Origin of the sequence: Sphingopyxis sp., from assembly GCF_035998965.1 — a bacterium.
Lineage (GTDB): Bacteria > Pseudomonadota > Alphaproteobacteria > Sphingomonadales > Sphingomonadaceae > Sphingopyxis.
Genome location: NZ_DASYHE010000096.1, coordinates 1 through 56,136 on the forward strand (window position 1 = coordinate 1; position 56,136 = coordinate 56,136).

Consider the following 56,136-nt stretch of genomic DNA (forward strand, 5'->3'; position numbering starts at 1 on the left):
TCTGGACCGGGGTAGCTACGGATGACGGGCTCTATTGGGGACGGGACGATCAAAATCGTCCGATCGCCCTGATCGAGGCTTTGGCGGGAACGCTGAAGGTCGTGCGCGGCTTCAATCTTTAAGCCATGATGTTCGAGGAAAAAATCTATGTCGATTACCGCCGAGCGCAAAACCGAAGTCATCACCGAAAACGCCCGCAGCAAGGGCGACACCGGTTCGCCGGAAGTTCAGGTCGCAATCCTGACCGACCGCATCAACAACCTGACCGGTCATTTCAAGGCGAACCACAAGGACAATCACAGCCGCCGCGGCTTGCTGATGATGGTCAACAAGCGTCGCAGCCTCCTCGACTATCTGAAAAAGAAGGACGAGGCGCGCTATCAGGCACTGATCGCGAAGCTGGGTCTGCGTAAGTAAGAATTTCTGGCGGCCCCGGTTTTCCGGGGCCGCTGTCATATTGGCTCCGTGCAAATTTGCCGGACCACAGGGCCGCCCCGCATTCGGTGGGGCCGCTATTGGGGCCACAGACGCCCCGCACCGCCCCGGGTCGGATTACCCGGAATCAGAGGCCCCGCCCGGCATTGGGCCAGGCGGGCGAAGGAAACTCCATGTTTGACGTGAAAAAAGTATCGATCGAGTGGGGCGGTGAAACGCTGACCCTCGAAACGGGCAAGGTTGCCCGTCAGGCCGATGGCGCGGTTGTCGCGACGCTCGGCGAAACGATGGTCCTGGCCGCGGTCACCGCCGCCAAGACGGTGAAGGAAGGGCAGGATTTCTTCCCCCTGACTGTCCACTATCAGGAAAAATACTCGGGCGCAGGCCGCATCCCCGGCGGCTTCTTCAAGCGCGAACGCGGCGCGACCGAAAAGGAAACCCTGGTTTCGCGTCTGACCGATCGTCCGATCCGTCCGCTGTTCCCCGAGGGTTTCTACAACGAAATCAACGTCATTGCCCAGGTTCTGAGCTATGATGGCCACAACGAACCCGACATCCTCGCGATGGTTGCCGCCTCGGCTGCGCTCACCATTTCGGGCGTCCCCTTCATGGGCCCGATCGGCGCCGCGCGCGTCGGTTATGTCGACGGCGAATATATCCTGAACCCGACCGACGCGCAGGTTGCCGAAGGCGACCTCGACCTGGTCGTTGCCGCCACTTACGACGCGGTGATGATGGTCGAATCCGAAGCCAATGAGCTGTCGGAAGAGATCATGCTCGGCGCCGTCCTGTTCGCGCATGACGCGTGTAAGGATGTGGTCAAGGCGATCGTGAAGCTGGCCGAACAGGCTGCCAAGGATCCCTGGGACATGGCCGAACAGGCCGACCTGACCGCTGCCAAGGACAAGCTGAAAAAGCTGATCGGCAAGGACATCGCCGCCGCGTACAAGCTGACCGACAAATCGGCCCGTTCGAACGCGCTGAACGAAGCCCGCGCCAAGGCCAAGGAAGCTTTCGCCGACGCCGCGCCGCAGGACCAGATGGCCGCCGGCAAGCTGATGAAGAAGCTGGAAGCCGAAATCGTGCGCGGCGCCATCCTGAAGGACGGCAAGCGCATCGACGGCCGCACGACGACGCAGATTCGTCCGATCGTCGCCGAAACACACTTCTTGCCCCGCGCCCATGGCTCGGCGCTATTCACGCGCGGCGAGACGCAGACAATTGCAACCTGCACCTTGGGCACCAAGGACAGCGAGCAGATGATCGACGGCCTGAATGGCCTGTCGTATTCGAACTTCATGCTGCACTATAACTTCCCGCCCTATTCGGTTGGTGAAGTTGGCCGCTTCGGGGCGCCCAGCCGCCGCGACATCGGCCATGGCAAGCTGGCATGGCGTGCGCTGCACGCGGTGCTGCCGACGAAGGACGAGTTCCCCTACACGATCCGCATCACCAGTGACATCACCGAGTCGAACGGCTCGTCGTCGATGGCGTCGGTCTGCGGTGGTTCGCTCGCGATGATGGACGCCGGCGTGCCGATCAAGCGCCCGGTTTCGGGCATCGCGATGGGCCTGATCCTCGAAGGCAAGGATTTCGCGATCCTGTCGGACATCCTGGGCGATGAAGATCACCTTGGCGACATGGACTTCAAGGTGGCGGGGACGTCCGAAGGCATCACGACGATGCAGATGGACATCAAGATTGCGGGCATCACGCGCGAGATCTTCGAAGCCGCGCTGAACCAGGCCAAGGAAGGCCGCGCGCACATTCTGGGCGAAATGGCGAAGGCCCTGGGCGAAGCCCGCACCGAGCTGTCCGATTATGCCCCGCGCATCGAAACGATGCAGATCGACAAGGCGAAGATCCGCGACATCATCGGCACCGGCGGCAAGGTGATCCGCGAGATCGTCGCGACCACCGGCGCCAAGGTCGACATCGACGACGAAGGTCTGATCAAGATTTCGTCGAGCGACCCGGCGCAGATCGAAGCCGCGCGCAAGTGGATTTCGGGCATCGTCGAAGAAGCCGAAGTCGGCAAAATCTATGACGGCAAGGTCGTCAACCTGGTCGATTTCGGGGCGTTCGTGAATTTCATGGGCGGCAAGGACGGCCTGGTTCACGTCAGCGAAATCGCCAACGAGCGCGTGGAAAAGGTCGCCGACGTCCTGAGCGAAGGTCAGGAAGTCAAGGTCAAGGTGCTCGAGATCGACCAGCGCGGCAAGGTGCGCCTGTCGATGCGCGTCGTCGATCAGGAAACCGGCGCCGAGCTGGAAGACACCCGCCCGCCGCGCGAAGGCGGCGATCGCGGCGACCGTGGTCCGCGCGGCCCGCGCCGGGATGGCGGCGGCGGCGATCGTGGCCCGCGCGGCGACCGTGGTCCGCGCCGCGATGGCGGCGGTGATCGTGGCCCGCGCCGTGACGGCGGTGCCGGCGGCGATCGCGGCCCGCGCCGCGAACGCAACGAAGGTCCGGAAGATCAGGGTCATGTGCCCGATTTCCTGAAGGACTAAGCCGTCGGTTTATTGAACGAGGAAAGGGGCTGCCGAGAGGCGGCCCCTTTTTTATGGGTGTGTGGGTGGGTTCCAATTGCCGGTGACGCGTCGGCGGCGACGGGTTATGATCCTGTCGTGAGCTATGACCTGTCATCCGCGAAGCCGATCCGCATGATGTGGATCGGCGCCGCCGCGCTGGCGCTGGGCGCCTGCGGGACGGCGCCGCCGCTGCGCGTGATGGCGTGCGATGCGGCGCCGCCCGCCGCGGTCGTGCATTCGGCGGATGGCCGCGAGGCCAGCGCGCGCTTGTCGGTGCTAACCTATAATCTGGAGGGGCTGGGCTGGCCGGCGCGCAAGGGGCGGGCGCGCGAACTTCGCGAAATCGGCGAACGGTTGAACGCGGCCCGCATGGACCGCAGCGGCGCGGACATCATCCTGTTTCAGGAGATGTTCAGCGGCGCCGCCAAGCGCGCGGTTGCGGCATCGGGCTATCCAGCAATCGCGCCGGGACCGCGGCGCACGACACGGGCCTTTGTCAGGGGGACCGACCCGATGGCGGGCAGCGCCAAACCGTTGAAGGGCGAGCTAGGCATAAAGCTGCTTGGCGGCGGGCTCGCCATCGCGTCGCGCTTTCCGATCGTCGAGAGCGCCGCCGCCGCCTATGGTCGGCGCGCCTGCGCGGGCTTTGATTGCCTGTCGAATAAAGGGGTCATGCTGGCGCGGATTGCCGTACCGGGCGTGCCGACCCCGGTTGACGTCTATAACACCCATATGAACGCGCGCCGGGCATCGCGGGTTTCCGACCAGCGCAATGGCGAGGCCCATGCGCGGCAAGCCGAGATCGCATCGGCGTTCATCGCGGCGACCGAAAACGTCGCTGTGCCGCTGATTTTCGGCGGCGATTTCAACATGCGCCATGCAGAGGGACGATGGGCCGAATTTTCCGCGCATCATCCGTTGACGCTGGTGCACGAACACTGCGTCGATCCCGGTTCGGGATGCGATGTGCGGATGTCGTGGGATGGCGACGCGCCCTGGATGGACACGCAAGACCTCCAATTCTTTGCGAACGGCGAACAGCTTGCGGTGCGGCCGATCCGAGTCGAGGCGGTGTTCGACGGCGGCGCCAGCGGCCCGCGTTTGTCGGACCATGACGGGTTTATGGTGACGTACGAACTGCGCTGGCCGGCGGGGATGACCGCGGCGACGCCGGCCTGTTGACGCGGCGCACGGCATAATCGTGCCTGCCGGGTAGACATGATCGCTGCGGCGGTTAAGCCGGTGTTTCCCGATCACAGCAGCAAGGACAGCGGCGATGGATTTTTCCCGGCTTCAGATGAGCAGCAAGATCGGTGACGACTGGGTCTATCCCCAGTCGCCCTGCCTGAACTTCGGCTGGCTGGAGGTCGACCGCGACCCCGCGCACCGCATCTATTGGGAGGAATATGGCAATCCGGCGGGCGAACCGGTGGTGTTCCTGCACGGCGGCCCCGGCGGCGCCTGCGCCCCGGCGATGGCACGCTTTTTCGATCCTGGGCGCTATCGCGTCATCCTGTTCGACCAGCGCGGGTGCGGCAAGAGCGAACCCAATGTCGCGTCGGCGGGACCGGGAGCGGCGCTGGCCAAGAACACGACCGCCGACCTGATCGGCGATATCGGGAAATTGCGCGACCATTTGGCGATTGCAGGGCCAATGCACGTGTTTGGCGGCAGCTGGGGCAGCACGCTGGCGATGGCCTATGCGATTGCCCATCCCGCGCATTGCGCCAGCCTGATCCTGCGCGGCATCTTTTTGGGCGCGGCGGAGGATCTGGACTATCTGTATCAGGGCAATGCCGCGACCTGGGAAGCCGACCCCTATGGGCTGACCGCGCCGGGGGCGTATATCAAATATCCCGATGAATGGGCGGCGCTGCTGAACGTCCTGACCCCCGCCGAGCGCGGCGACGTCATGGCGTCGTACAAGGCGATTTTCGACATGGTGCCGGCCAGCGCGGCGGAAAAGGCGCGGCAGTTGGAAGCGGCGGTGACCTGGTCGCTATGGGAGGGGGTGATTTCGAACATGATCCCCGAAGCCGCCGACACCGGAAAGTTCGGCGAGGCGGACTTCGCGCTGTGTTTTGCGCAGATCGAGGCGCATTATTTCGCCAACGAACTATTCCTGCCAGCGGGGCATTTCTTCGACAATATCGCCACGTTGGCGGCGATCCCGATCCACATCGTCCATGGCCGCTTCGACGAGGTCTGCCCGCTGACCCAAGCATCGCGGCTGGTCGCGGCGCTGCGAGCGGCGGGCGCCGAACCGGTGTCCTATGTTGTGACCAACGCCGGACATAGCGCGATGGAGCGGGAAAATGCGCTGGCGCTGACCGCGGTGATGGACGGTTTGGCGCCGCTGGCGGGCGGTTAGCACGCTTGACCGGGTTCGCTCAGCGAGCGGTCCCCGTGTCTTGGAACCACGCCCCTCCGGACAAGTGAATAGCCGTTCCCCGGCGAAAGCCGGGGCCCAGAGCGTCCAAAAACAAGCGTCGCGTTATGACGCCCTGGACCCCGGCTTTCGCCGGGGAACAGATATTTGGACAAAAGGAATAAACGCGAAGGGGAGGGGCTTTTAAGCTGCCTTGCCGTGCGCGACGTCCATGCTCACCGAATTGCCCGCGTCGATTTCGGCAGCCTTGGCCTCGACCAGCTTGACGATATGGCCGATCATGTCGGCGTCGGCGACGTGATGGTCGGTAACCCCCGACAGATAGACCATATGCTTGCCATTGCCGCCGCCTGTGATGCCGATGTCGGTTTCGCGGGCTTCGCCGGGGCCGTTGACGACGCAGCCGAGGACCGAGAGCGACATCGGGGTCTTGATATGACCGAGCGCTTCTTCGAGCGCCTGCACGGTGCGTATGACGTCGAAGCCCTGGCGGGCGCAGCTGGGGCAGGACACGACGCGGACGCCGCGGGTGCGCAGGCCGAGCGATTTCAGAATCTCATAACCGACGCGCACTTCTTCTTCGGGTTCGGCTGAAAGCGACACGCGGATCGTGTCGCCGATCCCCGCCCACAGCAGATTGCCGATGCCGAGCGCCGATTTGACGGTGCCGCCGATCAACCCGCCTGCTTCGGTGATGCCGAGGTGGAGCGGACAATCGACCGCATCGGCGAGTTGCGCGTAAGCCGCGACCGCGAGGAAGACATCGCTTGCTTTTACCGCGACCTTATATTCGTGGAAGTCATGGTCTTGCAGCAGCTTGATATGGTCGAGCGCGCTTTCGACCAGCGCCTCGGGGCAGGGTTCGCCATATTTTTCGAGCAGGTCTTTTTCCAGGCTACCCGCGTTGACCCCAATGCGGATCGCACAGCCGTTCGCCTTGGCAGCGCGGACGACTTCGCCGACGCGCTCCGACGATCCGATATTGCCGGGGTTGATGCGCAGGCACGCGGCGCCCGCGTCGGCGGCTTCGAGCGCGCGCTTATAGTGGAAATGAATGTCGGCGATGATCGGGATGCGCGCCGCGCGGACCACCTTACCCAAGGCCGCGGTCGATTCGGTGTCAGGACACGACACGCGGATCAGGTCGGCGCCTGCTTCCTCGCAGCGGCGGATCTGGTCGATCGTCGCGACGGGATCGCTGGTCAGCGTGTTGGTCATCGTTTGAACGGTAATCGGGGCACCGCCGCCAACCGGGACGTTGCCGACCATGATCTGGCGGCTGGTGCGCCGCGCAATGTCGCGCCAGGGGCGCAGGCCGGGATTGTGATCGCTCATGGGTTCGGGCTCGATCGATAAGGGAGGATGCGCCGCTCTTTAGCCGTCCGGCGGGCGATTGGCAAAGCCAAGCGTGTGCCGCGCCGCTGTTGCGCGAAAGACACACTCTGACGTTGAATCGGCATCATGCGCAATTTTTGTTTGTGCATTGCAGCAAAATCGGCAATTTCAGAGCCGTTCGTCGTCACAGGCCCGCACGAAGAGGCGTGGACAGCGTACAGCAGGCCGGGACGATCCGTTGTTTTTATTAGGGGGATCACCCATGAAGTTTCTTACCAAAGCGTGTTTCGGCATGCTGCTCGCCGCGTCGGCCATGTCGACGCCTGCCTTCGCTCAGGAAGAAGAAGCCAGCGGCCCGGTCTCGCTTTCGGGCGGCGTTTCGGTCGTGTCGGACTATCGTTTCCGCGGCATTTCGCTGTCGAACGAAAAGGTCGCGCTTCAATCGACCGTGACCGTGAGCCACGAAAGCGGCTTTTATGCCGGTGCTTGGGGTTCGACCCTGCCCGACAGCCCGCTGTACGGCAAATATGAGCTCGACCTTTATGCCGGTTTCGCGACCGAGATTGCGCCGGGTACCACGGTCGATATCGGCGCCACCTATTATGTCTATCCGGGCAACCAGGATTTTGCCGGCCCCAGCGATTATGTCGAAATCATCGGCAAGCTGTCGCACGACATCGGCCCGGTTTCGGCGACCGGTATGGTCGCCTATGCCCCCGACCAGAATTCGCTGGGCAGCGATGACAATATCTATCTGAACCTTGGCCTGGGCTATGGTATCCCCGACACTCCGCTCACGCTGAATGCCGCGCTTGGCTACACCGATGGCTCGCTCGGCGCGCTGGCGCCCGGCGGCAATTATCTCGACTGGATGGTCGGCGCCTCGTTCGCCGCCGGTCCCGCGACCTTCACCGTGCAATATATCGATACCGACATCAAAAAGTCGGGCATCGGCGCGGTCGATACCCTGTTCGATCCAACCGTGGTCTTTACGCTGGGCTTTTCATTCTGATTGCCTAGCGGGTCAGCGACCACGCGTTAAGGGGGCGGCTTCGGGGGAGGCCGTCCCCTTTTTCGTGCGCAATTGGCGGCGAATGCGCTTCACCTCAACCCGCTTGACCGTATCGATGAACCGTGCAATTTCATCGACCAGTTGAAGCAGCAAGAGTATCCCCCATGACTCAGAGCGTTTCTGTTCCCCCCGTATCGTCGTCGAATCCGCCCGCGCGCAGCGAGCGCAGCCCCGGCGTCAAGCTGGTCATCGCGGTGCTGATCGCGGTGGCGCTGATGGTGCCCTTGTTGATGATCTATGGCCTGTTGTGGGATCGCCAGCAGCAGGCCGAAACCGCGCAGGCGTCGATCGGTCAGGGCTGGGGCGGGCAACAGACGATCGCCGGGCCGGTGATCGTCATCCCCTACCGCGCGACCGAAACGACGACGGTGACCGAAAATGGCAAGGATGTGACGCGGACGGTCAACACGATCCGCAACCTCTATCTTTCACCGCAGGCGAACACGGCCGATGTCGTCATCAAGCCTGAAAAGCGCAAAAAGGCGATTTACGAGACGGTTGTCTATGAAAGCCAGATTTCGGGCAGCGCCAATTTCGTGCTGCCCGCCGACATCGCGCGGTTCGGCGTGGCGCGCGAGGCGCTGATGCTCGACCGCGCCGAAGTGCGGCTAGGGGTCAGCGACGCGCGCGGGTTGGTCGATGGTAACAGCGTCGCGGTCAATGGTACGCCGCTGGCTTTGCAGCCGGGCAAGGGGCTGCTTTCGACTGGCAATTCGGGGACGTTCGCGTTCGTGGACTGGAGCGCTGCGGCGCCGCTCAAGGTCGATTACAAGATCGGGGTGCGCGGGCTGGGTGATTTCAAGCTGATCCCGCGCGGGGTCGATACGCGCTGGACGGTCAAGTCGAGCTGGCCGAACCCCAGCTTCGGCGGCGATTTCCTGCCCGCCAAGCGCAGCGTGACGGCCAGTGGCTTCACCGCCACCTATGCCGTGCCGAACCTGGCGCTCGGGCAGGCGCAGGTGCTGACCGGCGATTTGTCGCCGCCGGTGATGACCAACTATGGTCCGCGCGACACCTATGTCGAGCCGGTGGCCGTTTCGGGACCGAGTGACGGGAGCGCGGGCGAAGCATCGGGCGGTACGGCCAAAGCCGTGGCGATCAGCCTGATCGAACCCGTCGACCTGTACAGCCAGGTCGATCGCGCGATCAAATATGGCTTCCTGTTCATCGGCTTTACCTTCGTCGCGTTCCTGATGTTTGACATCATCGCGGGCGCGCGGGTCGCCCCGGCCGAATATCTGCTGACCGGCATCGCGCTGGTGCTGTTCTTTGTGCTGCTGCTGGCTTTCGCCGAGGTGATCGGGTTCACCTTCGCCTATATGCTGGCGTCAGCGGCGATCATTGGGTTGCTGGCCTTTTACAGCGCTGCGGTGCTGAAAAGTTGGAAGCGCGCGCGGTTCCTGGCCGCGATGCTGGTCGGACTGTATGCGCTGCTTTATGTGCTGCTGAACCTTGAGGCTTATTCGTTGCTCATCGGTTCGGTGCTGATGTTCTTTGCCCTTGCCGGGGTGATGTACATGACGCGGAGCATCGACTGGAGCGGGCTGGGCAAGAAGGATGAGGTGGCGGTGGGCTGATCTGCCGATCCTCCCTGTGCCAAAGGCATGGGGAGGTGGCAGCGCGAAGCGCTGACGGAGGGGCAATAGCGCGACTTTGCCGCCCCTCCACCACTCGCTTCGCGAGCGGTCCCCCTGCCCATCGCTGCGCGACAGGGAGGATCTTTTTACCGCCAGCGCAGATTGTCGCGTGAGAGGTCGGCGAGCGTCTTGGCCCCCATCAATTTCATGCCCCGCTCCATCTCGGCGTGCAGCAATGTGATCGCGCGCGCTACGCCATCCTCGCCCGCCGCAGCGAGCGCGTAGAGATAGAGGCGGCCGCCCGAACAAGCCTTGGCGCCGACCGACAGCGCTTTCAGCACATGCGTGCCGCGCGTGATGCCGCCGTCGCAGATCACCTCGATCTTGTCGCCGACCGCATCAACGATCTCGGCCAGCGCATCGAACGGCGCGCGGCTGCCATCGAGCTGGCGCCCGCCATGGTTCGACACCATGATCGCGGTGGCGCCGATCTCGACCGCGCGGCGGGCATCCTCGACCGCGACGATGCCTTTCAGGCAGAATGGCCCGTCCCATTGCTGGCGGATGGCCGCGGCGCGGTTCCAGTCGAGGCTCTGGTCGAGCATCGTCGTAAAATAGTCGGCAACCGATTTGGGGACGCTCGATCCCTCGGACACATGTGTCGCGAGATTGGGCAGGCTGAATTTTTCGCGCAGGACGTAATTGAGTCCCCAGCCGGGCTTGGCGGCGTAGCTCAGCATATTACCCGCCGTGAAGCGCGGCGGCGAGGTGAAGCCCGAGCGCAGGCAGCGCTCGCGGTTGCCGCCGACGATGGTATCGACGGTCAGCGCGACGGCGTCGAATTTAGCGTCGCGCGCGGCTTCCAGCATCGCGCGGTTCAGCCCTTCGTCCTTGTGGACATAGAGCTGGAACAGCTTGGGGCCATCGGTGAGCGCGCCCGCTTCGGCGAGGCTGATCGTGGCGAGGCTGGAAATGCCCGCCATCGTCCCGGCGTTGGCGGCGGCGCGGAGGACAGCGCGCTCGCCCTGCCAGTGGAACAGGCGTTGCAGCGCGGTGGGTGAGAGGAACAGGGGCATCGCCATTTCGCGGCCGAACAAGGTCGTGCGCATATCAACGGTTTCGACCCCGGCGAGGACGCGCGGGATGAGGTCGCAATCGTCGAACGCAGCGCGATTGCGGCGGCGGGTGACTTCGTCGTCGGCAGCACCGTCGATATAGTCGAACACCGGCCAGGGCAGGCGACGGCGGGCGAGCGCCCGGAAGTCGTCGATGTTGTGGCAGTCGGTCAGGCGCACGCTCGCTTACCCCTCAAATCGTCATCCCGGCGAAGGCCGGGATCTCACCCACTCGCTCGCCCGCACCGGCGAGATCCCGGCCTTCGCCGGGATGACGAGGCTGGGGTGTGTGATCGAACTTAGAACACCGTTCGCGCTGCCGCCGTCCCCTTGGTCGCAAAGCTGAACCGCGGTTCCACCGCCAGCTTGGGATCGAGGATATGCGCGGCCACCCGCTTGCCGACCGCAGGGCCGTTCTTGAAACCGTGCCCTGACCCGCCACCGACCAGCCAGACGCGCTCCTGCCCCGGAAACCGATCGATCAGATAATCGCCGTTCGAGCTATTCTCATATTGGCAGACGCGCCCGCCGATCAGCGGCGCCGATGCGAGGGCGGGGAAACGGCGCGCGATATAGGCGCGCGCTTCGGCGATTCCCGCCGGGGTCAGCTGGCGTTCCATCGTGTCGGGGTCGACCACCGGGCCGTGGCGGTCGATGGCGATCTTGAACCCGGCGCCCTCCAGGTCAGGGATGCCATAGAAGATGCCGTTGTTGCTGTTGTCGGCCCACACCGGCAACTCGGGCGGGGCAAAGCGCGTATCGCCCTGCGGCGCGCCGAAATGATAGACCTCCTGCCGCGTCGCGACGATCTTGTTCATCAGCTGCTGCGGGAAGAGTTCGGCGAGCCAGGGGCCGAGGGCATAGACGAGATGATCGGCGGTGCCGCCATCGGGCAGGCTGTGGCGCTTGATCCGTTTTGACAGCAGGGGTGCTGGCATGACGACGCGCTCGACCGCGATCTGCGCATCGGCGATCACTTCCTGCACCCCGCGTCCCGCGATCAGCGCGCCGCATTCGGTTTCGAGGATGCCCGTCTCGCCCTGAAAAAATTGGATCTGGCGATACTTGTTCTGCAACCAAGCAACGTCGCCAAGCTCGTGCCCGACGCGGTTCGCCTGCAACCACGCAAGCGATTGCGCGGTGTAGGGATCGCCCTGTGGACCGAACCACAGCACGCCAGTGTTGTGAAAGATCGGCGCGCTGGCGGTGTCCGAGAGCGCTTTCCAATAGGGCAAGGATTCGCGCGCCATCTCCGAGTAGATGGTGTCGCCGCCGTACCCCATACGGATAACGCGGCTCTCGCCGCCCGACGACGCGCGGGCATGTCCCGCACCATAGGCGTCGAACAGCCGCACGCTCTTGCCTGCGCGCAGCAGATGCCAGGCGGTCCAGGCGCCGAACACCCCGGCGCCGATGATCGCGACATCGACATGCGGTATTTTGGCTTTGGCGGGTTTGCGTTTCTTTGATTTGCGCTCGGCCGCCGCCGCGGTTGCGGCCACGGGCAGTGCGGCGAGGCCGGTCAACAGCGCGCGGCGGCTGGGGGCGTTACCGCCCGCCACCGGAGGCCTCTTTCTTGTAGTAGCGATAGCCGCCGATCCAGGTTTCGAGCGGGGTCATGCGGCGGATCTCGTCGGGGCTGGCGAGCATCGGGTCGGCGTCGATAATCAGGAAATCGGCGCGCATCCCCGGCATCAGCGTGCCGATGCGATCCTCGGCAAAACCGGCATAGGCTGCGGTGCGGGTGAAGCCGTCGAGCGCGGTCTCGCGGTTCACGGCTTCCTCAGGGCGCCAGCCGCCGAACGGCTGACCCGCGGCGTCGGTGCGCGACATTGCCGCGGCCAGCCCCACAAACGGGTTGGCGCTTTCAACCGGCACGTCTGAACCGAAAGCAAGGCGGGCACCCGCGGTTTGGAGGCTGCGCCACGCATAGGCGCCCTTCAGCCGGTCGGGGCCGAGCCGCGCTTCGGCCATCAACCGATCACTCGTCTGGTGGACGGGCTGCATCGAGGCGATGACTTTCAGGCTGGCGAAACGCGGGATGTCGGCGGGGTCGATGACTTGCGCATGTTCGATGCGCCAGCGGCGATCACCCGGCAGGTCGGCGTTGAGATCGGTAATCGCGTCCAAAGCCTCGGCATTGGCGGCGTCGCCAATCGCGTGGATCGCGACCTGAAACTTGTCCATCGAGGCGCGGACCATCTTGTTGCGCAGCTGCGCGGGCGTGAGCAGCGGCAGGCCGGTCTGCCCCGCAGCGTCGCTGTACGGCGCTTTCAGCCAGGCGCCGCGCGACCCGAGCGCGCCGTCGAGGTACAGCTTGACCCCGACCATGCGCAGCCGGTCCTCGTACAGCCACGGCGTCGGTTCGGATCCCGCGATGATCGCCATATTGTCGATGTCGCCGCCATAGCTGAGGATCCGCACCGCCAGTTGTTTCTTGTCCCCGGCGCGGCGGAACGCCTGCCAGTCGAGGATCGACGTCCCCATGTCGGCGATCGCGGTGACGCCCTGTTCAAGCAGCTTTTGCTGAGCGAGCAGCAGGGCGCGGTCCAGGTCGCGGGCGAGCGGTTTGGGCTTGGCGTTGTCGATCAAGCTCATCGCCGCGTCGATGAAAACGCCGCTCGGCTTGCCGCCCGCCATTTCGATGCGACCGCCCTCGGGCGATTTGCTCCCGGCGGTGACTTTCGCGGCGGTCATGGCGGCGGTATTCGCCCAGCCCGCATGGCCATCGACGCGTTCGAGCCAGACCGGACGGTTCGGGACCGCGGCGTCAAGATCGGCGGCGGTGGGGAAACGGCCGAGGCCCCATTTCTCCTGATTCCAGCCGCGTCCGATGATCCACGGCATTTCGGGATTGTCGGCGGCATATTTGCGGATCGCCGCCTGCGCTTCGGCGAGGCTGTTGGTGTCCGACAGGTCGAGCAGCATCAGCTGGAAGCCGAGGCCCATGACATGGCCGTGCGCGTCGATCAGCCCAGGGATCAGGGTGCGGCCCTTGCCGTCTTCCTTGAAATCCGGGCGTTCGGGGCGCTTGTCCTTGCGGTCGAGCAGTTGCTTGACCTTGCCATCCTTGTCGATGACCAGCCCGGTGAAGCGGACGAGCTTGCCGTCCTTGTCGAGGGTGATGCCGTTGACGTTATCGACGAGGGTGTCGGCGTGCGCGGGGGCGGCGAGGGTGAGGGCGAGGGCGGCAACGATAAAGTCCCTCCCCTTCAGGGGAGGGGTAGCGAGACTTGGCAGCTTGCTGCCTAGTCGCAGCGGGGTGGGGTCCATCGGCCTTGCGCTAGTCCGATGGACCCCACCCGCTGCGACTAGCGAACAAGTTCGCAAGTCTCGCTGCCCTCCCCTGAAGGGGAGGGATTTTAGAAAGTTGAAGCGGTTCATTTCGGCAACCTTGTGATAAGCGAGCTGGTGTCGCGGCGACCGTGTCCGGCCTTTTGCACATCGGCGTAAAATTGGTCGACGATGGCCGCGACGGGGATTGTCGCGCCGTTCGCGCGCGCTTCGTCGAGCGCGAGGCCCAGATCCTTGCGCATCCAATCGACCGCGAAGCCGAAATCGAACTCGTCCTTCGCCATCGTGTCCCAGCGGTTGAGCATCTGCCAGCTCGCCGCGGCGCCGCCCGACACGGCTTCGAACACCTTGTCGGTATCGAGCTTCGACGCCTGTGCGAAACGCAGCGCTTCGGACAGGCCTTGCAACACGCCCGCAATCGCGATCTGGTTGACCATCTTGGTCGTCTGCCCCGCGCCGGGGCCACCGATATGGACCATGCGCGCGGCATAGGCCTGCATCACGGGTTCAGCCGCGGCGAACGCGGCTTTGGTGCCGCCGCACATGATCGACAGCGTGCCGTTCTGCGCCCCCGCTTCGCCGCCCGAGACCGGCGCGTCGATGCACAGCAGGCCAAGCCCCTCGGCCTCGACCGACAGCTGGCGCGCGATGCGCGCGGAGACAGTGGTGTGATCGACGAACAAGGCGCCCTTGCGCATCGCCTTGAACGCGCCGTCGCGGCCGAGCGTGACCTGCGCCAAATCGTCGTCGTTGCCGACGCACGTCAACACAACATCGGCGTCGCGCGCAGCCTCCGCCGGCGTCGCCGCCGCCGCTCCGCCATGCTGCGCCACCCAGGCATCGGCCTTGGCCCGGGTGCGGTTATAGACGGTGAGGCGGTGGCCCGCTTTCGCGAGATGGCCCGCCATCGGCCCGCCCATGACGCCGGTGCCGATGAAGCTGATACGCAATTTTTCCTGGCTCATCCCATGGCTCATAACCATGGTTTGCGCGGTGCGCCAGATAGGCTAGGGCGAGCGGCATCATGAGCACGACCGCACCCACCTTGTCCGCTGCCGATCTGCCGGCGATCACCCTCGACGATGTGCGCGCGGCGGCGGCGCGAATTGACGGCGCGATCGTGCGCACCCCGACGCTGCATTCGCAGACGCTGTCCGAAATGGTCGGCGCCGACGTCTGGCTGAAGTTCGAGAACCTGCAATTTACCGCGGCGTATAAAGAACGCGGCGCGCTCAACGCGCTGTTGCTGATGGACCCGGCAGCCCGCGCGCGCGGCGTTATTGCAGCATCAGCGGGCAATCATGCGCAAGGGCTGGCCTATCACGGCAAGCGGCTCGGCGTGCCGGTCACCATCGTGATGCCGAAGACGACGCCGCAGGTGAAGGTGTACCAGACCGCCAGCCACGGCGCCGAAATCGTCCTGTTCGGCGAGAAATATGACGATGCCTATGCCCATGCGCGCGAGCTGGAAATCGAGCGCGGGCTGACCTTTGTCCACCCGTTCGATCATCCGCATATCGCCGCGGGACAGGGGACGGTGGCGCTCGAAATGCTCGAAGATGTGCCGGACATCGACACGCTGATCATCCCGATCGGCGGCGGCGGGCTGTTCACCGGGATGGGAACCGCGGCGCGCGGGATCAATCCCGACATCCGCCTGATCGGGGTGCAGGCCGAACTCTATCCGTCGATGTACGCCAAACTCAACGGCGTCGACATGGCGTGCGAGGGCGACACGCTGGCCGAGGGGATCGCGGTCAAGGAACCCGGCGAATATACCCGCAAGCGCGTTGCCGAATTGAACGACGACATCGTGCTGGTCGCCGAACGGCATCTGGAACGCGCGGTCAGCCTGCTGCTCCAGATCGAAAAGACCGTGGTCGAGGGCGCGGGCGCCGCAGGCCTCGCCGCACTGCTCGCGCATCCCGAGGAGTTTGCCGGGCGCAAGGTCGGGCTGGTGCTGTGCGGCGGCAATATCGACACGCGGCTGCTCGCCAATGTGCTGCTGCGCGATCTGGCGCGCTCGGGCCGCATTGCGCGGCTGCGCATCCGGTTGCAGGACCGTCCCGGCGCCTTGTTCAAGGTGATGAAGCTGTTCGACGAGAAACAGGTCAACATCATCGAAATCTATCACCAGCGCATCTTTACCACGCTGCCCGCCAAGGGGCTGATCACCGACATCGAATGCGAAGCACGCGACCGCGAGCATCTCGACAGCCTGGTCGCCTCGCTGCGTGATGCGGGGTATATGGTGACGACGGTGGAGTTGGCGTAACTCCCCTCCCGCTTGCGGGAGGGGCAGCGAAACTTGGCAGCTTGCTGCCTAGTTGCAGCGGGGTGGGCCGACCGGCCGTCCGATGCCCACCCCGCTGCGACTAGCGAACAAGTTCGCAAGTCTCACTACCCCTCCCGCAAACGGGAGGGGATTGCTATGATCGCGAAATGAAATCCTTCACCCTCTCGCTCACCGCCACCCCCGACAGCATCGACGAGCTCGGCCATGTCAACAATGCCGTCTGGGTCCAATGGATCCAGCAGGTCGCGACCGGCCATTGGGACGCCGCGGCGCCGCAGGCGCACAAGGACGCCTATATCTGGGTCGTGGTGCGCCACGAGATCGATTATCTCCGCGCGCTCGGCCCCGGCGAAACGGTGACCGCGCGAACTTGGGTCGCCGACAAGCCGCAAGGCGCCAAGTTCGATCGCTTCATGGAATTCACTGGCGCCGATGGCAAAGTCCATGTCCGGGCGCGGACGGTGTGGGCGCTGCTCGACAAGGCGAGCGGGCGCCCGCTGCGCGTGACGGCCGAGGTTGTGAAGCCATTTCTGACATGATGATCCGGCCAGCCACGACCGCCGACACCGCTGCGATCTGGGCCATAATCGAGCCGACGATTCGCGCTGGCGAAACCTATACGCTCGACCGCGCGATGAGCGAGGCGGAGGCGCTGGCCTATTGGTTCGGGCCAGACAAGGCGGTGTTTGTGGCGGAGGCCGACGGCGCGGTCTTGGGCACCTATTATCTGCGCGCCAATCAGGCGGGCGGCGGCGGCCATGTCGCAAATTGCGGCTATATGACCGCGGCATCGGCCACGGGTCGCGGCGTCGCGCGGGCGATGGCCGAGCACAGCCTTGTCTTGGCCAGGGAACGCGGATTTCGGGCGATGCAATTCAACTTTGTGGTGGCGACAAACGAACGTGCGGTGCGACTGTGGCAGTCGCTGGGTTTCGCGGTGGTCGGGCGGTTGCCCGAAGCATTCGCGCATCCGGCACATGGGCTGGTCGATGCGCTGGTGATGTACCGTTTGCTCGGTTCCTAGTTTTAATTCGGGGCGGTGCCGCCCAGGTTTATCGCATCACCGTCTGCTGAACGGGGGCAACGGCAACGGGATCGCACACTTCAGCCGGCAACTCGTCGGTCAAGGCTTTGACGATCGCCGCCACCGATGTCGGGGCATAGGCAAAGCCCATATGACCGCAATCGACCTCGATCTGGCGATCGCTCTCGTGCGGCTGGCCGCGCGCGCTGCTCACGGCGACAACCCCGTCATGTTTTGACCAGAGCGCAAAGGTCGGCATTTCGGGGCGCGGGGCGGGGTGGAAGTCGATCGGCGGATTGTCGACAGGGTGGCGCGCGACGAGGTGGTAGAGCCGCCAGGCGCGGTTGGCGCGGCGGCTGCCCGAAAAGGGCGAGCCGAGGGTGACGACGCGCGCGACCTTGTCCGGATGATGCTTGGCATATTCGCGCGCGTAAATGCCGCCCAGACTCCACCCCACCAGCGCCGGGGCATGGCCGGTTCGGTCGATGATCCATTGGACTCGGGTGTCGATCCGGTCGATGATATCGGGGGTCGCACCGCGGTTGAAACCGAGGCCCCAAGCGTAGCAGCGAAACCCGGCGCGGCGCAGGTCAGCGCGCAGCGCCTTGGTCGCCCAGTCACCCGAGAGGAATCCGGGCAGCACCATCACCGGCGGATGATCGCTGTCGGGATTGGGTTCTGGCGGCATCGGACGGATGCGGCCCCACAGCGCGCGGGCGAGACCCGTCACTTCGCGCCACAATAGCCCCAAGGGCGGCATCGCGTCGGGATCGGGAATGCGCGCGGGCCATTCGGCGCGCCGGGTGAGGAGGCTGCGGATCATGGATGACATATAGGCGCGCGGGCTTCTCGGCGAAAGCAGGGGTTCGCGACGCGGCGGATGCTGAACCCCGGCCTTGGCCGGAAAGCGGCTATTTCTTCGGAACCAGCTTCACCAGCTTGCCATTCTCGCCGTCGGTGAGAAGCCAGACCGACCCGTCATCGCGCACCTCGACCTCGCGGATGCGGGTGCCGAAGTCCCAGCGATCGGATTTGGTGAGCTTGTCGCCGTCAATCTGCATCCGAACCAACCCTTCGCCTGACAGCGCGCCCATCAGCAGACTGTTTTTCCAGCCGGGATAGAGGTCGCCATTATACCAGGCGAGGCCCGCGGGCGAAACAGCGGGATTCCACCACAGTTTCGGCGCCGCAAACTCCGGCCGGGTTGGATGATCGGGAATATCCTTGCCATCATAATGGTCGCCGTTCGACACGATGGGATACCCATAATTGGCTTTCGCCGCGACCAGGTTGACCTCGTCGCCGCCCTTCGGACCCATTTCCTGGTTCCACAGCTGGCCTGTGCCGTCAAAGGTCAGGCCCAGAATGTTGCGATGGCCGAGCGACCAGATTTGCGCGGTCACACCGCCTTCTGCCGCAAAGGGGTTGTCGGCGGGAACGCTGCCGTCGGGGTTCAGGCGGACGATCTTGCCCAGATTGGCCTTCATGTCCTGCGCCGGATCGAATTTCTGGCGTTCGCCCGACCCAATGAACAGATATTTGCCGTCGGGCGAAAAGGTCAGGCGATGCGAATAATGGCCGCGTCCGGTGACCTTGGGCGACTGGGTCCAGATCGTCTTGAGCCCTTCCAGCCGCGGCGCCGCACCCTGGACCAGCTTGGCCATGCCGACGACGGCGCCATAGGTGCCGCCCGCGCCGGGTTCGATCCAGCTCAGATACACGGTGCCGCTGGTCGCGAAATCGGGCGCGACGATGATGTCGCCAAAGCCGCCCTGCCCGCCATAGGCGACCGTCGGTACGCCCGCGACGTCGAGCGGCGGGCCACTCTCTTGCCACAGCTTCAACTTGCCCGACTTTTCGGTGATCAGCGCGGCGCGGGTGCCGGGGACAAAGGTCATCGCCCAAGGTTCGTTGAAGCTCGCAACCTCCTGCACGGTGAATGGCGCGTCGGCGACCGGGGTCGCAGGCTGGTCACCCGTCGCGTCGAGCGAGCCGGGAGCAGCGGCCTGGCTGGAGGCGGTGCTGGCGGAGCAGGCGCTCGCGGCAAGCGCGGCGGCGATGGCGAGGAGCGGCAGTGACTTCATGACAGGAGGCTCGCTTTGCTGGGGTAAGGAGGGGTCAATCTGGCGTGGCGGCCTCGTAAAGTCGAGAGGGCTTAGCGGCTCGCCGCCTCGCGCCGCGCGGTGATGATCTCGACGCTGTCCATGATGGCATCGACCGCTTCGCTTGCCGGCGGCGCATCGGCGCGTTTTTGCGAGAACTGGCCGCTGTTCATAATCTCTTCCAGCGCGGCGCGGGCGCGCGACACGCGGCTTTTCATCGTGCCAAGCGCGCAGTCGCAAATGCTGGCCGCCTCCTCATACGACATGCCGCCAGCGCCAACCAGGATCAGCGCCTCACGCTGGTCCTGTGGCAGCTCCATAAGGCCGCGCTGCAGGTCTGCCATTTCGCCGCTGTCTTCCTGGCTGGCGGGGGTGGACATCGTGCGCTCGACCGCGGTTTCGTCATATTCGCCGACAAATTTGTTTCGGCGCATTTGCGACAGGAAGGTGTTGCGCAGGATGACAAAGGTCCACGCCTTGATCGACGTGCCGCGTTCAAAACGGTCGCGCGATGCCCATGCCTTGACCATCGTGTCCTGAGTGAGATCGTCGGCCAGGTCGGGACTGCCCGACAGGCTGCGCCCATAAGCGCGCAGGTGCGGGATGACCCCCGCCAGCAGCGCCTTGAATTCGGCGTCGGACAGGATGCCGCCCGACGGCGCCGTAGCGGCCGCCTCGGCCATTATTGCTTCGAACTTTTCTGATCGAGCTGCGACAAGAGGTCGAGCATGTTATCCGGCAATTGTTCGGAAACGATATTGCCGTAAATCATCCGCAACTTGGCACTGACGGGCTCCGGCGCCTGACGACCGGTGAGCGTGCGATGCCACTCGTCACTGTCGGTGCCGGGAAAGCTGCCCTGCTTGCGATTTGGCGCATCAGCCCCCGGGGGCGGGGTGCCCGTGCCGTTCGACCTGTTGTTGCCTTGCGTAGCCATGTCGAAGCAACGACGAAAACCGCTGCGGGTTCCCGACTAGTGCGTTTTTTGCGATGAAAGCGTTGCCAAGATGCCACAACGGCCCTAATCGGTGCGCCGCGTAGGCGACCAGGCTTGCGGCGAGGGGTTGTGCTGTGCCTTTCCCGCATTGCGGAAGGTTGGAGGTCGTCGCTTGCTTTCCGTCATCTATATTAGCGTTGCCGATCCGTTGATCGGCGAACAGGATATTGCCGCGCTGCTGGTCCAGGCGCGCCGCAACAATCAACGCGATGCGCTGACCGGCGCCTTGATTTTCAATGGCCATAACTTCCTGCAACTGCTCGAAGGTCCGGCCGACAAGGTTGATGCGTGTCTCGCGGTTATCCGCAGCGATCCGCGGCACAGCGGCATGGTGGAAATCCGCCGCCGCGAAATCGCCGAACGCGCCTTTGCCGAATGGACGATGCTGTATGATCCCCAATTCCGCGGCCATGATGACGATCTCGCCCGCGTCGCTGCGAGTGGCCGACTTGACCCGCAAGACGCGTTGATGATGGAAAATTTCATCGCCTTGGGGCGGCGGCCGCGACCGATCGGCTGACGGCTTTTTACTTTATCCCGCGGTTCCGGTTTGCATCATCGGCGCGACGCGCTAAGCCTGACGGGTAATCGAACCTGCTTGCGTAAACTAAGGCTATCTTATCAACGACCTGACGCCTCCACCGCTCGATACCCATCCGCTCGACGATGCCAGCTTCAAGCGGGAATTGGCTGCGATGCTGCCGCACCTGCGCGCCTTTGGGCGGAGCCTGACCGGTAACGCCGACCTGGCCGACGATCTGGTGCAGGAAACGATGCTGAAGGCGTGGAAGGCGCGGGAGCAATATGTGCCGGGGCCCGCCAGTATGAAAAGCTGGGCGTTCGTGATCCTGCGCAATTGTTTCCTGTCGCAGATGCGGCGCAAGAAGTTCACTGCCGAATATGATGAGCTGGCCGCCGAACGCCTGCTCGTGGCGCCCGATGACCAGGACGACAGCCTGCATCTGGCCGATGTCCAGCGCGCGTTGCTGATGCTGCCCGTCGACCAGCGCGAGGCGCTGGTGCTCATCGGGGCCGGACAGCTTTCCTATGAGGAAGGTGCGGCGATCTGCGACTGCGCGGTGGGCACGATGAAAAGCCGCGTTTCGCGCGCTCGCACCGCGCTGCAAGCGATTCTGGAAAGTGGCACGATGCCGCGGCGCAGCGCCGACGTGCTACCGTCGAGCGAGGTGTTCCGCTCGATCATGGATGATGTCGACCATCTGACCGCGAACGGACCCGGCCGCGAGTAGTTTGGGCTACGCCGCGAGCTGCGGGGTGAACAGCAGGCTCTGGCTGATCGCAGCGCGCACGGTGTTTTCGCGAAACGGTTTCGAGATCAGGAAGGTCGGCTCGACACGACCCCCGGTCAACAGCCGTTCGGGAAAGGCGGTAATGAAGATCGCTGGCACCGGCGCGATCGCCAAAATGTCCTGCACCGCATCGATCCCCGACGATCCGTCGGCGAGCTGAATGTCGGCGAGCACCAGCCCTGCGTCGGTCGCCTCGAACGCGGCGACGGCATCTTCGTGCGTGGTCGCAACCCCGGCTACGGTGTGGCCGAGATCGCGGACGATCTGTTCCAGTTCCATGGCGATCAGCGGCTCGTCCTCGATGATCAGCACCGACGTGCGCGATTCGCGGTCGAGTTCGCCGACCGCTTCGGCGAGCAGTGTCTCCACCGTGTCTTGATCGGTGCCGGTGATGACTCCGGCTTCGGCGACTGAAAATCCTTCCAGTGCGGTCAGCAACAGAATCTGGCGGCCCAACGGCGTGATCTGCGCGAGCCGCCTGTTGGCGGCACGGACGAAGGGGTCTTCGCCGTCGTCATCGCCTTCGCCATCGTCGATATAGGCGCTTTCCCAGATGCGGTGGAAATTGCGGTAGAGGTCGATGCGGGTGCCGTTGCCGGCGCTGAATTCATCGGGCGCGGCGACGATGACTTCGAGCGTCGTGTGGACGAAATTATCACCATGCTGCTGGCTGCCGGTCAGCGCGCGCGCGTACCGGCGCAGATATGGCAAATGTCCGCGAAGCTCTTCACCCAATGGCATTCTATACCTCCCGCTTTGACCGGTCATACGCGTCCCGATTGGTGACGGTTCCGCAAAATAGAGTCAAAAATGCACGACGAACCGCTGCAACTTGTGATCGTGCGGTGCGTAGAGTCAGCCGGGACGCCTTCGGTCCACCGGTAAGTCAGTGGAATTGCGCCGCTTTCTGGTTCCGGTGGGAAACAGACTTTTTTAGGGACCATATTCATGGCAGAGCGGCCCACAGGACCAGGAGGACGTGAGGGGCATCAGTTGGCGGACGGAGGTTATGCGAGTCCGGAGCATGCAGAGCGCCTGCGCCTTGATACGCTTCGCGAATATCGGATCATGGATACCGGCCCGGAAGAAGCGTTCGACCGGGTAACCAAGATGGTTGCCGATCTTTATGATGCGCCGATCGCGCTGGTGTCGCTGGTCGACGACTGCCGCCAGTGGTTCAAATCGTCCTACGGCCTCGACGCCCCTGAAACGCCGCGCGACATCAGTTTCTGCCAATATGTGATTGCCGAGGATAAACCGGTGGTCATCGTCGATGTGCTGGGCGACGAACGGTTCCGCAACAACCCGCTGGTCACCGGCGATCCGTTCATCCGTTTTTACGCGGGCGTGCCGCTGCGGGCGTATAACGGGACCATATTGGGAACGTTGTGCCTGATCGATCGCAAAGAGCGGCCCTTGCTGGATGACCGCGAATTGGCGCGCCTGGAGGATTTTGCCGCGATCATCATGGCCGAAGCTGACCTGCGGCGCATCGTTGCCGAACGCGACGACGCGCGCCAGACGCTGGAGCGTGCGCTCGATTTTTCGGGCATCGCCACATGGCGCTACGACGCGCGAACCGGATCGATCAACTGGGGCGGAGCCGCTGCCGAACTGTGGGGCGCCGACGTCGATACCGCGCTGGCTGACATCGACGGCTTTTACGAACGGCTGCTTCCCGACGACCGCGACATGGTGCGCGGCGTGCTCGGCGGATCGGTCGAGAACGGCACCCATTATGCGACCGAATATCGCATTCAGCATCCCGAGCGCGGCGTGCGCTGGATCGCGGTGCGCGCCGACTGGGACGTCAACACGACCGATGCGATCCTGACCGGGATCAGTATCGACATCACCGAACAGAAAAGCCGTCAGGAAAACGCCAATCTGTTGATGCGCGAACTGCACCACCGGATGCGCAACCTGTTCGCGACGGTCAGCGCGATCATCTCGCTCACCCGCCACGCGGCAACCGATGTCGACGATTATGTCGAGCGGATAACGGGACGGCTCGATGCGTTGAACCGGGCGCAGAATGTGCTGCTTGGCGCCAATTTTATGACCGGGTCGATGCATGCGCTGCTGCGCGAGGTCGAGGCCGCTTTTCCGCGCATCCGCTGGTCGGGGCCAGATCTTCTGCTTCCGGAGAACGCCTTGGTCGCGATGGCATTGGTGTTCAACGAACTGGCGACCAATGCGGTGAAGCATGGCGCGCTGTCGGGTGCGAGCGGCGACGTGGATATTCAATGGACCCAGGATCCCGAAGGTCAGGATTCGCGGATGTTCCGGCTGACCTGGACCGAAACGGGCAATCATGGCCCGATCGGCCCGCCCGAAAAGACCAGCTTTGGCACGTTATTGATGGAACGCAGCGTCCGCAACAATCTGGGCGGGACGATCGAGCGGCGCTGGGAGCCGACCGGGCTCGTGCTCGATATCACGCTTCCGGCACGGTGGCGCGACGCCTGACCGTGGCGATGTGATTTGTTCCTGCTATGTTCCTGTGCTATGCAGGAGAAATGGCGGAAAAACAGATTCTTGAAAAGCTCAGCATATTGGCCGACGCGGCCAAATATGACGCGTCCTGCGCCTCGTCGGGAACGGTCAAACGCGATTCGACTGCTACCAAAGGAATCGGATCGACCGAGGGCATGGGCATCTGCCACAGCTATGCGCCCGACGGGCGATGCATCTCGCTGCTCAAGATCCTGCTGACCAATTTCTGCATCTATGATTGCCGCTTCTGCATCAACCGGGCGTCGAGCAATGTGCCGCGGGCGCGGTTCAATCCGCAGGAGGTTGTCCGGCTGACGCTCGATTTTTACAAGCGCAATTATATCGAAGGGCTGTTCCTGTCGTCGGGGATCATCCGGTCGGAAGATTATACGATGGAGCAGCTGGTCGAGGTGGCGCGCATCCTGCGCGAGGAACATCGGTTCGGCGGCTATATCCACCTCAAGACTATTGCCGGAGCGGCGCCCGAGCTGATCGCACGCGCCGGGCTCTACGCCGACCGATTGTCGACCAATGTCGAATTGCCGACCGAGGCGGGTTTGCAGAGCTTTGCGCCGGAGAAAAAGCCCGAAACGATCCGCAAGACGATGGCGTCGGTGCGCGTCGGCGCCGACGATGCGATCGAGGCGGCGAAAGGGCGGTTGCTCAAAAAAGCGAAACCGCCGCGCTTTGCGCCTGCTGGACAATCGACCCAGATGATCGTCGGCGCCGATGCGTCGCGCGACGACGATATCTTGGCGACGGCGACCAATCTCTATTCGGGTTACCGCCTGCGCCGCGTCTATTATTCGGCCTATAGTCCAATCCCCGACGCGAGCAGCGACCTGCCGCCGGTGCGTCCGCCGCTGATGCGCGAGCACCGGCTGTATCAGGCGGACTGGCTGCTGCGCTTCTATGGCTTTCAGCGCGCCGAAATCATGGAGGGGGCGAGCGGCGGGATGCTCGATCTGGCGATCGACCCCAAGCTCGCTTGGGCGCTGATGCGACGCGATATTTTTCCGGTCGACATCAACCGGGCGCCGCGTGAACTGCTGCTGCGCGTGCCGGGGCTGGGAACGCGCGCAGTCGATCGGATCGTTGCGGTGCGGCGGACCGGCAAGCTGCGGATCGGCGATCTGGCGAAGCTGACCGCGTCGGTGAAGAAAGTCTTGCCGTTCATCGTCACCCCCGACTGGCGGCCGGGGTCGCTGACCGACAGCGCCAGCCTGCGCGCGCGCTTTGCGCCGCCCGCGGAGCAATTGTCGCTGGCGCTATGAGGGAGGTCGTCCTCGCCCGTCCTGGCGATTTCGCCGAATGGCGCGATGCGGCGCGCGGGCTGCTCGCGGGCAGTGTGGCGCCCGAGGATGTCAGCTGGCGCGGCGCCGATGAGGGCGCGTCGCTGTTTGGCGACGACGCTCCGCCCATGTCGGGTGCGGCGGTATCGCTGCCGCGCGAATTGCTCGCCATGGCGGACCGGGTGATCTGCCACCGCGATGCCGGGGTGCCGGCGCGGCTCTATCGCATCGTCTGGCGCGCGCTGCGCGACCGGCAGCTGCTGGCGCGGCGCACCGACCCCGATATCGACTGGCTCGGCAAGACCGACAAGGCGATCCGCCGCGACATTCACAAGATGCACGCGTTTGTGCGTTTCCGGCGCCTGGGCGAGGAAGCCGGGCGCGAATCTTTCGCCGCGTGGTTCGAGCCTGATCACTATATCCTGCGGCTGACCGCTCCCTTCTTTCAGCGGCGCTTTTACGGCATGGAATGGGCGATCGTGACCCCCGATGCGCGCGCAATCTGGCACCACGAGACGCTGACCTATGGACCGGGCGGGACGAAGGACGAGGTGCCCAACAGCGACGTCGTCGAGAATCAGTGGCGCATTTATTATGGTGCGATCTTCAACCCCGCGCGGGTGAAGATCGACGCGATGCGCGCCGAAATGCCCAAGAAATATTGGAAAAATTTGCCCGAGGCGCAGGATATTGCACCGCTGCTCGCGGGCGCCGCGGCGCGGGTGGAACGGATGCGCGAGACCGCCGTTTCCATGGCGAACCCGCAAACCGACAAATGGCGAGCCCGCGTGCCCGAAGCTTTGGCCCTGACCGACGACATCGACACGCTGGACGACCTCGCCCGCGCAGTGGGCGGCTGTATGCGCTGCCCGCTCCATTGCAGTGCGACGCAGGCGGTGGTTGGCGAAGGCCCCGTGGCGGCGCGCATCATGCTGATCGGCGAGCAGCCGGGCGACCGCGAGGATCTGGAAGGACGGCCCTTCGTCGGCCCCGCGGGACAGGTGCTGAACGAGGCGCTTGCCGAAGCGGGGCTTGATCGGCAGCGATTATTCCTGACCAATGCGGTCAAGCATTTCAAATTCGAACCGCGCGGCAAGCGGCGCCTGCATCAGAACCCGACGACCGGCGAGATCGACATCTGCCGCTGGTGGCTCGACAAGGAACGCGCGCTGGTGCAGCCCGACCTCATCGTCACCTTGGGCGGTAGCGCACTGCGCGGGGTGACGGGCAAAAGCATGAGCATCGCGTCGATGCGCGGCGCGGTGCACGAACTGGCCGGAGGCACGAAACTGATCGCGACGATCCATCCCTCGTTCCTGCTGCGCCTGCCCGATCGGGTGCGCGCGGCCGAGGAGCGCGCGGCCTTCATTGCCGATCTGGCGCGCGTGCGTGAACTGGCCGCCTGATGGCAAAGGCAAAATCCTGGCTCGAACCGCATCCGCACGGGCTCTATGTGAAGCCCGCCGACCTGTGGATCGACCCGTCGCGCCCCGTCGAACGCGCTGCGGTCACCCATGGCCACGCCGACCATGCGCGCAGCGGTCATGGCGCGGTGTTCGCAACCCCCGAAACGCTCGCGATCATGGCGCTGCGCTATGGCGTCGATGTCGAGGCGAGCCATAATCAGGCGTTTGCCTATGGCGACGGGTTCGAGCGCGGCGGGGTGCGCTTCAGCTTTTTTCCGGCCGGACATGTGCTGGGCAGCGCGCAGATATTGATGGAATATGCGGGCGAACGGATCGTCATCACCGGCGACTATAAACGCCGCCCCGACCCGACCTGCGCGCCGTTCGAGGTCGTGCCATGCGACATCTTCATCACCGAGGCGACCTTTGGCCTGCCGGTGTTCCGCCACCCTCCCACGTCAGACGAGATCGCCAAGCTGATCGGCGCGGTGCGCGCTGAACCCGATCGCTGCGTGCTCGTCGGCGCCTATGCGCTGGGCAAGGCGCAGCGGGTGATGGCGGAGCTGCGCGCCGCCGGATGGGATGCGCCGATCTATATCCACGGCGCGATGGAAAAAATGTGCGCGCTGTACGCGGCGCATGGCGTCGATCTGGGCGAGCTGCGGCTGGTTAGCGAAACCGACAAAGCCGCGATGGCGGGGCAGATCATTGTCGCACCGCCCTCGGCGCTCAATGATCGCTGGTCGCGGCGGCTGCCCGATCCGGTGACCGCGATGGCGTCGGGCTGGATGCGCGTGCGCCAGCGGGCGCGGCAGCGGATGGTCGAACTGCCGCTCGTCATTTCGGACCATGCCGATTGGGATGAGCTGACGACGACGATTGCGCAAGTGAACCCGAGGGAGACGTGGATCACCCACGGCAGCGAGGATGGCCTGCTGCGCTGGTGCGAACTGCATCAGCGCAAGGCGCGGGCGCTGCATCTGGTCGGCCGCGATCTGGAGGAAGAGGCGTGAAGGGCTTCGCCGCCCTCATCGACCGGCTGATCTATACGCGTTCGCGCAACAGCAAGCTGGCGCTGATCGCCGATTACCTGACGCACACCCCCGACCCCGACCGCGGCTGGGCGATCGCGGCGCTGACCGAGAGCCTCGATTTTCCGGCGGTGAAATCGGCGATGGTGCGGACACTTTTGGCGACGCGGGTCGATGAGGAGTTGTTCCGTCTGTCGCGGCATTTTGTCGGGGATACGGCAGAGACAGCGGCGCTGCTGTGGCCGGACCCGGATAAGCCCCTCCCCTTCAGGGGAGGGGTTGGGGTGGGGTCTGCCGGCCTTGCGCAAGGCCGCGAAACCCCACCCGCTGCGACTAGGGAGCAGAGCTCCCAAGTCTCGCTGCCCTCCCCTGAAGGGGAGGGCGAAATGTCTGTCGCCCAAGCCGTCGACGCCCTGTCCGCCGCAACGCGCGCCACGGCCCCCGCGATCCTCGCGTCGCTCCTCGACCGCCTCGACGCCGATGGCCGCTACGCGCTGCTCAAGCTCGCGCTCGGCGGGATGCGTGTCGGCGTGTCGGCGCGGCTCGCGAAACAGGCGTTTGCGCAGGCGTTCGACGTGCCGGTCGATGATGTCGAGGAACTGTGGCACGCGATCCCGCCGCCCTATGCGCCGCTGTTCGACTGGGGCGAAGGACGCGCCGAACGTCCCGATTTGAAGGATGTCGCCTTTTTCCGTCCGTTCATGCTCGCGCACCCACTGGAGGACGGCAGCGTCGATCTCGCCGATTATGCCGCCGAATGGAAATGGGACGGTATCCGCGTCCAGATCGTGCGCGGCGGCGCCGAAACGCGCATTTACAGTCGCGGCGGCGAGGAGATCAGCGCCGCCTTTCCCGAACTGGTCGCTGCGTTCGACCAGGATGCAGTGATCGACGGCGAACTGCTCGTGCGCGGCGATGCACAGGGCGGCGAAGCGGCGAGTTTTAACGCGCTGCAGCAACGGCTCGGGCGCAAGACGGTGCCCAAAAAGATGCTCGCCGACTATCCGGCGTTCGTGCGCGTCTATGACCTGCTGGCGGTCGACGGGAACGACCTTCGCTCACTGCCGTGGACCGAACGGCGGCGGCAATTGGAAGCGTTTGTGCCGCGCCTCGCCGACAGCCACTTTGACCTGTCGCAGGTCATCGACGCCGCCGATTTCGAGGATCTCTCCGAACGCCGCGCGGGCGCGCGCGATGCCGCGATCGAGGGAGTGATGCTCAAGCGTCGCGATGCGCCTTATGTCGCGGGTCGCCGCGCCGGGCTGTGGTATAAATGGAAACGCGATCCGCTCACCGCCGATTGCGTGATGATGTATGCGCAGCGCGGCAACGGGCGCCGCGCGAGCTTCTATTCGGATTATACCTTTGGTTGCTGGAGTGACGATGGCGAGCTGCTCCCTGTGGGCAAAGCCTATTCGGGGTTCACCGACGACGAGCTGAAATGGCTCGACAAGTTCGTGCGCGACAACACGCTCAATCGTTTCGGCCCGGTGCGCGAGGTCGAAAAGTCGCTGGTGCTCGAGGTCGCGTTCGATTCGATCCACAGCAGCAAGCGCCACAAGTCGGGGCTCGCGATGCGCTTCCCACGCATTTCGCGCATCCGCCGCGACAAGCCTGCGGAGGAGGCGGACCGGATCGGGACGTTGCTGGCAATGGTAACGTGAAAAGCAAAACCCCTCCCCTGGAGGGGAGGGGGTAAAGGAATATTTCCTCGCCCAAACCTTGCAACCCCGCGCCCCGATACCGAGTTACAGCCTTCATCCTCCCCCCAAAAAAATGGAGACTGCCATGACGATCGCTCTTCCCCCGTTGCCCTACAAGCAGGATGCGCTGGAGCCCCATATCTCGGCTGACACGCTGGCGACGCACCATGGCAAGCATCACAAGGCCTATGTTGACAAGGTCAACGCGGCGATCGAAGGCACCGAGCTGGCCGACAAGCCTCTCGAAGAAATCGTTCACCATGCCGAGGGCGCGGGGAACAAGGGATTGTTCAACAATGCCGCCCAGTCGTGGAACCATGCTTTTTACTGGGAAAGCCTGAGCCCGACCAAGACCGAACCGACAGGCGACCTGCTCGCCGCGATCGACCGCGATTTCGGGTCGCTGGACGCGCTGAAAAAGAAGCTCAAGGAAACCGCGGTCAACCATTTCGCGTCGGGGTGGGCGTGGCTGGTGTCGCGCGACGGCACGCTGTCGGTGACCGACACGCATGACGCCGGAACCGAACTGACCGCGGGGATCAAGCCGCTGGTCGTGATCGACGTGTGGGAACATGCGTACTACATCGACCGCAAGAACCTGCGCCCCGCTTATGTCGATGCGGTGGTCGACGAACTGCTCAACTGGGATTTCGCGGCAGAGAATTTCGCGCGCGAGGCGACTTGGACCTATCCGGCCTGAACGTAAGGGAAATTTGAACTGGTATCTATCGCCATGACGGTGCCGCCTCTATAGGCGCGGTCATGACGATCAGCCTGTTCGAACTCTTCAAAATCGGTGTCGGTCCCTCCAGCTCGCATACCGTCGGGCCGATGGTTGCGGCGCGGCGTTTTACCGTCTGGCTCGACGAGCAGGCGCTGCTTGCCAGGACGGTGCATGTCGAGGCCGATCTTTACGGGTCGCTGGCGCTGACCGGCAAGGGTCACGCCGCTGACACCGCGATCGTTGCGGGTCTTGCCGGTGAAATTCCCGCCAGCACCAGCCTGGGTGCGATCACCGCGCATTGGGACCGTGCCACGAACGAAGGTTTTCTCTATCTGCTCGGCCGCCAGCGCGTGCGCTTCCAGCCGGCGCGCGACCTGCATTTCCAGATGCGCCAGCGCCAGCCATTCCACAGCAATGCGGTGAGCTTCACCGCGCGCGACGGCGATGGCGAGATACTTGCCAAGCGCATGTATTTCTCGATTGGCGGCGGCTTTGTCGTCGACGAGGATGAGGCGGGGCGCAATAGCCGCGGCGCCGAGGACGAGGTCGAACTGCCGTTCGCCTTCACCTCGGGCGCCGACCTGCTCGCCATGGGCGCGGCGTCGGGCAAGAGCTTTGCCGCGATGATGCTCGAGAATGAGCTGGCACACCGCAGCCTCGACGAGGTGAACGCGGGGCTCGATGCGATCGCGAGCGCAATGGATGCGTCGATCGACGCGGGCTGTTGCAGCACCGGCATCCTGCCCGGTGGGCTGAAGGTCAAGCGCCGCGCGCCGCAGATCGCCGCCGACATTCGCAACCGCCACGAACAGAATCTGACCGACCCGCTCGCGATGATGGACTGGATCAACCTGTGGGCGATGGCGGTGAACGAGGAAAATGCCGCGGGCGGCAAGGTCGTCACCGCGCCAACCAATGGCGCGGCGGGGATCATCCCCGCGGTGATCCGCTTCTACCGCCGCGGCTATCGCGGCGATGATGCGGGCGCGCGCACCTTCCTGCTCGCCGCGGGTGCGGTCGGCGCGCTGTATAAACGCAACGCCAGCATCTCGGGCGCCGAGGTCGGCTGCCAGGGCGAGGTCGGCGTTGCTTGCTCGATGGCAGCGGCGGGGCTCACCGCCGCGCTCGGCGGCACCAACGCACAGGTCGAAAACGCCGCCGAGATCGGCATGGAGCATAATCTTGGTCTTACTTGTGATCCGATCGGCGGGCTGGTGCAGATCCCGTGTATCGAGCGCAACGCGATGGGCGCGATCAAAGCGATCGACGCCAGCCGCATCGCGATGATCGGCGACGGCACGCATGTGGTAAGTTTGGACACGGTGATCGCGACGATGCTGCAAACCGGACGCGACATGCGGGATAAATATAAGGAAACGTCGAAGGGCGGGCTGGCGGTTAGCGTGGTGGAGTGTTGAGATTTACGACCAAAGCGCTTCGCTCTGCTGCCGAACCATTTCAAACCGCGAAAACGAGGCTCGCGCCTTAAACATCGAAACGTCGTTGTAACTGGCACCAAGTGCGGCCCTGAGGTCGGCTGGTTTTGTTGAGCGGTTGTTTGCACCCACGATGATCTCGCGGAGATTCATAATCTTCGAAAATGGCTGAAAATAGAGATCCTTCAGTTTTGGTAGGTCTTGGAGGGTGGTCAGCATTCGGACCTCTTCCTCGTAACGCCAGTGTTCAAACTTCGTGTAGATGATTTCTGTTATCCGATCGGGGTCGTTATTGAGGAACGAGGCCATCTCCTTCTCATCGCTCTTTATGCGTTCCGCAGAATAATTGACGGGGCATAGGTGTTCGTCATCAATGTCGAAACCCAAGCATAGACCGTGATGACGGTCCGCAGAATGGCTCCACTGAACTGGATTTTTCCAACTCTTGCTGAAGCATATGAGCCCGGTGGTATTGTTGACCGTTCGCAGTTTTGCCTTAACCGACCGACGAAAATCCTTGTCAGTTATGTCTAAACTGAAAAACTCGAAAGGGTCGTTGAGGCGATCCCATCGAGACACCTTGAGCTGGCGCTTCTCGACGGCCTGAAGACCGTATTCTGCGCTCAAAAAATGATATGCCCGCATGCGATCAAATAGCACCGGTGCTGACCACTTGCCAATCATCTTCGACGCTACGCTCTCGGATTCCTCGTCGTCATCCCCGACATGATTCGGGATGACGAAATAGGGGAGGGGACCGGCAGATCAGGCTTTCCTACATTATTTCGCTGTGCCAGCCTTGCGATGCGGCTCTTTGACCTCGTCGATATTCACGCCTTTGCTTAAGGCGACAAAGAAGACAGTTTTGCGCGATGCGTCCGTATCTTTTGTCTCCTTAAGAACTGACGCCCGAGCCGCTAAGGCCACAAAGGACACAAATTCGATGCGCCTATGCGGGGCTTTTGTGGCTTTAGGGCGAGGCGCCGACTGCAATCCTCCCTGTCGCGTAGCGATTGGGAGGGGGACCGTCGCCGCAGGCGATGGTGGAGGGGCAGCGACGTCGGCGCCATAGCCCCTCCGTCAGCGCTTCGCGCTGCCACCTCCCCATCGCTGCGCGACAAGGAGGATCGGGAGCATCTTGCATTGCCGCGCGCTTTGCCTGATTGGGACCAGCGAGAAGGAGACCCGTCATGAAGACCCGCGCTGCCGTTGCGTTCGAAGCGAAGAAGTCGCTCGAAATCGTCGAACTCGACCTCGAAGGCCCGAAGGCGGGCGAGGTGCTGGTTGAAATCATGGCGACGGGCATCTGCCACACTGACGCCTACACGCTCGACGGCTTCGACAGCGAGGGCATCTTCCCGAGCGTGCTCGGCCATGAAGGCGCGGGCATCGTGCGCGAAGTCGGCGCGGGTGTCACCAGCGTCGTTCCCGGCGATCATGTCATCCCGCTCTACACCCCCGAATGCCGCCAGTGCAAAAGCTGCCTGTCGGGCAAGACCAACCTCTGCACCGCGATCCGCGCGACGCAGGGCAAGGGGCTGATGCCCGACGGCACCACGCGGTTCAGCTACAAGGGCCAGCCGATCTTCCATTATATGGGTTGCTCGACCTTTTCGAACTTCACCGTGCTGCCGGAGATCGCGGTCGCAAAGATCCGCGAAGACGCCCCGTTCCAGTCGAGCTGCTATATCGGCTGCGGCGTCACCACCGGGGTGGGGGCCGTCATCAACACGGCAAAAGTGCAGGTCGGCGACAATGTCGTCGTCTTCGGCCTCGGCGGGATCGGCCTCAACGTGATCCAGGGCGCGCGGCTTGCGGGGGCGAAGCAAATCATTGGCGTCGACATCAACCCGGACCGCGAGGAATGGGGCCGCAAGTTCGGCATGACCGACTTCCTCAACACCAAGGGCATGAGCCGCGAAGACACGGTGGCCGCGATCGTGCAGCTGACCGACGGCGGCGCCGATTATACCTTCGACGCCACCGGCAATACCGAAGTGATGCGCACCGCTTTGGAAGCCTGCCACCGCGGCTGGGGCACCTCGATCATCATCGGTGTGGCCGAGGCGGGCAAGGAGATCGCGACGCGGCCGTTCCAGCTCGTCACCGGGCGCAACTGGCGCGGCACCGCGTTCGGCGGCGCCAAGGGGCGCACCGATGTGCCGAAGATCGTCGATATGTACATGACCGGCAAGATCGAGATCGACCCGATGATCACCCACGTCATGGGGCTCGAGGACATCAACAAGGGGTTCGACCTGATGCATGCGGGCGAGAGCATTCGCAGCGTGGTTGTCTTCTGATCTAATACTTATGATCCGTTCGCCCTGAGCTTGTCGAAGGGCCGTTCTTCCTTCATGCGACGGCCAACGGAAGAACGGTGCTTCGACAGGCTCAGCACGAGCGGGCTTTGAGGATAATCCTTCCGTTCAAGAGGGAGTGACAATTTGACCGGACCTTATGTCCTGACCTTCAGCTGCGTCGATGCGGTCGGCATCGTCGCCGCGGTGACCGGGCTGCTCGCGGAGCGCGACGGCTTCATCCTCGACAGCCAGCAATATGCCGATCTCGATTCAGGACGCTTCTTCATGCGCGTCGCTTTTCGCGGCGCCGGGCCGCGCTTTCCCGAGGGGCTGGCCGGGGTGCAGGCGGCGTTCGCGCCGATCGTCGACCGCTTTGCGATGGACGCGCGGATCAGCGACAGCGCCGCCAAACCGCGCTTCGTTATTGCCGTGTCGCAGGGCAGCCATTGCCTCAATGACCTGCTCCACCGCTGGTCGACCGGCAACCTTGCGATCGACATCGTGGCGGTGGTGTCGAACCATGAGCATCAGCGGCGCTTAAGCGAATGGCACGGGGTGCCGTTCCACCATTTCCCGGTCAGCGACGCCAATCGCGCCGAACAGGAAGAACGCATCCTCGACCTGATGGCGCGCAGCGGCGCCGATTACCTGGTGCTGGCGCGTTACATGCAGGTGCTCTCGCACGACATGTCGGGAAAACTGGCGGGGCGCTGCATCAATATTCACCACAGTTTCCTGCCCGGGTTCAAGGGCGCCAAACCCTATCACCGCGCGCAGGAACGCGGCGTCAAGCTGATCGGCGCGACCGCGCATTTCGTCACCAGCGACCTCGACGAAGGCCCGATCATCGAACAGGCGGTCGAGCGTGTCGATCACCGCGACAGCGTCGAGGATCTGATCCGCATCGGCCGCGACGTCGAGGCACAGGTGCTGGCAAAAGCGGTGCGCTGGGTCGCCGAACAACGCGTGCTGATCGACGGCCGCAAGACGGTGGTCTTCCGCTGACAAGGCTGGCACAAGATCGGTATCGATTCGCAACGAAAAAAGGAGAGCGCGATGTACAGTCACAATATGGTCGGCACGAACGACGTGGCGAAAGCGAAGGCATTTTATGATGCGACGTTCCAGGCGATTGGCGGCAAGCCGGGGATCCAGGACGACAAGGGCCGGCTGATCTATATGCACAATGGCGGCCTGTTCCTGGTGACGCCGCCCATCAACGGCGAACCGGCGACGGCCGGCAATGGCTGCACGATCGGCTTTGCGATGGAGGACGAGGCGCAGGCGAAGGCATGGCACGACGCCGGCGTTGCCGCGGGCGGCACCAGCATCGAAGACCCGCCGGGCATCCGCGAAGGCGGCTTTGGCCAGCTGTACCTCGCCTATCTGCGCGACCCCGACGGCAACAAGCTGTGTGCGCTGAAACGCCTGTAATCGGCCGATAGATTGATGCGCGGCGAAGCGGGATTGCGGGCGGACTTAGGTGCGCTTGGAATCCCCTTCACCGAACATGAGCATGACGCAGTGTTCACCGTGGCCGAGAGCGATGCGGTACATGCCGCGATGCCGGGCGCGCAGACCAAGAACCTGTTCCTGAAGGACAAGGGCGGGGCCTTTTGGTTGGTCACCGTGCCGTCCGATGCGCGGGTCGATCTGAAGCGCCTGCCCGGCGCGATCGGATGCAAGCACGTCAGTTTCGGCAAGGCCGCCGATATGGAGCGCCTGCTCGGCATCACGCCGGGGTCGGTCACCCCGCTGGCCGCGATCAATGCCGCGCCGGGGAGCATCACCGTGGTCCTCGACGCGGCGCTGGCCGACGCCGATCCAGTGGGTGTCCACCCGCTGCGCAACACCGCGACGCTGGCGCTGGCGGGCGCCGCGATACTGGACCTTCTGCGCCATTGGGGGCATTACCCCTTGGTCGCCCCCATTCCCGTTCAGGAACCCGCATGACCCTCGAAACCATCTCCACCGTTCGCAGCCATGGCGGCACGCAAGGCGTGTACAAGCATGCGAGCACGACCACTGGCACCGACATGACCTTTGCCGTCTTCGTGCCCGACCATGATCCCGGCGCGAAGCTGCCGGTGCTGTGGTATCTGTCGGGGCTGACCTGCACCCACGCCAATGTGATGGAAAAGGGCGAATATCGCGCTGCCTGCGCCGAACATGGCGTGATCTTCATCGCGCCCGATACGTCGCCGCGGGGCGAGGGCGTTCCCGATGATCCGGAGGGTGCTTGGGATTTCGGGCTGGGCGCGGGCTTTTACGTCGATGCGACCGAGGAGCCTTGGGCGCAGCATTACCGGATGCGGTCTTATGTTGAGGACGAGCTGCCCTCGCTGATCCTGCGCGAATTTGCCGCCGCCGACATGACGCGGCAGGGGATCACCGGCCATTCGATGGGCGGGCATGGCGCGCTCACCGTGGCGCTGCGTACCCCCGACCGCTTCAAGTCGGTATCGGCCTTTTCGCCGATCGTCGCGCCGCTGCAATGCCCGTGGGGCGAGAAAGCGCTCGGCAATTACCTCGGTGACGATCGCACGGCATGGACCGTGTACGACGCGTGCGCGCTGCTCGCGAACGGAGCGCGGGTGGCCGACCTGCTCGTCGATCAGGGCGACGCCGATAATTTCCTGACCGAGCAATTGAAGACGCATCTGCTGGTCGAGGCGTGCGAGCTGGCGGGGCAGAAGGCCGAGATTCGTATGCAGCCGGGGTATGATCACAGCTATTATTTCATCTCGACCTTCCTGGCCGAGCATGTCGCATGGCATGCGGAACGGCTGAAGGTGTAGAGGCACCCCTCCCTGAAAGGGAGGGGTAGCGAGACTTGCCAGCTTGCTGGCTAGTCGCAGCTAGGGGTGGGTTATGCAGGATAGCGCAAACGCTCGCTTTGCTCGCACCCACCCCCAACCCCTCCCTTTCAGGGAGGGAGTTCAAGGAATCAGCAGCGTCGACCCTGTTGTCCGTCCGGCTTCCAGATCGGCATGCGCCCGCGCCGCATCCTGCAACGAATAGCGCTGCCCGACCGTAATCTTCACCGCGCCGCTCTCGATCATCTCGAACACCCGCGCCGCGCCCGCAGCGCGTTCGCCGGCATGGAGATAATAGTCGAACAGCGTCGGACGGGTTACGAACTGCGAGCCGTGCTGCGCGAGCACGCCCAGATTGACCCCGGTCACCGGCCCACCGGCATTGCCATAGCTGACGATCAGCCCGCGCCGCGCGGTGGCTTTGAGCGAGACGTCCCAAGTTGCCATGCCGATGCCGTCAAAGGTAACGGGCACGCCCTGCCCATCGGTGATCTCGCGGACGTGCGCGGCGACATCGTCGCTCTTGTACATCAGCACATGGTCGGCACCCGCTTCGCGCGCGGCGCGGGCCTTGGCCTCGGTGCTGACGGTACCGATGACGGTGGCGCCGATCGCCTTCAGCCATTGGACGAGGATCAGTCCGACGCCGCCCGCGGCGGCGTGGACCAGCACCGGCCAGCCTGCCTCGACCTTCGCACAGCGTTCGACGAGCATTTCGACCGTGCACGCTTTCAGCAGCGCGGCGGCGGCTGTTTCGTCGTCGATGGTGGCGGGCAGTTTGAACAGCGACGCCGCGCTAACCAACCTTGCGCTGGCATAGGCGGTGCGTTCGGGGCCGAAGGTCGCTGCCCGGTCGCCGGGCTGGAAGCCGTGGACGCCTTCGCCGACGGCGACCACTTCACCGGCAGATTCGACGCCAAGGCCGCTGGGGAGCGGGATGGGATAGGTGCCGTCGCGGTGATAGGTGTCGAGATAGTTGAGCCCGACCGCGGTCTGGCGCAGCAGCACCTGTCCGGGGCCGGGCTCGCCTAGCGTCACCTCGCGCCAGTCGATGACCTCGGGTCCGCCCTGGCTTTCGATAAAGGCTTGGGTTGCTTGCATGCGCCGCGCTCCTGCTATCCGGTCCATCTGGTGGGCCAGACAGCAGGACGCAAGGGCGGTGCGATGAAAGCCCCTCCCCTTCAGGGGAGGGGTTGGGGTGGGGTCTGTCTGTTTGGCGTAAGGCCGTCCGACCTCACCCGCTGCGACTAGCGGGCAAGCCCCCAAGTCTCGTTGCCCTCCCCTGAAGGGGAGGGTGAGAGGTTATTTGCTCGGACGGCGCGGGCTGCGCTGGCCGAAGGGCTTGGGCTTGTAACGATCGGTGGGCTTGCCGCCGGGACCGCCGGGACCACGCGGACGATCGCCAAAGTTGCGGTCGCCGCCGGGCGCGCGGCCCAGCGTGGCGCGCGGGGCGCCGTCGCGGGGGCCGCCCGAATGCCCGCCTTTATCGCGGCGCGGCGGATAGGTCGGGCCGTCGGGTGCGGGGGTGATCGCCACACCGCTGTCGTCTTCGCCATCTTCATTGGCGCTGCGGATCACCGCCTCGGCAAAGCGATCGGCGATCGCGCGCGGGATGTTGAACATCGTTTCCTTGGGGCCGATGCGGATCGCGCCGATCTCGTTCTTGCTGACATGGCCGCGGCGGCAGAGCAGCGGCAGGATCCAGCGCGGATCGGCATTCTGGTGACGGCCGATGTTGAGGCGGAACCAGACGCTATCCTCGAACCCTTCGCGTTGATCGCCACCGGCGCCGCGTTCCGGGCGCTCGAAGCGTTCGCCGCGCTCGGGGCGACCGGCGGTGTCGCGGCCGCGGGCGCTGTTGTCGATGAGGTCTTCGGGGGGCGGCATCAGCGCCCGGTGCATCTGAACAAGCGACGCGGCGATATCCTCGGGGGTGCGCTCGGCCATGAGGCGCTGCGCGAGTTCGATGTCTTCAGGCTCATGCTCGACCGGGGTGAGCAATTTTTCCATCAATCGTTCCTGATCGCGCTTGCGCACGTCGGCGGCGGTCGGGGCGTCCATCCACTCGGCCTCGATGCGGGCGCCGCGCAGCATGCCGTCGACGCGGCGGCGGCGCGGATAGGGGACGATGATGACCGCGGTCCCCTTTTTGCCCGCCCTGCCGGTACGGCCCGAACGGTGCTGGAGGGCTTCGGCGTCGCGGGGGATTTCGACGTGGACGACCAGGCTGAGCGTCGGCAGATCGATGCCGCGCGCGGCAACGTCGGTTGCGACACAAACCCGGGCGCGGCGATCGCGCAGCGCCTGCAGTGCGGCGTTGCGCTCATTCTGGCTATGCTCGCCCGACAGCGCGACGGCGGCGAAACCGCGTTCGACGAGGCTGGCGTGGAGACGGCGGACATTGTCGCGCGTGGCGCAGAACAGCATCGCGGTTTCGGCGTCATGCAGGCGGAGCAGGTTGACCACCGCGCCTTCGATATCGGCGGGCGCGACGGTGACCGCCTGATAGGCGATGTCGCCATGGCCGCGGTCCTGGCCCACGGTCGAGATGCGCAGCGCGTTCGTCTGATAGCGCTTGGCAAGCTGGACGATCGGGTTGGGGATTGTTGCCGAGAACAGCAATGTGCGGCGCGTGGTCGGCGTGGCGTCGAGGATTTCTTCGAGATCGTCGCGAAAGCCCATGTCGAGCATCTCGTCGGCTTCGTCGAGCACCGCGACGCGCAGCGCCGACAGGTCGAGCGCACCGCGTTCGAGGTGATCGCGCAGACGGCCCGGGGTGCCGACGACGATCTGCACGCCCTGACCGAGCGCGCGGCGTTCCTTGCTGGCGTCCATGCCGCCGACGCAGGTCGCGATGCGCGCCCCGGCCTTGGCATAAAGCCAGCTCAGTTCCCGGCTGACCTGCAGCGCGAGTTCGCGGGTCGGTGCGATAATGAGCGCGAGCGGCGAGGTCGCGAAGGGCATGCGGCCGTCTTCGAGCAGTTCGTCACCCATCGCGAGGCCGAAGGCGACGGTCTTGCCCGATCCGGTCTGGGCAGAAACCAGCAGGTCGCGGCCCTTGGCCTGCTCTTCGCTGACTTGCGACTGGACGGGGGTGAGCGCTTCATAGCCGCGCGCGGTAAGGGCGTCCGAAAGGACGGGAGAAAGATTTTCGAAAGTCATTATTATCTCAATAGCATAGGCGGTCACCGGTGCGGTGACGGGCCGATAGAAGGGGCTCAATGGGCTTAAATCACCTGTCCGGCAGCGTGTCCGCTTGCCCAGGCCCATTGAAAATTATAGCCGCCTAACCACCCAGTGACATCTACGGCCTCGCCGACCGCATAGAGGTTTGCAACGGTTTTGGCCACCATTGTTTGCGACGACAGGCTGGCGGTCGAAATTCCGCCGACCGTGACTTCGGCTTTGGCGAAACCTTCGGTGCCATTGGGGCGGAAATCCCAGCGCGCGAGACGCGATTCGGCATCGGCGAGTTTGCGGTCGGTTTGCGCGGCCAGTTCGCCCGAGAGGGCAAGCCGTTCGGCGAGGGTATCGGCGAGGCGGTCGGGGAGCATCGCGCCGAGCGCCGCGCGCACCGTGGCACGCGGGCGCGTGCGTTTGGCTTCGCGCAGCCAGTCTGGCGGTGCGTCGGGCAGGAAATCGATCGTCACCGGCTCGCCGTGGCGCCAATAGCTGCTGACTTGCAGGATCGCCGGGCCGGACAGGCCGCGATGCGTGAAGAGCGCCGCCTCGCGAAACGCGGCCTTGCCCGCGCGCGCTTCGACAGGGGCGGCGATGCCCGACAGCTCGCGGAACAGCACATCGTCGCCGCCCAAGGTTAGCGGGACCAACGCGGGGCGGGGCTCGACGACCTTGAGGCCGAACTGACGCGCGAGGTCATAGGCGAAGCCGGTCGCGCCCATCTGTGGGATCGACGGGCCACCGGTGGCGATGACGAGAGCGGGCGCCGAAAAGCTGGCATCGCCGAAGCGGACGGTGAATTTTCCGTCGGCGTGGGTGACATCGGTCACCGGCTGACCGGTGCGGACATCGACCCCGCCCTTGGCGCATTCCTCCAGCAGCATCGCGACAATCTGCTTGGCTGATCCGTCGCAGAACAGTTGGCCGAGCGTCTTTTCGTGATAGGCGATGCCATAGCGATCGACGAGCGCGATGAAATCGGCGGGGGTGTAGCGCGCGAGCGCCGACTTGGCGAAATGCGGGTTGGCCGAGATAAAGCGGTCGGGCGCGGTGTTCACATTGGTGAAGTTGCAGCGGCCGCCGCCCGAGATCAGGATCTTCTTGCCGACCTGATCGGCATGGTCGAGCAGCAGGACGCGCCGCCCGCGCTGACCGGCAACAGCGGCGCACATCAACCCGGCCGCGCCGGCACCCAGCACGATGGCATCAAATTCATTGGTGGCCATGACCGCTCAGTGCAGCTTGGCGATCGGCAGGCTGTCGGCCTTGGCGCGCGCCTTGACCGATTCCTCGCTGCGCGTGAGCGCCCTTGCGATCGATTTCAGCGGCATGCCTTTTTTCGCCAGCGTATGCAGCTTGTCGATTTCCGCCGGTGTCCAAGGCTGTTTGTGGCGTTCGAACTTGTCTTTCATGCCTGCGTCTCCGGATCGGTTGCGACGGCCACGATTTCGATCGCATCTTCGCGGTCCTGATATTCGACGCGCTCGCCCGCTGCGCCGCCCATCAGCGCGCGGGCGAGCGGGGCCGAAAAGGCGACGCATCCCAGCGCCGGGTCGGCCTCGTCGCCGCCGACGATGGTGATCGTCTTTTCGGCGTTGTTGAGGCGATAGGTCACGCGGCTGCCGATGCCGATGCTGCCGTCCACGGGCGGTGCCTGCACCTCGGCGGTCGATTGGCGGGTGTGGAAATAGCGCAGACGGCGTTGCAGCTTCTTCCGCCCCTCTTCATCCGCCGTTTGTGCGATGTCGGCTTCCAGTCGCGCGACCTCTTCGCCGAGCAGCCGCAGCCCGCGCGGGGTGACCCAGTTTGGGCCGACCGCTATGGGCAGCTCGAATTCGGGCTCTTTATGATCGTCGTCGCTTTCGCGGCGAAACGCTACGCTCATGGTCTGGCTTTCCGGTCGAAATCGCAAAAGCCGCCCCTGCGCGTCGAAGGTGGCGATAAAATGGCGCCGCAGATCGCGCGGCGTAACCTTCGGGCGCGCGCGACCGAAACTCCTGTCGATGCCATCCCCCGCATCACCCGTTTCCAAAGGGAGTATCCATTATGTCGAATAGTCTGAAACTGTCGCTCGCCGCCTCCGCCGTGCTCGCAATGGCCGCCGGTGCGGTCGCAGTGCCCGCCGTTGCCGCCGATGGCGCCAAGGAACGCTGCTATGGCGTCTCGCTGAAGGGCAAGAATGATTGCGCCGCCGGTCCCGGCACCAGCTGCGCCGGCACATCGACCGTCGATTACCAGGGCAATGCCTGGAAATATGTGACCAAGGGCACCTGCGAAAAGATGGGCGGCGCGCTGGCTGAACGTAAGGGCAACGCAAAGCCGGTCGCCAAGAAGAGCTGAGCCAAGTGCCCCCCCGCCCGCTTCGTGACTTGCCGCAGCGCGCCGGTTTCGGGCTCAAGCCCGAACATTATGCCGACGTGCTGGCGGCGGCGGAGCGGGGCGCTCCACCCGCCTGGGCCGAAGTTCATCCCCAAAATTACTTCGGCGCAGGCGGGCCTCCGCATCGCTGGCTGACCGCGATTGCGGACCATGTGCCGCTCAGTTTTCATTCGGTCGGGCTGTCGCTGGGTTCGGCGGCGGGTGTCGATCGTGGTGAGCTGGAATCGCTGGCGACGTTGTGCGTCCGTTATGAACCGGTGATGGTGTCGGATCACCTCAGCTGGAGCAACGCGCCGGACAACAAATTCCCCGACCTGTTACCCATTCCCTATAGTCACGCGGCGCTCAACCATTTCGTGCGCGAAGTCGGGCGCGTGCAGGACAGCCTGGGGCGAGCGATGCTGATCGAGAATCCGTCGCGCTACCTCGCCTATGCCGGTGATGATTGGGACGAGGTCGATTTCCTCCACGAGTTGTGCCGCCGCGCCGGTTGCGGCCTGCTGCTCGACATCAACAATGTCGAGGTGTCGGCATACAACCTTGGGCTTGATCCGGCACCATGGCTCGATGCGTTCGATCTCGCGCTGGTCGGCGAAGTGCATGTCGCAGGACACAGCCGCAAGGCCGACGATATGGGCGGCACGATTGCGATCGACGACCACGGGTCGCCGGTGGGCGACAGTTGCTGGGATTTGCTCGCCGCATTTCTGGTTCGCGCCGGGCCGAAGCCGGTGCTGGTCGAATGGGACAGCGATGTTCCCGATTTTGCGGTGCTGATGGCCGAAGTGGCCAAGGCCGACGCGCTGCTGCTGGTACGCGAGCCGGTCGATGCATGAGGCACAGGCGGCGATAGCCGCCACGCTGCTTCGCGGCCCCGACCATCTGCCAGCCGGACTGTTCGCGGGCGATCACGCCGCAGTGCTGCGCGGGCTGCGCATCCATGCCAACACGATCTCGCACGCGCGGCTTGTCGCGCTCGAAGACACATTTCCGCACACGCGCGATTATCTGGGTGAAGGTGAGTTCAACCGGCTGTCGCGCGCCTTCATCGACGGCGGCGGCGCGCAGGGCCGGTCACTAGCGCTGATAGGGGAAAGTTTTCCCGAAAGTCTCGTCGATCCCGTCGCCGCCGATCTCGCGCGGGTCGAATGGGCGTGGCTCGAAAGTTATAACGCACCTGACGCGACGGCGCTGACGCTGGCCGACTTGGCGGGGCTGGATGAATCGGCGCTGCTGGCGTTTTGCGTCCGGCGCCATCCGGCGACGCGCGTCTTGACGCTGGCCCATGCTGCTGCGCCGCTGGTCAATCCCGCCTTCGCCGCTGAGACGCGCGCGTTGATGGTGACGCGGCCCGACGCGGCGGTGCTGCTGCACGCCGTTCTGCCTGCCGATGCCGCGGTGATCACGATGTCGGACGAAATGACGCCGCTGGGTAACCTTATCGCACGTCTTGCCGAAGACCATCCCGAAGGCGGAGCGGCCGTTGCGGCGCTGATCGCCGCCGGGGCTTTCGAAAGGGTTTGATGGATGAGCGGCGTTCTGGCCTTTTACGATCGCGGTGTCGCGCTGGTGTCGGGCCGCGTCGGTGAATCGATCGCATTGCTCCTCCTGCGCGTTGCGCTCGCCGGAATATTCTGGCGCTCGGGGCGGACGAAGGTCGTCGAAGGCAGTTTCTTGCAGATTGACCCGGTTCAATATGATCTGTTCGCGTCGGAGTTTTCGGGCTTGCCGCTGGATCCGGCAATTGCGGTGCCGCTGACGACCTATGCCGAGCATGTCTTTCCGCTATTGCTGCTATTCGGCCTAGCGACGCGATTGTCGGCGGGCGTGCTGCTGGTAATGACGCTGGTGATCCAGATTTTTGTTTTTCCCGACGCCTGGTGGCCGGTTCATTCGCTGTGGGCGGCGATGGCGGCGATATTGATCGTGCGGGGCGGCGGACTGTTAGCGCTCGATACAGTTGCTGCTACGCTGCGGCGCAGATGAGCATCGACGAACCTTCGCTGGCGCGCTTGATGGCGGCGTCGCAGCGCGGCGACCGCGCGGCCTATCGCGCGTTGCTGAGCGATTCGGGCAAATGGCTGGCGCGTTATTTTGCGCGTCGCATCGCGCCGCATCAGATCGACGATCTGGTACAGGAGACGCTGGTATCGATGCACCGCAAGCTTGCCACTTGGGATCATAGCCGACCCTTTCTCCCCTGGCTGGCAGCAATCGCGCGCTATCGCTGGATCGACTTGCTGCGCCGTCAGCGCGACGAGGTCGAACTGGGCGAAGGCGACGCGGCGGTCGGGGCTGAGGACGAGGTCGTCCACGCCCGCCTCAGCCTCGACCGCATGCTGGCGCGGCTTCCTGCCGGACAGGCGCAGGCAATCACGTTGGTCAAGATCGAGGGCGCCTCGATCGCCGAAGCCTCGCAGATTTGCGGACAGAGCGAGTCGCTGGTGAAAGTGAACATTCATCGCGGGCTGAAGAAGCTGGCGCAGTTGATTGAAAGCGAATGAGATGACGAATGGATCGATCGACAATCTGATCGAGGATTTGGCAGGCGAGCTTGAACCCGTGCGCCCGCGCCGCCTGATGCGCGGATCGCTGTGGGTGGCGGGTGGCTGGCTCGTTGGCGCCGCGGCGTTGTTGTGGCTCGCCGGGCCGCGACACGATTTGGCTGACGGTGCGATGATGCCGCCGCTGCCGCTGCTTGCCTTCTGGCTGATCGTCGCGTTGGGTTTTGCCGCGGCATGGAGCGCGCTGCGCATGGGATTGCCGGGGGTCGGACGCGACTATAGCGGCTGGCGCTGGGCCGGTCTGGCGGCGCTCGCGCTGCCCTTTTCGGCCGTGGTGATGGCGTTGAGCGACGGTCATGCGGCGATGGATGCGGCACACCCCGAAAATGGTCTGCAATGCCTTGCACAGGGCGTGTTCGCGGGGCTGGGCGTGGGCGCGGCGCTATTCGCCTGGCTCAAGGGCGGGGCGCCGACGTCGCCGACGCGGGCGGGCTGGGTGATCGGTATTGCGGCGGGCGCTGCGGGCGCAACGATCGTCGCGCTGCACTGCGCGTCGAACGACATGATTCATCTCGCGCTGTGGCACGGCTTGGCGGTCGCGCTGTCGGGTGTCGCCGGCCGCGTACTGCTGGCGCCGTTGCTGCGCTGGTAGGGGCGCTGGACAACATCTCCTTTGTGTATTATGTGTATAATACACAAAGGAGATTGGCGATGCGTAACTGGACGATGGCGGTGGTGCCGCTGGCTTTGGCGATGACGGTTACCGCGTGCAGCGGTGCCGACAAAAAGGACGGCGAGCAGCCGCGCAAGAGTGAGACGACAGGATCCGCCGACGCGGGGCCGGTCGCGACCAAAAGCTATGCGCTGGCCGGGTTCACCGAGGTCAAGGTTGCTGGCCCCGACGATGTCACCATCCGCCAGGGCGACGCCTTTTCGATCAGCGCCAAGGGGCCGCAGGCGGTGCTCGACCGGCTGGAGATCGAAGTCGACGGCCCCACGCTGTCGATCGGGCGCAAACGCGAAGGTTTCAGCTTTTCGGGCCGCGACGACGATGATGTCGAGATTACGATCACGATGCCGCGCCTCAACGGGGTGCGGCTGACCGGGTCGGGATCGATCGACGCCGACAGCATCGACGGCGATGCGGTCGAGGCCGTGGTCACGGGATCGGGCGACCTCAAGATCGCGAAACTGACCGGCAAGCGCGCCGACATCAGCGTGTCGGGGTCGGGCGACATCGAGATCGGCGGCGGCACGGTGGATGCGGGCGAGTATAGCGTGACCGGATCGGGCGACATCGACGCCGACGGGCTCGTCGCGCAGACGCTGGAGGTGTCGGTGACCGGATCGGGCAATATCGAGGCGCAGGCGACCGGCACCGCCGACGTCAATATCATGGGATCGGGCGACGTGACGCTGGGTGGCGGCGGCAAATGTTCGTCGCGCCAGCTGGGATCGGGGTCGGTCACCTGCAAATAAGGCGGCGCTGGTGCCGCCTGCCCGAACGGGGTAAGGCGGCACCATGACCTTTGCCCCCCGAAGCGCCGCGCTCGCGGTCGTCGTCCTGTTTGCTGTCGCTCCTGCTACAGCCGCCGAAAAGCGCTTTGGGCTGACCAGCTTCGACGCGATCGAGATCAACGCCGACTATATTGTAGAAGTGACGACGCGCGCGCCGGTCGGCGCGGTGGCGACCGGGCCGCAGGACGCGCTCGACCGCCTGATCGTCGAGGCGCGCGACGGGCGGCTGGTGATCGGGCAGCGCCAGTTTGCAGGTGATGCGGAACGCCGCGCGCCGCGCGGGGCCGTGACGATCCGGATCAACGCGGCGAACCTTCGATCGGCAACGATGGGCGGCGCAGGGTCGATGCGGATCGACCAGATGAAGGGAACGCGCGTGACCGTCGGCCTGCGCGGCCCTGGCACGCTCTCGGTGGGGGCGATTGCCACCGACCGGCTGTCGGTCGCGATGATCGGCAACGGCACGATGACGCTGGGTGGCACGGCGAAGCAGGCGCAGATGACGGTGTCGGGCGCCGGGATGTTCGATGCCGGGGCGCTGAAGGTGGACATGCTGACCTTCGATGGCGAAGGGGCGGGGGATTACAGAATGCACGCCGGGAAGACCGCCGCGGTGACAGCGCGTGGGGTCGGCCAGACCGTCGTGCTCGGCAAACCGGTGTGCACCGTGCGCAATGTCGGCGCCGGATCGGTGCAATGCGGGACAGCGAAGAAATAACGGTCTCTCTCGCGCTTGCGGGAGGCGGGACGGAGCTAGTGCCCCGCCGCGCCCAACCCGTCGATCTTCTTCGACTGCCGCATGATCAGCCCCGGGAACCAGCGCGCAAGCCTTGACAGGCGTTTGGCCATCTTGCCGACCGTTACATGCACCTTGTCACCGTGCACTGCCGTCCACGCCGCCTCGGCGACGCGTTCGACCGGCACGATCTCGAACCCGCTTTGCGACAGCCGGTCGCGCGCCGGTGCATTGCTGTCGGCGCTGACCTGATCGAGCAGCGGCGTGTCGATGAACCCCGGCATCAGTGAGCGGACCTTGACGCCATGTTTGGCGAACTCGATTTCCAGCGCTTCGGTCAATCCGCGCACCGCGAACTTTGTCGCCGAATAGATGGCGAGCCCCGCTACCCCATAAAAGCCCGATGCCGATCCGGTGTTGAGGATCGTCGATCCCGGCGTCGCGCGCAGCAGCGGGAGCGCGGTATAGATGCCGTTGACGACGCCGCCGAAATTGATCGCGATCAGCCGGTCGGCCTCCTCGGGCGGCATGTCGGCGAACTGGCCGCCGGTGCCGATCCCGGCATTGTTGAACAGCACGTCGAGGCGCCCGCCGCTTTCCTTGGCAAAGGCGTCGAGTGCGGCGGCCCATTGGTCGCGGTCGCGCACATCCATCACATGGCGCGACGAGGCGCCATCGGGCAGCAGCGCCGCGGTTTCGTCGATCCCGGCGCGGTTGACGTCGGCGATGCCGACGAACCAGCCCTGTCCGGCAAAATGGCGCGCGACCGCGCGGCCAATGCCCGATCCCCCGCCGGTGATGAAAATCGCCTTTCGAGCCATCCCGCCCCTCCTGACATTGTTGTTAATTGAACTTGATGCGAAGCTGACGTTTGCGTCAAGCGGCAATCACTGCGTGGCAAGGCTGGGTGCTGGCAGGGTCAATGCCTTGACCAAAGCGGCGGTGCAGCCCCCTAGACGCCGCCCCACTTTCACCCTATGTTCAGGGACCGGGGCGCAATATCTTATGCTCCGACGATAACAGGGGCGATTCTTGCGGTTATTGCTGACCCTATTGGCATTGCTGACCGGTCTGGCGACGGCCGACCGGGCTGTTGCCGCGCCTGCCGTTCCGGCGGCGATGGGGGCGCTTGTCCTGCTGGCCGAAACCGCGGGGCAGGCCGAAGTCAGCGATAGCGAGCGCCGTCCGACCGCGACGACGCCAACCCGGCGTTCGAGCGGCGGCACCGGCCGCAAGCCGCGCAAGGCCCCGCCGCCGCATCTTCCCGGCCTGCTCACTGGCAGCGACCGCGCGCTCGAATAGAGCGACGCCTTAGCGTCCTGATCGTCAGGCGCCGCCCCGTCGCGGGGCTTTTTTGCATATTCTTGCGGCCTGCACGCCGCTTCTCCATTCACATTCCAAGGAATATTCGATGTTTTCTGGCCTCGCCAAGAGCCTGTTCGGCTCGTCCAACGACCGTTATGTCGCCTCGATCCGCAAGATCGTCGACAAGATCAACGCCTTTGAACCCACGATGCAGGCGTATGATGATGCGACACTGCAGGCGCAGACGCCGAAGTTCCGCGCCCGCCTCGAAGCCGGCGAAACGCTCGACGACATCCTGCCCGAAGCCTTTGCGACGGTGCGCGAGGCGGCGGTTCGCACGCTGGGGATGCGCCATTTCGACGTCCAGATGATCGGCGGCATCGTCATGCACCGCGGCGAGATTGCCGAAATGGGGACGGGCGAAGGCAAGACTTTGGTCGCGACGCTGGCGGCTTATCTCAACGCGCTGGAGGGCAAGGGCGTCCACGTCGTCACCGTCAACGACTATCTTGCCCGCCGCGACGCCGAATGGATGGGCCAGGTCTATGGCTTCCTGGGGCTGACCACCGGGATTATTGTCCCCAACCTCAACGAAATGCAGCGCCGCGACGCCTATGCCAGCGACATCACCTATGCGACGAACAACGAGCTGGGGTTCGATTATCTGCGCGACAATATGAAGTTCGATCGTCAGCAGATGGTCCATCGCACCTTCAATTTCGCGATCGTCGATGAAGTCGATTCGATCCTGATCGACGAAGCGCGTACCCCGCTGATCATTTCCGGCCCGACCGACGACAAGTCCGAGCTGTATATTCGCGTCAACGAGGTCGTCCTGCAACTGACCGAGGATGATTATGAGAAGGACGAAAAGTCCAAATCGATCAACCTGACCGAAGACGGCACCGAGCATGTCGAGCGGCTGCTCGAAGATGCCGGACTGCTGCAGGGCAGCAATCTTTACGACATTGAAAACACCCAGGTCGTCCATCACGTCAATCAGGCGCTGAAGGCGATCCAGATGTTCCGGATCGACACCGACTATATCGTCAAGGACGGCAAGGTCGTGATCATCGACGAGTTCACCGGGCGTATGATGGACGGGCGCCGCTGGTCTGACGGCTTGCACCAGGCGGTCGAGGCGAAGGAAGGCGTCCAGATCGAGCCCGAGAACCAGACGCTGGCGTCGATCACCTTCCAGAATTATTTCCGGATGTATCCCAAGCTTTCGGGGATGACCGGCACCGCGGCGACCGAGGCCGCCGAATTCTTCGACATCTACAAGATGAATGTCGTCAACATCCCGACCAACCGTCCGATTGCGCGCATCGATGATGAGGATGAATTCTACAAGAATATCACCGACAAGTTCGGCGCGATCGCCAAGACGATCCGTGAAGCGAACGAGCGCGGCCAGCCGGTGCTGGTCGGTACCGTGTCGATCGAGAAGTCCGAACTGCTGTCGTCCTACCTCGAAAAGGAAGGCGTCGCCCACAGCGTCCTCAACGCGCGTTTTCACGAAAGCGAGGCGCATATCGTCGCGCAGGCGGGGCGCACCGGCGCGGTGACCATCGCGACCAACATGGCGGGCCGCGGCACCGACATCAAATTGGGTGGTAACGAAGAATTCCGCATCGACGACGAGCTGAAGGACATGCCCGAAGGCCCCGAGCGCGACGCCGCCATCGCGCGCATCCATGCCGAAGTCGCTGCCGAGCGCGAAGCGGTGAAGGCCGCGGGCGGACTGTTCGTGCTCGCGACCGAACGCCACGAAAGCCGCCGCATCGACAACCAGCTGCGCGGTCGTTCGGGGCGTCAGGGCGACCCCGGTCTGTCGAAATTCTACCTCTGCCTCGACGACGATCTGCTGCGCATCTTTGGTCCCGACACCTTGTTCTCCAAGATGATGAACAAGAATCTCGAGGATGGCGAAGCGATCGGGTCGAAATGGCTGTCGAAAGCAATCGAGACCGCGCAGAAAAAGGTCGAAGCACGCAACTACGACATCCGCAAACAGGTCGTCGAATATGACAACGTCATGAACGACCAGCGCAAGGTGATCTACGAACAGCGCGGCGATATCATCGACAGCGAAACCGTCGACGATGTGATGGCCGCGATGCGCGCCGAAACGGTCAACGCGATCGTTGCCGACGCCTGCCCGCCGGGCAGCTATCCGGAACAGTGGGACATCGAAGGGATGAAGGAGCGGGTCGCCAATATCCTCGACCTCCATCCGCCGATCGATGACTGGATGCAGGAAGACGCGGTCGATCCCGAAATTTTCGAGGAACGCATCCAGGCGATGGCTGATGCGGTCGCGGCCGAAAAAGCGGCGCTGGTCGATCCGGACACGTGGAAGGGCATCGAAAAGTCGGTGCTGCTGCAGACGCTCGACCATCAATGGAAAGAGCATCTGGCGACGCTCGACGCGCTGCGTCAGGTGGTGTTCCTGCGCGCCTATGCGCAGAAGCAGCCGATCAACGAATATAAGCAGGAAGCCTTTGCGCTGTTCGAACGCATGTTGTCGAATATCCGCGAGGATGTGACGCGCACCGTGGCGCGCATCGACCTGCGCTTTGAAGAGCCCGAAGCGATGCCGCTGCCTGATCTTCCAGATTTCCTGACAACGCATATCGATCCTTTCACGGGTGAGGACAATAGCGCCGACATCGACAGCGGTGGCCTGGGCGTCATCGCGAACACGTTGCCGCCGATGCAGATCCCGCGGCCTGACATGCCGGAGGGCGAGAATCCCTATGCGTCGTTGGAAATCAGCCGCAACGCGCCGTGCCCCTGCGGTTCGGGCCGCAAGTATAAGCATTGCCACGGCCAGATTTGATTCTGTCCTGACGCGATGACGGGGCTCGCCGCGCTCTTCGGCCTGACCGCGCTGCTCTATGCCGCGGTCGGTTTCGGCGGCGGGTCGACCTACACCGCGCTGCTGTTGCTGGGCGGGGTTGCGGTCGGGTTGGTCCCGGCGATCAGCCTGGCGTGCAATGTCATCGTCGTCAGCGGCGGGACGATCCGCTTCGCGCGCGCCGGGGTAACGCCTTGGGCGAAGGCGCTGCCGCTTGTCGTCATCGCAGCGCCGCTGGCCTTCCTCGGCGGGTTGACCCCTGTGAAGCAGGGCGTGCTCGTCACATTGCTCGGGCTGTCCCTGCTGGCCTCGGCGCTCGCGCTGCTTATCCAGCCGCAGACGGCCAGAGCGGTGCAGCTGTCGCCCAAGCTGTTACTGCCGATCGCGGCGGCGCTTGGCTTTCTCGCCGGCGTCGTCGGCATCGGCGGCGGTATCTTTCTCGCGCCGATCCTCCACCTGATCCGCTGGGCCGAAGCGCGGTCGGTCGCCGCGACCGCGAGCCTGTTCATCCTCGTGAACAGCCTGTTCGGACTGACCGGCCAGCTGCTGAAAGGCAAGGGCAGCGAGATGATCGGCGCCGTCGCGAGCCATTGGCCGCTGCTGATCGCGGTGCTGATCGGCGGCGCGATCGGGACGCAGCTGGCGGTGAAGAGCGGACCCGCGGTGCTGATCCGGCGGCTCACCGCCTTGCTCGTCGGTTTCGTCGCACTCCGCCTGTTGTTTGGTTTCTAACGCTTTTTTGGGCGCTTGCCTTCCCGTGCGGCGGTGCTAGCATCGCGGGTATAAGCTTGGCGGCCACGTAGCTGACGAGCGACGCAGCAGCTGGAACAGGATGCGCCGCGCAGGCCGATGACATCGGGCGCGCGGCATGGGTTGGCACGTTGCGTGGAAAGGGCAGGCGCATTTCCTTTTTTGACGAAATGAACAGCCAGGAGGGCGAAACCCGGTCGCCCTATCGAGACTATTGCGGGTGGTTCGAGGCCGAGGATGTGGCGCGCATCCAGCACAAGGCGGTGCAGGCTGAGGCGCTGTTCCGTACCACCGGCATCACCTTCAACGTCTATGGCGCGGTTGACGGCGACGAGCGGCTGATCCCCTTCGACGTGGTGCCGCGGATCATCTCGGCCAGCGAATGGCGCCGCCTGTCGCGCGGCATCGAACAGCGCGTGCGCGCGCTCAACGCCTTCCTTTACGACATCTATCACCGTCAGGAGATTTTGCGCGCCGGCCGGGTGCCGATCGATCTGATTGCGGGCAATGCCGCGTTCCTGCCGATGATGATGGGGCTCGACCCGCCGGGCGGCATCTATACGCATATCAGCGGCACCGACATTGTCCGCACCGGCGCCAATGAATTTTATGTGCTCGAGGATAATGCGCGCACCCCGTCCGGCGTGTCGTATATGCTCGAAAACCGCGAAACGATGCTCCAGATGTTTCCCGAGCTGTTCGCGAAGGTGCCGGTGCGCGAGGTCAGCGACTATCCGATCAACCTGCTCAAATCGCTCGCCGCCTGCGCGCCGCCTGCCTGCGGCGGGACGCCGACGGTCGCGGTGCTGACCCCCGGTATCCACAACAGCGCCTATTATGAACATAGCTATCTGGCGGACCATATGGGGGCCGAACTGGTCGAGGGGCATGACCTGCGCGTCGTTGACGGGCGCGTCGCGATGCGCACGACGCAGGGATATAAGGCGATCGACGTCATTTATCGCCGCGTCGATGATGATTTCCTTGATCCGCTGAACTTCCGACCCGATTCGATGCTGGGCGTCCCCGGCATCTGGGACGTCTATCGCGCCGGGGGCATCACCATCGCCAATGCGCCCGGCACCGGCATCGCCGACGACAAGGCGCTGTACAGCTACATGCCCGACATCATCGAATTCTACACCGGCGAAAAGGCGTTGCTGCCCAATGTGCCGACCTGGCGCTGTTCGGATCCCGAGCATCTGCGCGAAGTGCTCGACCGACTGCCTGAGCTGGTGGTCAAAGAGGTGCATGGATCGGGCGGTTACGGGATGCTCGTCGGCCCCGCCGCGAGCAAGAAGGAACTCGCGGCGTTTCGCGCCAAGCTGGAGGCGAACCCGAGCAATTATATCGCGCAGCCGACGCTTTCGCTGTCGACCGTGCCGATCTTCACTAAAAAAGGGCTCGCGCCGCGTCATGTCGATCTGCGTCCGTTCGTGCTGATGTCGCCGCAGGGGATCACGATTACCCCCGGCGGGCTGACCCGCGTCGCGATGACCCGGGGGTCGCTGGTGGTGAATTCGAGCCAGGGGGGCGGGACGAAGGATACGTGGGTGTTGGAGGATTGATGGTAAGATCGTCGTCATTCCACAATAGTCCCCTCCCGCAGGCGGGAGGGGCAGCGAGGCTTGGCAGCTTGCTACTTAGCCGCAGCGGGGTGGGCCGACCCCACCCTGCGAAAGCCCACCCCGTTGCGACTAGCGAACAAGTTCGCAAGTCTCACTGCCCCTCCCGCTTGCGGGAGGGGTTGAGGATGCGCCCATGCTAGGCAAGACCGCAGGCAGCCTTTTCTGGATGGCGCGCTATCTTGAGCGCAGCGAAAACAACGCCCGCCTTATCGACGCGGGGTTTCGCATCGCGCTCACCCGGTCGCAGACCGCGGCCGCCGAATGGAAATCGGTGCTGGTAACCGCCGGGGTCAATCAGGCGTTTCAGGCGGCGCATGGCGATTACAGCTCGGCGCGGGTGATCGACTTCCTGCTCCGCGACCCCGCCAATCCGTCGAGCATCCTGTCGGTGATCCGCCAGGCGCGCGACAATGCCCGCACCGCGCGCACCGCGTTGACGCGCGAGACATGGGAAGCAGTCAACACCAGCTGGATGACGCTCGTCGCGCTGCTCAAGCGCCAGGTGCGCGAGGACGACCTGCCCGATGTGCTGACAACGATCCGTCAGCAGAGCGCGCAGGTGCGCGGCGCGTTGAATGGCACGATGCTGCGCAATGACGGCTATCATTTTGCGCTGCTCGGCACCTATCTGGAGCGTGCCGACAACACGGCGCGTATTCTCGACGTCAAATATTATCTGCTGCTGCCCTCGGTCGCGCATATCGGCACCTCGATCGACAATGTGCAGTGGGAAACGATCCTGCGTTCGGTGTCTGCGCACCGCGCATACCGCTGGCTCTATGGGGCAGAGATCAGCGCATTGAAGATCGCGGAGTTCCTGATCCTCTATCGCCAGATGCCGCGCAGCCTGGCTTTTTGCAGCGAGCGGATGGAAAACCATCTCGCCCAGCTGCAACGTCATTATGGTGAAGAAACCGAAGCGTGTCGGCTGGCCCATGCGCTGAACCATGACAAACTCAACGCGCCGATCCAGTCGATCTTTGACGGCGGGCTCCACCAATATGTGACCGGCTTCCTGCGCGATACTGCCAACCTCGCGCGGCAGGTCGAGCGCGATTATCGGTTTGTCGAATGAAACTTCGTGTCGAACATATCACCCGCTATCAATATGATGCGCCGGTCAAATATGCGCTGCAGCAGCTCAAACTGACGCCGAAGGGCCGCCCGGGGCAGCAGAATATCGTCGATTGGGCGATCGATATCGAAGGCGGCACGCAACAACTCCACTATAGCGACCATCACGGCAATGGCGTTGACCTGATTGCGATCGATGGCGGGGTGACCGAGCTGACGATCCGTTGCCATGGCACGGTGGAACTGGAGACATGGGACGGAGTGATCGGCGCGCACCGCGGCGCGATGCCGCTGTGGACCTTCCTGCGCCCGACCCCGCTGACGCGCGCGGGGCGGCAAGTGCGCGCGCTGACCGCGCAGCTGGGCCGCGATTACGCCAATGACATCGAACGCGCCCATGCGCTCTCGGCACTGATTATCGACCGGCTGGCGTACCGGATCGGCTTTACCGATGCCGAGACGACCGCCGAACAGGCGCTGAGCAGCGAGGGCGGGGTGTGTCAGGATCATGCGCATATCTTTATCGCGGCGATGCGCCATCTGGGGCATCCGGCGCGCTATGTGTCGGGCTATCTGATGATGAACGACCGGACGCAGCAGGATGCGACCCATGCGTGGGCGGAGGCGCATTTCGATCACATCGGGTGGATCGGTTTCGACGTCAGCAACGGCCATTCGCCAGATCAGCGCTATATCAGGGTTGCCACCGGCCTCGATTACCGCGATGCCGCGCCCGTTCGGGGGATGCGTTATGGTGCGGCGCAGGAAAATCTGGTTGTTCAATTGCAGGTCCAGCAATAAGCGGAACGGGGGCGACTGAAACGATCCGGGGCGGGGATACGGGATTCGATGACTTATTGCGTGGGGATGCGTTTGAACAAGGGGCTGGTGTTCATGTCGGACACCCGCACCAATGCGGGCGTCGACGACATTGCGCAGGTCCGCAAGATGCGCAGCTGGCATGTCCCGGGCGAGCGCGTCATCACCCTGATGTCGGCGGGCAATCTGGCAACGACGCAGGCGGTGGTCAGCCTGCTCGACGAACGCACCAAGGCACCCGAAGACCGCCATCCGTCGATCCTCGAAGCGCCATCGATGTTCCAGATCGCCACGATCGTTGGCGAAACGCTGCGCCAGATCGTCATGCGCCACAACGCCGAGGGACCGGCGGCGGCCTCGCCCTTTCGCGCGTCGCTGATCATTGGTGGGCAGATCAAGGGCGCCGAACCCCGGCTGTTCCTGATCTATCCCGAGGGCAATTTTATCGAAGCGGGTGAGGACAATCCGTTTTTCCAGATCGGCGAAACCAAATATGGCCGCCCGATCATCGTGCGCTCCTATGACCCCGCAATGTCGTTCGAGGATGCGGTGAAACTGCTCTGCGTGTCGTTCGACTCGACGATCCGCGCCAACGCCGGGGTCGACCTGCCGATCGACCTCAAGATCCACGAGCGCGACGATTATACGACGGTGCGCGAACGGCGCTTCGAGCGCGGCGATGCCTATTTCCAGAGCGTC

General features: G+C 64.3%; 56 protein-coding genes (1 of these 56 only partly in view). 38 read left to right on the plus strand and 18 right to left on the minus strand.

Going from position 1 to position 56,136, the window contains the following annotated elements; genetic code table 11:
- Positions 1-147 precede the first annotated feature (147 nt).
- The 4 genes from rpsO to pip all read left to right on the plus strand — a co-directional run bounded on the left by rpsO (position 148) and on the right by pip (position 5,337).
- Positions 148-417: a 30S ribosomal protein S15 gene (gene rpsO, locus VGN68_RS17210; RefSeq protein WP_293697597.1), complete on the plus strand. Its 270-nt coding sequence runs from the start codon at positions 148-150 to the stop codon at positions 415-417.
- A 191-nt stretch (positions 418-608) separates the two neighbouring features.
- A complete protein-coding gene (pnp, locus tag VGN68_RS17215) occupies positions 609-2,945 on the plus strand; it encodes a polyribonucleotide nucleotidyltransferase (RefSeq protein ID WP_327478394.1) in 2,337 nt (778 codons plus the stop codon).
- A 117-nt stretch (positions 2,946-3,062) separates the two neighbouring features.
- Positions 3,063-4,148 (plus strand): endonuclease/exonuclease/phosphatase family protein, encoded by a 1,086-nt coding sequence (locus tag VGN68_RS17220; protein ID WP_327478396.1) that lies wholly within the window; start codon positions 3,063-3,065, stop codon positions 4,146-4,148.
- Positions 4,149-4,242: 94 nt separating this feature from the next.
- Positions 4,243-5,337, plus strand: a complete 1,095-nt coding sequence (gene pip / locus VGN68_RS17225) for a prolyl aminopeptidase (protein WP_327478398.1) — start codon at positions 4,243-4,245, stop codon at positions 5,335-5,337.
- A 201-nt stretch (positions 5,338-5,538) separates the two neighbouring features.
- Here the strand turns inward: pip and ispG are convergent, their stop codons facing one another.
- Positions 5,539-6,690, minus strand: coding sequence for a flavodoxin-dependent (E)-4-hydroxy-3-methylbut-2-enyl-diphosphate synthase (ispG, locus tag VGN68_RS17230; protein WP_327478400.1), 1,152 nt, complete (start codon positions 6,688-6,690; stop codon positions 5,539-5,541).
- Positions 6,691-6,952: 262 nt separating this feature from the next.
- Between ispG and VGN68_RS17235 the strand changes: the two genes are divergently transcribed.
- Positions 6,953-7,702, plus strand: a complete 750-nt coding sequence (locus tag VGN68_RS17235) for a TorF family putative porin (protein ID WP_327478403.1) — start codon at positions 6,953-6,955, stop codon at positions 7,700-7,702.
- Positions 7,703-7,714: 12 nt separating this feature from the next.
- Here VGN68_RS17235 and VGN68_RS17240 read toward each other — a convergent pair whose 3' ends face one another.
- Positions 7,715-7,855 carry a hypothetical protein gene (locus VGN68_RS17240; protein ID WP_327478405.1) on the minus strand — a complete coding sequence of 47 codons (141 nt, stop codon included), beginning with the start codon at positions 7,853-7,855 and terminating at the stop codon, positions 7,715-7,717.
- Between the two features lie 11 nt (positions 7,856-7,866).
- Between VGN68_RS17240 and creD the strand changes: the two genes are divergently transcribed.
- Positions 7,867-9,339 (plus strand): cell envelope integrity protein CreD, encoded by a 1,473-nt coding sequence (gene creD, locus VGN68_RS17245; RefSeq protein WP_327478407.1) that lies wholly within the window; start codon positions 7,867-7,869, stop codon positions 9,337-9,339.
- A 146-nt stretch (positions 9,340-9,485) separates the two neighbouring features.
- Here creD and VGN68_RS17250 read toward each other — a convergent pair whose 3' ends face one another.
- From VGN68_RS17250 to VGN68_RS17265, 4 genes are all read right to left on the minus strand, one after another.
- Positions 9,486-10,634 (minus strand): alpha-hydroxy acid oxidase, encoded by a 1,149-nt coding sequence (locus tag VGN68_RS17250; RefSeq protein WP_327478409.1) that lies wholly within the window; start codon positions 10,632-10,634, stop codon positions 9,486-9,488.
- Between the two features lie 119 nt (positions 10,635-10,753).
- Positions 10,754-12,016 (minus strand): FAD-dependent oxidoreductase, encoded by a 1,263-nt coding sequence (locus tag VGN68_RS17255; RefSeq protein ID WP_327478411.1) that lies wholly within the window; start codon positions 12,014-12,016, stop codon positions 10,754-10,756.
- Entirely contained in the window at positions 12,003-13,727 is a 1,725-nt protein-coding gene (locus VGN68_RS17260) for an amidohydrolase (RefSeq protein WP_327478413.1), read from the minus strand. Before VGN68_RS17260 ends, VGN68_RS17255 begins: the two co-directional genes overlap by 14 nt.
- Positions 13,728-13,834: 107 nt before the next feature.
- Positions 13,835-14,713, minus strand: coding sequence for an NAD(P)-dependent oxidoreductase (locus tag VGN68_RS17265; RefSeq protein ID WP_327478415.1), 879 nt, complete (start codon positions 14,711-14,713; stop codon positions 13,835-13,837).
- Positions 14,714-14,772: 59 nt separating this feature from the next.
- On the opposite strand from VGN68_RS17265, the gene VGN68_RS17270 reads away from it, so the two are divergent.
- The 3 genes from VGN68_RS17270 to VGN68_RS17280 all read left to right on the plus strand — a co-directional run bounded on the left by VGN68_RS17270 (position 14,773) and on the right by VGN68_RS17280 (position 17,068).
- Complete coding sequence (locus VGN68_RS17270; RefSeq protein ID WP_327478417.1) at positions 14,773-16,023, plus strand: threonine ammonia-lyase; 1,251 nt, start codon at positions 14,773-14,775, stop codon at positions 16,021-16,023.
- A 167-nt stretch (positions 16,024-16,190) separates the two neighbouring features.
- Positions 16,191-16,583 (plus strand): acyl-CoA thioesterase, encoded by a 393-nt coding sequence (locus VGN68_RS17275; RefSeq protein WP_327478419.1) that lies wholly within the window; start codon positions 16,191-16,193, stop codon positions 16,581-16,583.
- Entirely contained in the window at positions 16,580-17,068 is a 489-nt protein-coding gene (locus VGN68_RS17280; RefSeq protein WP_327478421.1) for a GNAT family N-acetyltransferase, read from the plus strand. Before VGN68_RS17275 ends, VGN68_RS17280 begins: the two co-directional genes overlap by 4 nt.
- A 28-nt stretch (positions 17,069-17,096) precedes the next feature.
- Here the strand turns inward: VGN68_RS17280 and VGN68_RS17285 are convergent, their stop codons facing one another.
- The 4 genes from VGN68_RS17285 to VGN68_RS17300 form a co-directional block, all read right to left on the minus strand.
- Positions 17,097-17,891, minus strand: coding sequence for an esterase/lipase family protein (locus tag VGN68_RS17285; RefSeq protein ID WP_327478424.1), 795 nt, complete (start codon positions 17,889-17,891; stop codon positions 17,097-17,099).
- An 88-nt stretch (positions 17,892-17,979) separates the two neighbouring features.
- Entirely contained in the window at positions 17,980-19,152 is a 1,173-nt protein-coding gene (locus VGN68_RS17290; RefSeq protein ID WP_327478426.1) for a PQQ-dependent sugar dehydrogenase, read from the minus strand.
- A gap of 71 nt (positions 19,153-19,223) precedes the next feature.
- The gene (locus VGN68_RS17295; RefSeq protein ID WP_327478428.1) at positions 19,224-19,853 is read right to left on the minus strand and encodes a sigma-70 family RNA polymerase sigma factor; all 630 of its coding nucleotides are present in this window, start codon (positions 19,851-19,853) and stop codon (positions 19,224-19,226) included.
- Positions 19,853-20,107, minus strand: coding sequence for a NepR family anti-sigma factor (locus tag VGN68_RS17300; protein WP_293698722.1), 255 nt, complete (start codon positions 20,105-20,107; stop codon positions 19,853-19,855). Before VGN68_RS17300 ends, VGN68_RS17295 begins: the two co-directional genes overlap by 1 nt.
- 172 nt (positions 20,108-20,279) lie before the next feature.
- Between VGN68_RS17300 and VGN68_RS17305 the strand changes: the two genes are divergently transcribed.
- Together VGN68_RS17305 and VGN68_RS17310 are read left to right on the plus strand one after the other, a co-directional pair.
- Positions 20,280-20,687 (plus strand): BLUF domain-containing protein, encoded by a 408-nt coding sequence (locus tag VGN68_RS17305; RefSeq protein ID WP_293698719.1) that lies wholly within the window; start codon positions 20,280-20,282, stop codon positions 20,685-20,687.
- 175 nt (positions 20,688-20,862) lie between these two features.
- Entirely contained in the window at positions 20,863-21,417 is a 555-nt protein-coding gene (locus VGN68_RS17310; protein ID WP_327478433.1) for a sigma-70 family RNA polymerase sigma factor, read from the plus strand.
- A gap of 6 nt (positions 21,418-21,423) precedes the next feature.
- Here VGN68_RS17310 and VGN68_RS17315 read toward each other — a convergent pair whose 3' ends face one another.
- A complete protein-coding gene (locus tag VGN68_RS17315; protein WP_327478435.1) occupies positions 21,424-22,218 on the minus strand; it encodes a response regulator in 795 nt (264 codons plus the stop codon).
- Positions 22,219-22,545: 327 nt separating this feature from the next.
- Here VGN68_RS17315 and VGN68_RS17320 point away from each other — a divergent pair, with 327 nt between their 5' ends.
- From VGN68_RS17320 to VGN68_RS17350, 7 genes are all read left to right on the plus strand, one after another.
- Positions 22,546-23,946 (plus strand): sensor histidine kinase, encoded by a 1,401-nt coding sequence (locus VGN68_RS17320; protein ID WP_327478437.1) that lies wholly within the window; start codon positions 22,546-22,548, stop codon positions 23,944-23,946.
- 50 nt (positions 23,947-23,996) lie between these two features.
- Complete coding sequence (locus VGN68_RS17325; RefSeq protein ID WP_327478439.1) at positions 23,997-25,247, plus strand: putative DNA modification/repair radical SAM protein; 1,251 nt, start codon at positions 23,997-23,999, stop codon at positions 25,245-25,247.
- The gene (locus VGN68_RS17330; RefSeq protein WP_327478442.1) at positions 25,244-26,671 is read left to right on the plus strand and encodes a UdgX family uracil-DNA binding protein; all 1,428 of its coding nucleotides are present in this window, start codon (positions 25,244-25,246) and stop codon (positions 26,669-26,671) included. The genes VGN68_RS17325 and VGN68_RS17330 overlap by 4 nt, the downstream gene beginning before the upstream one ends.
- The gene (locus VGN68_RS17335) at positions 26,671-27,684 is read left to right on the plus strand and encodes a ligase-associated DNA damage response exonuclease (protein ID WP_327478444.1); all 1,014 of its coding nucleotides are present in this window, start codon (positions 26,671-26,673) and stop codon (positions 27,682-27,684) included. Before VGN68_RS17330 ends, VGN68_RS17335 begins: the two co-directional genes overlap by 1 nt.
- Positions 27,681-29,366, plus strand: a complete 1,686-nt coding sequence (locus VGN68_RS17340; protein WP_327478446.1) for a cisplatin damage response ATP-dependent DNA ligase — start codon at positions 27,681-27,683, stop codon at positions 29,364-29,366. Before VGN68_RS17335 ends, VGN68_RS17340 begins: the two co-directional genes overlap by 4 nt.
- Positions 29,367-29,490: 124 nt before the next feature.
- Positions 29,491-30,105 carry a superoxide dismutase gene (locus VGN68_RS17345; RefSeq protein WP_327478448.1) on the plus strand — a complete coding sequence of 205 codons (615 nt, stop codon included), beginning with the start codon at positions 29,491-29,493 and terminating at the stop codon, positions 30,103-30,105.
- Positions 30,106-30,167: 62 nt separating this feature from the next.
- Positions 30,168-31,547 (plus strand): L-serine ammonia-lyase, encoded by a 1,380-nt coding sequence (locus VGN68_RS17350; protein WP_327478450.1) that lies wholly within the window; start codon positions 30,168-30,170, stop codon positions 31,545-31,547.
- Between the two features lie 3 nt (positions 31,548-31,550).
- Here the strand turns inward: VGN68_RS17350 and VGN68_RS17355 are convergent, their stop codons facing one another.
- The gene (locus VGN68_RS17355; RefSeq protein ID WP_327478452.1) at positions 31,551-32,249 is read right to left on the minus strand and encodes a DUF2971 domain-containing protein; all 699 of its coding nucleotides are present in this window, start codon (positions 32,247-32,249) and stop codon (positions 31,551-31,553) included.
- A 506-nt stretch (positions 32,250-32,755) separates the two neighbouring features.
- Between VGN68_RS17355 and VGN68_RS17360 the strand changes: the two genes are divergently transcribed.
- From VGN68_RS17360 to fghA, 5 genes are all read left to right on the plus strand, one after another.
- Positions 32,756-33,868: an S-(hydroxymethyl)glutathione dehydrogenase/class III alcohol dehydrogenase gene (locus tag VGN68_RS17360; protein WP_327478454.1), complete on the plus strand. Its 1,113-nt coding sequence runs from the start codon at positions 32,756-32,758 to the stop codon at positions 33,866-33,868.
- Between the two features lie 144 nt (positions 33,869-34,012).
- Positions 34,013-34,873, plus strand: a complete 861-nt coding sequence (gene purU, locus VGN68_RS17365) for a formyltetrahydrofolate deformylase (RefSeq protein ID WP_327478456.1) — start codon at positions 34,013-34,015, stop codon at positions 34,871-34,873.
- Between the two features lie 51 nt (positions 34,874-34,924).
- On the plus strand, positions 34,925-35,302 hold the full coding sequence (locus VGN68_RS17370; protein ID WP_327478457.1) for a VOC family protein: 378 nt from the start codon (positions 34,925-34,927) through the stop codon (positions 35,300-35,302).
- Between the two features lie 15 nt (positions 35,303-35,317).
- Positions 35,318-35,821: a prolyl-tRNA synthetase associated domain-containing protein gene (locus VGN68_RS17375; RefSeq protein ID WP_327478459.1), complete on the plus strand. Its 504-nt coding sequence runs from the start codon at positions 35,318-35,320 to the stop codon at positions 35,819-35,821.
- The gene (gene fghA / locus VGN68_RS17380; protein WP_327478461.1) at positions 35,818-36,666 is read left to right on the plus strand and encodes an S-formylglutathione hydrolase; all 849 of its coding nucleotides are present in this window, start codon (positions 35,818-35,820) and stop codon (positions 36,664-36,666) included. Before VGN68_RS17375 ends, fghA begins: the two co-directional genes overlap by 4 nt.
- Positions 36,667-36,807: 141 nt before the next feature.
- On the opposite strand, the gene VGN68_RS17385 is transcribed toward fghA, so the two are convergent.
- From VGN68_RS17385 to VGN68_RS17405, 5 genes are all read right to left on the minus strand, one after another.
- The gene (locus VGN68_RS17385) at positions 36,808-37,785 is read right to left on the minus strand and encodes a quinone oxidoreductase (RefSeq protein ID WP_327478463.1); all 978 of its coding nucleotides are present in this window, start codon (positions 37,783-37,785) and stop codon (positions 36,808-36,810) included.
- 201 nt (positions 37,786-37,986) lie between these two features.
- The gene (locus VGN68_RS17390) at positions 37,987-39,846 is read right to left on the minus strand and encodes a DEAD/DEAH box helicase (protein WP_327478465.1); all 1,860 of its coding nucleotides are present in this window, start codon (positions 39,844-39,846) and stop codon (positions 37,987-37,989) included.
- A 65-nt stretch (positions 39,847-39,911) separates the two neighbouring features.
- A complete protein-coding gene (locus VGN68_RS17395) occupies positions 39,912-41,090 on the minus strand; it encodes an NAD(P)/FAD-dependent oxidoreductase (protein WP_327478467.1) in 1,179 nt (392 codons plus the stop codon).
- Between the two features lie 6 nt (positions 41,091-41,096).
- Positions 41,097-41,276 carry a hypothetical protein gene (locus tag VGN68_RS17400; protein WP_327478469.1) on the minus strand — a complete coding sequence of 60 codons (180 nt, stop codon included), beginning with the start codon at positions 41,274-41,276 and terminating at the stop codon, positions 41,097-41,099.
- Positions 41,273-41,749 (minus strand): GreA/GreB family elongation factor, encoded by a 477-nt coding sequence (locus VGN68_RS17405; RefSeq protein WP_327478471.1) that lies wholly within the window; start codon positions 41,747-41,749, stop codon positions 41,273-41,275. Before VGN68_RS17405 ends, VGN68_RS17400 begins: the two co-directional genes overlap by 4 nt.
- 161 nt (positions 41,750-41,910) lie before the next feature.
- On the opposite strand from VGN68_RS17405, the gene VGN68_RS17410 reads away from it, so the two are divergent.
- Genes VGN68_RS17410 through VGN68_RS17445 form a run of 8 tightly spaced genes read left to right on the plus strand, consistent with a single transcriptional unit; the run spans position 41,911 to position 46,983 of the window.
- On the plus strand, positions 41,911-42,204 hold the full coding sequence (locus tag VGN68_RS17410) for a DUF2282 domain-containing protein (RefSeq protein WP_327478474.1): 294 nt from the start codon (positions 41,911-41,913) through the stop codon (positions 42,202-42,204).
- A 5-nt stretch (positions 42,205-42,209) separates the two neighbouring features.
- Positions 42,210-43,079 (plus strand): DUF692 domain-containing protein, encoded by an 870-nt coding sequence (locus VGN68_RS17415; protein WP_327478476.1) that lies wholly within the window; start codon positions 42,210-42,212, stop codon positions 43,077-43,079.
- A complete protein-coding gene (locus tag VGN68_RS17420; RefSeq protein WP_327478478.1) occupies positions 43,072-43,767 on the plus strand; it encodes a DNA-binding domain-containing protein in 696 nt (231 codons plus the stop codon). Before VGN68_RS17415 ends, VGN68_RS17420 begins: the two co-directional genes overlap by 8 nt.
- Positions 43,768-43,770: 3 nt before the next feature.
- Positions 43,771-44,229 (plus strand): DoxX family protein, encoded by a 459-nt coding sequence (locus tag VGN68_RS17425; protein ID WP_327478480.1) that lies wholly within the window; start codon positions 43,771-43,773, stop codon positions 44,227-44,229.
- Entirely contained in the window at positions 44,226-44,747 is a 522-nt protein-coding gene (locus VGN68_RS17430; protein WP_327478482.1) for a sigma-70 family RNA polymerase sigma factor, read from the plus strand. The genes VGN68_RS17425 and VGN68_RS17430 overlap by 4 nt, the downstream gene beginning before the upstream one ends.
- Position 44,748: 1 nt before the next feature.
- On the plus strand, positions 44,749-45,399 hold the full coding sequence (locus VGN68_RS17435; protein ID WP_327478484.1) for a DUF1109 domain-containing protein: 651 nt from the start codon (positions 44,749-44,751) through the stop codon (positions 45,397-45,399).
- Positions 45,400-45,458: 59 nt separating this feature from the next.
- A complete protein-coding gene (locus tag VGN68_RS17440; protein ID WP_327478486.1) occupies positions 45,459-46,226 on the plus strand; it encodes a head GIN domain-containing protein in 768 nt (255 codons plus the stop codon).
- A gap of 43 nt (positions 46,227-46,269) precedes the next feature.
- Positions 46,270-46,983: a head GIN domain-containing protein gene (locus VGN68_RS17445; RefSeq protein WP_327478488.1), complete on the plus strand. Its 714-nt coding sequence runs from the start codon at positions 46,270-46,272 to the stop codon at positions 46,981-46,983.
- 35 nt (positions 46,984-47,018) lie between these two features.
- Here VGN68_RS17445 and VGN68_RS17450 read toward each other — a convergent pair whose 3' ends face one another.
- Positions 47,019-47,822, minus strand: coding sequence for an SDR family oxidoreductase (locus tag VGN68_RS17450; protein ID WP_327478490.1), 804 nt, complete (start codon positions 47,820-47,822; stop codon positions 47,019-47,021).
- Between the two features lie 211 nt (positions 47,823-48,033).
- Here VGN68_RS17450 and VGN68_RS17455 point away from each other — a divergent pair, with 211 nt between their 5' ends.
- The 7 genes from VGN68_RS17455 to VGN68_RS17485 form a co-directional block, all read left to right on the plus strand.
- Positions 48,034-48,303 carry a hypothetical protein gene (locus tag VGN68_RS17455; protein WP_293838975.1) on the plus strand — a complete coding sequence of 90 codons (270 nt, stop codon included), beginning with the start codon at positions 48,034-48,036 and terminating at the stop codon, positions 48,301-48,303.
- A gap of 109 nt (positions 48,304-48,412) precedes the next feature.
- Positions 48,413-51,148: a preprotein translocase subunit SecA gene (gene secA / locus VGN68_RS17460; RefSeq protein WP_327478497.1), complete on the plus strand. Its 2,736-nt coding sequence runs from the start codon at positions 48,413-48,415 to the stop codon at positions 51,146-51,148.
- 15 nt (positions 51,149-51,163) lie between these two features.
- The gene (locus VGN68_RS17465) at positions 51,164-51,898 is read left to right on the plus strand and encodes a sulfite exporter TauE/SafE family protein (protein WP_327478499.1); all 735 of its coding nucleotides are present in this window, start codon (positions 51,164-51,166) and stop codon (positions 51,896-51,898) included.
- A 188-nt stretch (positions 51,899-52,086) separates the two neighbouring features.
- Positions 52,087-53,484 carry a circularly permuted type 2 ATP-grasp protein gene (locus tag VGN68_RS17470; RefSeq protein ID WP_327478501.1) on the plus strand — a complete coding sequence of 466 codons (1,398 nt, stop codon included), beginning with the start codon at positions 52,087-52,089 and terminating at the stop codon, positions 53,482-53,484.
- A 193-nt stretch (positions 53,485-53,677) separates the two neighbouring features.
- Positions 53,678-54,619, plus strand: coding sequence for an alpha-E domain-containing protein (locus tag VGN68_RS17475; RefSeq protein WP_327478502.1), 942 nt, complete (start codon positions 53,678-53,680; stop codon positions 54,617-54,619).
- Positions 54,616-55,419 (plus strand): transglutaminase family protein, encoded by an 804-nt coding sequence (locus VGN68_RS17480; RefSeq protein ID WP_327478503.1) that lies wholly within the window; start codon positions 54,616-54,618, stop codon positions 55,417-55,419. The genes VGN68_RS17475 and VGN68_RS17480 overlap by 4 nt, the downstream gene beginning before the upstream one ends.
- A gap of 48 nt (positions 55,420-55,467) precedes the next feature.
- Positions 55,468-56,136 carry the 5' portion of a peptidase gene (locus VGN68_RS17485; protein WP_327478505.1) on the plus strand. 63 nt of this gene lie beyond the right edge of the window, so only the first 669 of its 732 coding nucleotides appear in the window; its start codon is at positions 55,468-55,470; its stop codon lies beyond the right edge, outside the window.

What these genes read in the sequence shown, in the direction of transcription:
- VGN68_RS17300 (WP_293698722.1), bottom strand. Translation starts at nt 20,107, where the DNA reads ATGGCTACGCAAGGCAACAACAGGTCGAACGGCACGGGCACCCCGCCC.
- VGN68_RS17320 (WP_327478437.1), top strand. Translation starts at nt 22,546, where the DNA reads ATGGATACCGGCCCGGAAGAAGCGTTCGACCGGGTAACCAAGATGGTT.
- secA (WP_327478497.1), top strand. Translation starts at nt 48,413, where the DNA reads ATGTTTTCTGGCCTCGCCAAGAGCCTGTTCGGCTCGTCCAACGACCGT.
- VGN68_RS17280 (WP_327478421.1), top strand. Translation starts at nt 16,580, where the DNA reads ATGATGATCCGGCCAGCCACGACCGCCGACACCGCTGCGATCTGGGCC.
- VGN68_RS17350 (WP_327478450.1), top strand. Translation starts at nt 30,168, where the DNA reads ATGACGATCAGCCTGTTCGAACTCTTCAAAATCGGTGTCGGTCCCTCC.
- VGN68_RS17470 (WP_327478501.1), top strand. Translation starts at nt 52,087, where the DNA reads ATGAACAGCCAGGAGGGCGAAACCCGGTCGCCCTATCGAGACTATTGC.
- fghA (WP_327478461.1), top strand. Translation starts at nt 35,818, where the DNA reads ATGACCCTCGAAACCATCTCCACCGTTCGCAGCCATGGCGGCACGCAA.
- VGN68_RS17390 (WP_327478465.1), bottom strand. Translation starts at nt 39,846, where the DNA reads ATGACTTTCGAAAATCTTTCTCCCGTCCTTTCGGACGCCCTTACCGCG.
- VGN68_RS17235 (WP_327478403.1), top strand. Translation starts at nt 6,953, where the DNA reads ATGAAGTTTCTTACCAAAGCGTGTTTCGGCATGCTGCTCGCCGCGTCG.
- VGN68_RS17325 (WP_327478439.1), top strand. Translation starts at nt 23,997, where the DNA reads ATGGCGGAAAAACAGATTCTTGAAAAGCTCAGCATATTGGCCGACGCG.
- pnp (WP_327478394.1), top strand. Translation starts at nt 609, where the DNA reads ATGTTTGACGTGAAAAAAGTATCGATCGAGTGGGGCGGTGAAACGCTG.
- pip (WP_327478398.1), top strand. Translation starts at nt 4,243, where the DNA reads ATGGATTTTTCCCGGCTTCAGATGAGCAGCAAGATCGGTGACGACTGG.
- VGN68_RS17405 (WP_327478471.1), bottom strand. Translation starts at nt 41,749, where the DNA reads ATGAGCGTAGCGTTTCGCCGCGAAAGCGACGACGATCATAAAGAGCCC.
- VGN68_RS17425 (WP_327478480.1), top strand. Translation starts at nt 43,771, where the DNA reads ATGAGCGGCGTTCTGGCCTTTTACGATCGCGGTGTCGCGCTGGTGTCG.
- creD (WP_327478407.1), top strand. Translation starts at nt 7,867, where the DNA reads ATGACTCAGAGCGTTTCTGTTCCCCCCGTATCGTCGTCGAATCCGCCC.
- VGN68_RS17370 (WP_327478457.1), top strand. Translation starts at nt 34,925, where the DNA reads ATGTACAGTCACAATATGGTCGGCACGAACGACGTGGCGAAAGCGAAG.
- VGN68_RS17435 (WP_327478484.1), top strand. Translation starts at nt 44,749, where the DNA reads ATGACGAATGGATCGATCGACAATCTGATCGAGGATTTGGCAGGCGAG.
- VGN68_RS17385 (WP_327478463.1), bottom strand. Translation starts at nt 37,785, where the DNA reads ATGCAAGCAACCCAAGCCTTTATCGAAAGCCAGGGCGGACCCGAGGTC.
- VGN68_RS17465 (WP_327478499.1), top strand. Translation starts at nt 51,164, where the DNA reads ATGACGGGGCTCGCCGCGCTCTTCGGCCTGACCGCGCTGCTCTATGCC.
- VGN68_RS17260 (WP_327478413.1), bottom strand. Translation starts at nt 13,727, where the DNA reads ATGGACCCCACCCCGCTGCGACTAGGCAGCAAGCTGCCAAGTCTCGCT.
- VGN68_RS17295 (WP_327478428.1), bottom strand. Translation starts at nt 19,853, where the DNA reads ATGGCCGAGGCGGCCGCTACGGCGCCGTCGGGCGGCATCCTGTCCGAC.
- rpsO (WP_293697597.1), top strand. Translation starts at nt 148, where the DNA reads ATGTCGATTACCGCCGAGCGCAAAACCGAAGTCATCACCGAAAACGCC.
- VGN68_RS17440 (WP_327478486.1), top strand. Translation starts at nt 45,459, where the DNA reads ATGCGTAACTGGACGATGGCGGTGGTGCCGCTGGCTTTGGCGATGACG.
- VGN68_RS17265 (WP_327478415.1), bottom strand. Translation starts at nt 14,713, where the DNA reads ATGAGCCAGGAAAAATTGCGTATCAGCTTCATCGGCACCGGCGTCATG.
- VGN68_RS17330 (WP_327478442.1), top strand. Translation starts at nt 25,244, where the DNA reads ATGAGGGAGGTCGTCCTCGCCCGTCCTGGCGATTTCGCCGAATGGCGC.
- VGN68_RS17395 (WP_327478467.1), bottom strand. Translation starts at nt 41,090, where the DNA reads ATGGCCACCAATGAATTTGATGCCATCGTGCTGGGTGCCGGCGCGGCC.
- VGN68_RS17430 (WP_327478482.1), top strand. Translation starts at nt 44,226, where the DNA reads ATGAGCATCGACGAACCTTCGCTGGCGCGCTTGATGGCGGCGTCGCAG.
- VGN68_RS17290 (WP_327478426.1), bottom strand. Translation starts at nt 19,152, where the DNA reads ATGAAGTCACTGCCGCTCCTCGCCATCGCCGCCGCGCTTGCCGCGAGC.
- VGN68_RS17480 (WP_327478503.1), top strand. Translation starts at nt 54,616, where the DNA reads ATGAAACTTCGTGTCGAACATATCACCCGCTATCAATATGATGCGCCG.
- VGN68_RS17335 (WP_327478444.1), top strand. Translation starts at nt 26,671, where the DNA reads ATGGCAAAGGCAAAATCCTGGCTCGAACCGCATCCGCACGGGCTCTAT.
- VGN68_RS17360 (WP_327478454.1), top strand. Translation starts at nt 32,756, where the DNA reads ATGAAGACCCGCGCTGCCGTTGCGTTCGAAGCGAAGAAGTCGCTCGAA.
- VGN68_RS17420 (WP_327478478.1), top strand. Translation starts at nt 43,072, where the DNA reads ATGCATGAGGCACAGGCGGCGATAGCCGCCACGCTGCTTCGCGGCCCC.
- VGN68_RS17270 (WP_327478417.1), top strand. Translation starts at nt 14,773, where the DNA reads ATGAGCACGACCGCACCCACCTTGTCCGCTGCCGATCTGCCGGCGATC.
- VGN68_RS17450 (WP_327478490.1), bottom strand. Translation starts at nt 47,822, where the DNA reads ATGGCTCGAAAGGCGATTTTCATCACCGGCGGGGGATCGGGCATTGGC.
- VGN68_RS17345 (WP_327478448.1), top strand. Translation starts at nt 29,491, where the DNA reads ATGACGATCGCTCTTCCCCCGTTGCCCTACAAGCAGGATGCGCTGGAG.
- VGN68_RS17400 (WP_327478469.1), bottom strand. Translation starts at nt 41,276, where the DNA reads ATGAAAGACAAGTTCGAACGCCACAAACAGCCTTGGACACCGGCGGAA.
- VGN68_RS17285 (WP_327478424.1), bottom strand. Translation starts at nt 17,891, where the DNA reads ATGATCCGCAGCCTCCTCACCCGGCGCGCCGAATGGCCCGCGCGCATT.
- VGN68_RS17275 (WP_327478419.1), top strand. Translation starts at nt 16,191, where the DNA reads ATGAAATCCTTCACCCTCTCGCTCACCGCCACCCCCGACAGCATCGAC.
- VGN68_RS17355 (WP_327478452.1), bottom strand. Translation starts at nt 32,249, where the DNA reads ATGATTGGCAAGTGGTCAGCACCGGTGCTATTTGATCGCATGCGGGCA.
- VGN68_RS17410 (WP_327478474.1), top strand. Translation starts at nt 41,911, where the DNA reads ATGTCGAATAGTCTGAAACTGTCGCTCGCCGCCTCCGCCGTGCTCGCA.
- VGN68_RS17445 (WP_327478488.1), top strand. Translation starts at nt 46,270, where the DNA reads ATGACCTTTGCCCCCCGAAGCGCCGCGCTCGCGGTCGTCGTCCTGTTT.
- ispG (WP_327478400.1), bottom strand. Translation starts at nt 6,690, where the DNA reads ATGAGCGATCACAATCCCGGCCTGCGCCCCTGGCGCGACATTGCGCGG.
- VGN68_RS17375 (WP_327478459.1), top strand. Translation starts at nt 35,318, where the DNA reads ATGCGCGGCGAAGCGGGATTGCGGGCGGACTTAGGTGCGCTTGGAATC.
- VGN68_RS17315 (WP_327478435.1), bottom strand. Translation starts at nt 22,218, where the DNA reads ATGCCATTGGGTGAAGAGCTTCGCGGACATTTGCCATATCTGCGCCGG.
- VGN68_RS17475 (WP_327478502.1), top strand. Translation starts at nt 53,678, where the DNA reads ATGCTAGGCAAGACCGCAGGCAGCCTTTTCTGGATGGCGCGCTATCTT.
- VGN68_RS17310 (WP_327478433.1), top strand. Translation starts at nt 20,863, where the DNA reads ATGCTGCCGCACCTGCGCGCCTTTGGGCGGAGCCTGACCGGTAACGCC.